Origin of the sequence: Oceanicaulis sp. HTCC2633, assembly GCF_000152745.1 — a bacterium.
Lineage (GTDB): Bacteria > Pseudomonadota > Alphaproteobacteria > Caulobacterales > Maricaulaceae > Oceanicaulis.
On the sequence record NZ_CH672428.1, the window covers coordinates 2892940 to 2934624 of the forward strand.

The window sequence follows — 41685 nt, forward strand, 5'->3', positions numbered from 1 at the left end:
GAAGAGACGGTCAGCGTCCAGCAGCGCCAATACGACATCCAGCGCATCGAGGGGGTGCCGCAGGAATACGTCACCCCGCCTGAAGAGGTGCTCGAACGCATCCGCGCCGAAGGCCGGGTCAAGCGCAACGCCTATACCTCCCGCTGGACGGGGGATGGCTTCGCCAGCGCCTTCATCATGCCGGTCGAAGGTCGCCTGACCGGCGTCTATGGCAGCCAGCGCTATTACAATGGCGAACCGCGTCGGCCTCATTATGGCATCGATATCGCTGCCCCCGGCGGCACGCCGGTGATCGCGCCCGCCGCGGGCGTGGTCACGCTGGCCGATCCCGACATGTATTATGAAGGCGGTCTGATCTTCATCGATCACGGCCAGGGCCTGACCAGCGCCTTCCTGCATCTGGGCGCTGTGAACGTGGACGTCGGTCAGGAAGTCGCGCAGGGCGAGGTGATCGGCGAAGTCGGGTCCGGCGGTCGCTCGACGGGCGCGCATCTCGACTGGCGCATTAAATGGCACAATCGCTATATCGACCCCGCTGAAGCGCTCGCGGTTGATCCCAGCGGCTTGCGGTAAATCGCTGAAACCCCGGCCAAGCGCAGCGCAGAGCCGGGGCCTCCATCAGGATCAAGCGCTATTTGCGGAGACAGGTCCCGGGTCTTCGCCTTGCTCGCCCGGGAATTCAGCCTCTTGAGGCTTGCGCCTCCGCCTTCGCCTGCTTGTAGAGCGGCTTCTCGAACCGGCGGTGCACCCAGAACCATTGGCTGGGGGCTTCCTTGATGCGCTCTTCCATGAAGCGGTTGATGGTTGTGACCACCTCAAGAATGGCGTCCGCATCCTTGCCTTCGGGACGCGCCAGCGGTTCGTGGATGGTCACCTTGAAGCGGGCGCGGTCCTTGCGCCGGATCGACATGGGCACGAGCGGGCAGTCATAGCGCAGCGCCATCCGCGCCGGGCCGGGCGCTGTCATCGCCATGCGGCCGAAGAAGGGCGCGGCGATGCCGTCATTCATCTTCTGATCGTTCATCAGCGCGACGGACGCGCCCGATTTGAGCGCCTGCATCAATTCCTTGGCGCCATGCCCGCCCTTGGGGGCGAGGATGTTGATGCCATAGGCCTTGCGCTGATCAATGATGCGCTGGTCGATCAGCGGGTTGTTGGCGTGGCGATAGGTGATCCGGCAATCCTTGAGGTGACGCATGATCACCGCCGCCATCAATTCCCAATTGGCGAAATGCCCGCCGATCAGCACGGCCGGCTGCCCCTGACGGTCAAGCTCGGCCAGGATCTCCTCGCCCTCGACCTCGATCTGGTCGCTGTTGGGGCTGAAATCAAAGCGGTGGGTGTTGGGAAACTCGCCGACGAGCCTCCCGAAATTGTCCCACATGGCGTCCAGCAGGCCATCCAGCTCGCGGTCTGACGCTTCGGGGAAGGCGACCTGCATGTTCACGCGCGCCACATGATGCACCGAGACTTTCGGGCCCAACGTACGCAGGAGCTTGGCGCCGTAATCGGAGGCGCGCTCCAGCCCCATGGACCGGAACAGGCCCTGATAGGCGTCCCAGCCCAGCGCTTCGGCGCGAAAACCGATGGATTTCATGAGATCAGACATGGTTCTGGCTTAACGGCTGGCGGCGAAGGAATCCATCGCTTGATCCAGAAGCGCGTCGAGCCGGGCTTCCTCGCGGAAGACCGCGCGCACGGGCCAGGCGGTGACCGAGCCCTTTACCCCGCCGGGCAGGCGCACATGGTCCTTCTCGGTGGTGATCAGGGTGGCGTCATGGCTTTCGGCAAGATCGGCCAGCGTCTCGATTTCTCCGCGAGTGAAGGCGTGATGGTCGGGAAAGCTCGCCGTATCCGCCAAACTTCCGCCCGCCGCTACCAGCGCGTCATAGAATTTCTGTGGCCGGCCAATGCCCGCAAAGGCCAGCAGCGGTCCTGACGGCGGGGCGGCTTCGGGCGCGAGCCAGGCGGTCAGCACCGGAATCTCAAGATCTGCGAGCTGGAGCTTTTCAAGGTCCGGCGCGAACTCCGCGCTGGGGCACATCACGATCACGGCGTCCGCGCGCGCAAGCCCGTCCTTTACTGGTTCGCGCAAGGGCCCCGCCGGGAAGATCGTGCCCGGCCCCCAGCCGGTCACACCGTCCACCACGACGATGGAGAGGGTCTTTTCAAGGCTGGGGTTCTGGTGCCCGTCATCCATGATGATGACGTCCGCGCCTTCCTCGGCGGCCATGCGCGCGCCGTCGGGGCGATGGCGGGCGACATAGACCGGCGCGAGGCGCGACAGCAGCAAGGGTTCATCACCCACATCGGCCACGGAATGAAGCTTGGGATCGACTTTCACCGGGCCTGAAAGCTTGCCGCCCCAGCCCCGGCTGAGGCCCGCAGCCTTGAGCCCCTTCTGGTGTGCGGCGCGCATGAGGGCCGCGGTGACGGGCGTCTTGCCGACCCCGCCCACGGTGAGATTGCCCACGCAGATCACGGGCGCGGGCGCGGGGGCGGGCGTTGTCGTCCGGATGCGGCGCGCCCCGGCCCAGGCGTAAAGCGCGCCCAGCGGCGACAGGAGCGCGCGCGTCAAAGCCGCAGAGCTGCGCGGCGCTGTGTCATCCCAGAAAGGCGGGGCTCGCATCAGGGGCGTCCTTGGTCGAGAAGCCGGTTCAGATGGGACAGGGTGAGGGGCAGGGCCCCGTTCGGCAAGGCGTCTAGCGCGGCAAGGGCCTTGTCCGAGGTCAGTCGGTCGCCCTGCCAGCAGTCCAGCACATCGCGCGCAATGTCGGCGGCGGTTTCGGCGACCAGGCGCGCCTCATGCGCATCATAGACGCCATAGACATCGCTAAAGCTGTCCACATGGGGGCCGGTGATGACCAGAGCGCCCGCGCGGCTCGCCTCGATCGGGTTGTGACCGCCAATGCCGGGCTTGAAGCTGCCGGCGATCACCGCGACCGGGCACACCCCATACCACAGCGCCATCTCGCCCAGCGTATCGGCCAGCCAGACCGGCCTGCCGTCCGGCGTTTCGCCCTGAGAGCGGCGGGCCTGGGGCAAGCCGTGTTCGTTCAGAACCGCCGCCACGTCATCCGCGCGCTCGGGATGGCGCGGCGCGAGGATCATCAGGGCGTCGGGCCGGACTTTGAGAATTTCGGCATGGGCTTGGGCGATCAGCGCCTCTTCGCCGTCATGGGTGCTGGCGGCGACAAAGACCGGGCGCTCGCCAATGGCGTCCTGCGCCGCTTTCAGGGCGTCCGGATCGGGGGCGGGCAGGCCGCATTCAAGCTTGAGATTGCCCGCCAGTTCCACCGGGCGACCGGTCAGGCCCGACAGACCCTCGGCGGTGCGTTGGTCCGCGGCGCCGATCCAGTCAAACGCGCCCAGAAGCGCTTTGGCGCTTGAAGGCCAGCGCGCCCACCCCTCCAACGATTTGCGGTTCATCCGCGCATTCATCAACGCCAGCGGGACGCCCCGCGCCCTGGCGGAGAGGATCAGGTTGGGCCACAGCTCGCTTTCGGTGAACACCGCCAGATCGGGTGTCCAGTGATCGAGAAAGGCGTTCACCCAGTCCGGCGCATCCACAGGCGGGAATTGATGGATCAGGCGGTCCAGCCCGCGTCGCGCAATCAGGTTAGCCGAGGTGAGGGTGCCCGAGGTGATGAGCACATGGGCGTCGTCATGCTGGCTGAGAAGCGCCTCGGCGACGGTGAGCGCCATCTGGCTCTCCCCGACGCTGGCGGCATGGATCCAGATCAGACGGCCTGCGGGGCGGGCGATCTGCGCCTGACCCACGCGCTCGTGTAGGCGGGCCGGATCTTCCTTGCCTTCCCGCGCGCGCCTGTCGAGGAGCCAGCGCGCCGCCGGTTTCAGCGCCTGGCTGGCGAAACGATACAGCGACAGGCCCGGCGCGCTCATGCTGCGTCCTGACCGGGGTCTTCAGATTGCGGTTTCGGGGCGGCGGTGATCGTTTCGCCGCGGCAGGCGAGGTCGGCTTCCATGGTTGCAGCGATCAGGCGCGCTTCCAGCGTGGCGCGGGCGGTCTCCAGCGCCGCCTTGTCGGCGTCGGCGTCGATCCGGACCGGCTCGGCCCAGACGATCACGCCTTTACCAAAGGGCAGCGGCAGCACGAAGCGGTCCCAGCTCTTGAAGATGAGGGCGTTCGAGGTGGACCAGCCCAAACCCAGAAGCGGCGCGCCCGTGGCGCGCGCCAGCTTGACCGCGCCCAGACCCGCGCGCATGCGCGGTCCGCGCGGGCCGTCCGGGGTCAGCGCCATGCAGCCGCCGCCCTCGACCCAGCGGACCATTTCGCGAAAGGCGCTCAGCCCGCCCTTTTGCTTGGTCTTCTTCTTGTTGCGCGAGGAGCCGCGGATGACTTCCACCTTGTGATGGGCGGCGACCTTGGTGACCACATCGCCTTCGCGCGAGCGCGAGATCAGGATGGCGGGCGGCTGGACGTTTTTCGGCCAGGCCGCAATCGTCATCAGGATGCGGCCATGCCAGACGCCGCAGATCACGCCGTCCCCGGAGGACCAGAGCGATTGCGCATGCTCCAGCCCGCGCACCTCCCAGCGGGTGGTGGCTTTGACAAGGCTCATATAGCCCGCCAGCAGCGCGGCGATCAGCGCCTGGACCGGAGGCGAGGAGACGATGGACTTCAACATGGTATGCGCTGGATCGCCGCCCCGGGACGATCCGTCAAGCATTCCGTGCGCGTCAATCGCACGCGCTGGGTTGTTGCAAGCCGCGTTCAAGCGCCTTACTTCAGCGCGCCATGAGTTATGATCTGAACGACCCGGTCGATTACAAGCGCGCGATGAAGGGCCTCATGTGGGGCGATCATGGCGTGCTGCGCCAGCGCTTCCACAACATGCACCGCGTGGGCGGCGAGATGTGGCGGGGCAATCAGCCCAGCCCCAAGCGCCTGCGCGAACTCAAGGATATGGGGTTCAAGACGATCCTCAATCTGCGCGGCACGCAGCCGGGCCGTCATTACTATGATCTCGAGCACTTCACCTGCGATGAGATCGGTCTCGACATCGTCGACCTGCCCTGGGGCTCGCGCGAGGCGCCCTATGTGGAGCGCATCGAGCATCTGATCACAGTCTTTGACGAGATCGCCTATCCCGCCTTCATGCACTGCAAGTCCGGCGCGGACCGGGCGGGCATTGTGGCGGTGATGTACAAGCTGCTGCACGAAAAGGCCCCGTTCGAGGAGGCTGTCCAGCAACTCTCGTTCAAATACGGCCATATCAAGCAGGGCAAGACCGGCATGCTCGATCATTTCTTTGACCTTTATCGTCAGAGAAATGCGCAATCGCCGATCGATTTCCTTGAGTGGGTGCGTACCGAATATGACCGCCAGGCGTGCCATGACGGCTTCATGGCCAGCTGGTGGGGGTCGGCCCTGACCGAGAAAATCCTGCGCCGCGAATAGCTTGGGGTTGATGGCTCGCCGTTTGCATCCTGAAGGTGCAGGAGGCGAGCATGTTGATCGAACCCCAAATCCGCGCCTGGCAGAGCCGGTTCCCGGCGCTGGTGGACGCCAAGGCCAGCGTGCAGCGCTTTGTGCGTCGGACCTTGCGGCTGCCGTTTGAAGCCGAGTTCTCCCTGCTCTCGCGCTGGCGGCCCGATCCGGGCGAGGTCTTCATCGATGTGGGCGCCCATCGCGGGCAGAGCGTGGACGCCATCCGGCTCTACCAGCCCGATGCGCCGATTTACGCCTTTGAACCCAATGTGCATCTGGCGACGGGGCTTGCGACCCTGTTTGACGATGATCCGGCGCTCGCGGTCTATGCCTGCGGTTTGAGCGACAAGGATGAGGCGCGGCGGCTCTATGTGCCGGTCTATCGCGGTTTCGTCTATGACGGGCTCGCCTCGTTTGACCCGGACCAGTCACGCACCTGGCTCAGCGATGAGACCGTGGCCGGGTTTGATCCCGACCGCTTCGAGATGATGGCGGGCGAGGCGCGCACCTTCACCCTCGACATGCTCGATCTCGATCCTGGCTTCATCAAGATCGACGCGCCGGGCTGGTTCGAGGCGGTTTTGCGCGGGGCGAGAGAGACGCTCGAACGCTGCCGCCCGCTGATCCTGATGCAATCGAACGCCGACGCCGATCGGGTTCTGACCTCGGAGCTTGGCTATACCCGCGCCGCCTTTGACGGCGACCGCCTGCGCCCGGGGCGACAGGGTCGCGAGAACACCGTCTACGCGCCGGACGAGCGGATGGGAGATCTCAAGCGCTGCGGGCTGTGGGCGGGTTAGAGGTTCTTCTGCTTTTGGCCGGAGGACGGGGACAGGAACGCACACCACCGATGCCGTCGCTCTTAGCGTCATCCCGGCCTTGAGCCGGGATCTACCCGTTTCGTTTCTGTAATCAGAACAGAGCGGTTCCGGTAGATCCCGGATCGCTCCGCGTCCGGGATGACAGCCATACAAGTTGAAACCCCGGCCAAGCGCAGCGCAGAGCCGGGGCCTCCCTCAGGATAGGGCGCTTAACGTGGATGGAGGTCCCGGGTCATCGCTTCGCTCGCCCGGGAATTCACCACATTATCCATCCGCGAACTGCAGCGCGCTCAATTGCGCGTAGAGGCCGTTTTCCTGGATCAGGCTGTCATGGTCGCCGCTTTCCACGATCTCGCCCGCCTTCATCACATAGATGCGGTCGGCCTTGCGCACGGTGGCGAGGCGGTGGGCGATGACGATGGTGGTGCGGCCCTGGCTGAGCTTGTCGAGCGCCTCCTGCACCCGCGCCTCTGAATTGGCGTCGAGGGCGCTCGTGGCTTCATCAAGCAGGAGGATCGGCGCGTCCTTGAGGATAGCGCGGGCGATGGCGACGCGCTGGCGCTGGCCGCCCGAAAGGTTCGAGCCCTTGGGGCCGGCTTGCGTGTCATAGCCGGCTGAGAGGCCCAGAATGAAGTCATGGGCGTCGGCGGCCTTGGCGGCGGCGAGGATCTCGTCTTCAGAGGCGCCGAGCTTTCCCAGCGCGATATTGTTGCGGATCGTGTCGTCAAAGAGGGTCACCTCCTGACTGACGAGGGCGAGCCTGGTCCGCAGCGAGGCGAGGGTGACCGATCTGATGTCCTGACCGTCGATCAGGACCTCGCCTTCGACCGGATCATAAAGCCGGGCGATGAGGTTCAGGAGCGTCGTCTTGCCCGAACCCGACGGGCCGACAAGGGCGATGGTCTCGCCGGGTTTCGCCTCCAGCGTGATCTGATGGAGCGCATCCACGCCCGCTTCATACTGGAAGCGGACATCGCGCACCTCCACATGGCCCTTTTCAAAGGCGAGCGGTTTGGCGTCCGGCGCTTCGGTGAGGTTGGGTTCTTCGTCCAGAAGGGCGAAGATCCGGTCGAGCACCGCGAAGCCTTCCTGCAGCACGCCCGAGAGCGAGGCGAGGGCGCGGATGGGCGAACTCATGACGCCGAAGGCGACGATGAAGCCCAGAAGGTCCGACAGTTCGGTGGCGCCATTGAGCGCCCGCCAGCCGGCAAAGCCGAAGATGACGGCCAAGGCGACGCCGGCGGCGACTTCCATGATCGGTTCGATGCGCGCGCGCTGGGCGACCATGGCGAGCAGCAGCTCGAACCGGCTCTGGAAACGGCCTCTGGCGCGCTCTTGCGACCAGTCTTCCAGCGAGAAGGTCTTGATCATCCGCGCGCCGGAAAAGCCTTCCTCGAGAAAGCTCGACACATCGCCCATCTGGTCCTGGATATCGCCCGCGCGTTTTCGGATCGCCTTGCCGATGACGGTGATCGGATGGCCCGCGACCAGCAGGACGGCGAGCACGACGAGCGTCAGCGCCCAGTCGAGCCAGAACAGCACCACAAGACATCCCACCACGGTCAGGAAATCGCGGGTGAGATTGTTCGCCGCGCGGATCAGGCCCTCGCGCAGCATGGTGATGTCATTGGTGAAGCGCGAGATGATCGCGCCGACGGGTTCGCGCTCGAGGCGCTGGAAGTCCGCCGTGATCAGTCGATCGAACATGGCGACCTGCAGATCGCGCATGATCGCGAGCGCCAGACGGTTGGTGGCGAGGTTCTGCGCGAACAGGCTGACCGAGCGGACGATGACCGCGCCCAGAATGAGCACGGGCGCCAGCCAGAGCACGCTGGGCTCGCGGTTTTCCAGAAGCCCGGAGGCCTGCTGAACCACGACGCCATAACCCGAGGCCGCGCCCGCCGTGATGGCGGCGAGCAGGGTCGCCCAGGCCAGAAGACCTTTGTGTTTTGTGATCTGCTCGCGCCACAAACGCTTCGCCAGCGCAAACGAGCGCGCGCTCTGGGGCTTGGGCGCGCCGGGCAGGGCGCCGTTCGGGGCAGGCGTCTCAGACAGGGCGCTTAGTCCTTCTTGGACGGATCCAGAAGCTTGTGCGCATGGATCACGAAATAGCGCATATGCGCGTTGTCCACGGTGCGCTGGGCCGCCGATTTCCAGGCGTCGCGGGCTTCTTCATAGCTGGGATAGGCGCCGACGAAATCAACCTGGCTGAGGTCCTTGAACTCGGGCGCGCCCGGGCCGATATCGCTCAGCTCGCCGCCAATCACCAGGTGGAGCAGTTGCGGAGAAGACGTGTTGCTCATGGGGAGTCTCCCTCAAAGGGCGTTATCGGGTCTGTTTAAGGCGGTCTAATAGCAAGGCGTGCAGCACCGGACCAGCCGCCAGCGGCGGGTCCTGAACAGCGCTTGTCCGGTTGTAATACACCGCTTCGCCTTTCGACGAGGTGAAGACCCCGCCCGCCTCTTCCACCAATAGATGACCCGCGGCGAGATCCCAGTCCCACTTAGGTCGAACCGCGACCACCGCATCCGCTTCGCCCGCGGCCAGCAGACACAGGCGCAGGGCGGCGGAGTTGACGGTGTGGGCGTCCGCGCCCAGCGCCCGCAGATCCGACAGCCGTCCCGGATCGCCGATGAGGCGGGCGCCGGAAATGCTGTCATGGGTGCTGATCGACAGCGATGCGCCATCCTTGCGTGCGCCCTGCCTGAGCGCGGCGTCATACATCACGTCCGCGCTGGGATCATAGATCGCGGCGGCGACGGGGCGGCCCGCTTCCACCACGGCGCAGGAAATGACGAATTCGGGCTTGTTCTTGAGAAAGGCGCGCGTGCCGTCGATGGGATCGATGACAAAGCTGCGCCTGCGTTCCAGCCTGGACTGGTCGTCGGCGGTTTCTTCGGACAGCCAGCCATAATCGGGACGCGCGCCCTGCAGCCGTTCCTTCAGGAGCGCGTCTGACGCGAGGTCGGCCTCGCTGACCGGGTCGCCGGGATTCTTCTCCCAGTCGCGCATGCCGCGGGCGCGGAAGGCGAGGACGAGCTTGCCGGCGGCGCGCGCGGCGTCAGCCAAGAGGTCCCGGTCTGCGCGCGCGTCGGTCATCTAGCGACCGCCGATCGACAGATTGTCCACCAGCACGCTGGGCGCGTTGATCGCGCTGTCAAACTCCAGGTCCGAACCCGGCACGAGCCGGGCGAAGATGTCGAGAAGATTGCCCGCCACGGTGATCTCGCTGACCGGGCCGGCGAGCTTGCCGCCCTTGATGGCGTAGCCGGCGACGCCGACCGACCAGTCACCCGTATTGGCGTTCAGCGACGGGCCGAACATCTCGCTGACCAGAACGCCTTCGCCGGCTTCAGCGATCAGGCCGTCGCGATCAAGCTCGCCCGGCGTCAGATGGACATTCGAGGCGCCGACGCCCGGCGCGCCGCCCAGATTGCGCGCCGCGTGGCCGGTCAGCTCGAGGCCGAGCTGGCGGGCGCTGGAGGCGTTGAGCAGCCAGGTGGTCAGCACCCCGTCCTCGATCAGCGCGCGGGGTTTGCAGGCGATGCCTTCCGCGTCCACGGCGCGGGCGCCGAAGCTCCAGTCGCGCAGCGGATCCTCGATGATGTCCACGCCCTCGCTGAACAGGCGCTCGCCCATCTTGTCGCGCAGGAAGGAGGTGCCGCGCGCAATGGCAGGACCGGAGATCGCGCCCAGCAGCGAGGAGATGAAAGTGGTGGAGACGCGTTTGTCGAACACGACCGGCATCTTGCCGGTGGCGAGTTTCTCGGCGCCCACCCGGCTGACCGCGCGTTCGCCTGCGCTCAGCCCGATTTCCTGCGCTGTTTTCAGATCCGAGCGGCGGCGGGCGGCGTGGCTGTCATAATCGCGCTCCATCGCGCCATTGGCGTCCCTGGCGATGGCGGCGACGCCGAGCCCGCAGCGGGAGCCGAGGCGCGCACGTTCAAACCCTGTGGAGGTGACGAAGGCCGAACCGCCCACGCCCGCGCTGGCGCCGCAGCCGGACGTCATGGCGACGCCTTTGACCGAAAGCGCGGCCGCTTCCATCTCGAGCGCGGCGGCTTCAAGCTGTTCAGGTGTGAAATCAGTGGCTTCGTAAGTGGCGATCTCGGGGATCTTGCGCGCCAACTTGTCGGGCTCCACCAGACCGCAATAGGGGTCTTCTGGGGCGGCCTTGGCCATGGCGACCGCGCGCTCGACGGCAAGGCTCATGCCCGCTTCCGAGAGGTCTGAGAAGGCCACGCCCGCCTGGCGCTTGCCGATCAGGACGCGAAGTCCGGCATCGCGGGTTTCGCTGCGCTCGACGGTTTCCAGCTTGCCTTCGCGGGCGCCGGCTTCGATGGCGCGCGATTCAGACAGGACCGCTTCGGCCTCCTGTGCGCCGGCGCGCTTGGCGCGGTTCACGAGCTCGTGGGCCAGAGCCAGGAGAGATCGGGTGTCGGGTGCGCCCAGGCCGGCGCTGGCGTTCTGATCGGTCATAGCGATCCCATAACGTCAACACGGGTCCAAGCGCAACGCGTCACATCGGTTCAGGGCTCAGCCTGTCACCGCGTGCAGCACAAGCCCGACGCCCAGAACGGCATAGATGACGAGGCTGATGAGCGCGCCCAGGAAGCGGCCGATATTGGGGCCGTCCTTGGTGGCGACGCCCCAGCCATGAATGCCCCGCGCCACGGTCAGGCTGACGCCGATCGCGTGGATCGCCATCACTGGCGCGCCCAGCATGGCCATCAGGACAATTGCGATCAGCGCGCCCGGCGTCCATTCCGCGCCATTGGCGTGGGCGCGACAGGCGCGTTCCAGCGCCGGGTCCGTCCCCATGCCGAGACTGGTCTTGGTGCTGACCCGGTAGCGGATCACATTGCCCCCCAGGATCAACAGGATCACCAGATTGAGGCCCACATAGAGGCTGGCCGCTTCAAGCGCTGTCATGGAACTCCCCCTGTGATGCGCGCCGGTCAGTCAGCGTCGTCATCGGTCTGCGGCAGGCTGGCGGCCTGCCGGATGGCGTCAGCCAGCATCTCGGGCGCTTCCGCGCCCGAGACGGCGAACTGACCATTGAAGATGAAGCATGGCACGCCCTGAACGCCCAGGCGACGGAAGAATTGCTCTTCCTCCAGAACTTCCTTCCGGTCCCGGTCGGAGGCGAGGAGGTTTCCGACAATGTCGGTTTCCAGACCGATCTCGCCCGCCAGCCGGGTCAGAACCGCCGCATCGCCAATATCGAGATGCTCCTCAAAGAAGGCCTTGTGCAGGCGCTCGGAGGCCGCTTCGCCCAGATCCTGGCCCTGCGCCCAGCGGATCACCCGGTGGGCGTCCAGCGTGTTGGGCCGCACGGGAATGCCGGAGAAGCGGAATTTGATCCCGGCGGCGGGGCCGGCCTGTTCGAGATGCTCGCGCATCATCTTGAAGCGGTCGTCCGGACCATCGCCGAACTTCTTCTTCATATAGTCGGAATAGGGCACGCCCTCGCGCGGCACGGCGCCGTCGAGCTGGAAGGGGCGATACACGGTTTCGGTCTGGATCTCGGGAACCAGCGCGCGGGCCTGATCCCAGTAGCGCAGGCCCAGCCAGCACCACGGGCACACAACGTCAGAGACGATATCAACGGAAACTTGGGTCATGGGCGGACCGTAGAGCGATCCCGCCATCGAGAAAAGCTCAGGGCATGCAGACCTGATTGCGCCCGCCTTCCTTGGCCTTGTAGAGCCCGGCGTCCGCCTCGCCGAGCATTTTCTCACCGCTCGATTCAAGATCGCCGGCATGCAGCGTCGCGAGTCCCATGGAGGCGGTCACGGGGATGGGGTGGCCGTCATCATTTTCCACATGCAACGCCTGCAAGGCGAGGCGCAGCGATTCCGCCGTCTGCAGGGCCATGTCCGCGTCCTGGCCAGGCAGGAGGACAGCGAATTCCTCACCGCCCAGTCGGCCCAGCATGGCCGGCGGACGCAACAGCGCCTTGAGGGTTTTCACCGTCTTGATCAGCACCCGGTCGCCGCTGGCATGGCCGTGTGTGTCGTTGATCTTCTTGAAGAAATCGAGGTCGACCATGAGCACGCTGAAGGGCAGGGCCTGATCGAGCGCGCGCTTGTGCTCGCGTTCCAGCGTGCGCATGAACACCCGGCGGTTATAGGCGCCGGTCAGCGCATCGGTTTCCGCTTCCGCTCGCATGCGCTGGGTCAGTCGGACAATGCGCGAGGCGGCGCGCATGCGGGCCTTCAACTCGTTCTTGTCGATGGGTTTGACCAGAAAGTCGTCCGCGCCGGAATCGAGGGATTCCGCGAGCTTGTCCTCCTGACCCGAGGCGGACAGCACCATGGTGTGGATATGCTCGGTCTCGGGATTGGCCTTGACCCGCCAGCACGCCTCAAGCCCTGAAAAGTCCGGAAGTTCGATGGCGGTGAGGAAGATGTCGGGCGGGTCCTGGCGCAGCTGGTCAAGGCTCTCCTGGGCATGGCCGGACGCGCTGCAGATAAACCCTGCTTCGGTCAGCATGCGCACCAGGATAGCGCGCTGGACCCGGCTGGTCTCACAGATATGGATGTGCAGACGCTCATCCTCCGCGCGATCTCCGGTGGGAGAGGCGTCGGGCAGGACTTCCGGGAAAGAGGGCGCTTCGGACACAGCCATGTCGCGCACGCTAGGGGAGAAGGCTTAACGCTGTCCTGATGACACGCGTAAAATCGGAAAATCCGATAGGCGCGATCAGGCCTTGGTATCCAACAACTTGCCCAGCATTTCATCGGCGGAGCGGATGATGGAGGTGGCCGCTGACGCCTGATGCTCGGCCTTGATCATGTCGACCATGGCGGTGACGTAGTCATCATTGAAAGAAGAAACGCGCCCGCCGGGACCGGCGGGTGGTGGGGGGGCGTCGGATCGCCCGGCGGACGCGTCAGGAGCTGAAGCGCTTTGGGTAAGCGCGGCAGGGATGGTCGATGGGCGAACGCGGTTGACCATGCCTGCCGCAGCATCCAGCCGCGCTGTGGCGGCTTGGAAGGCTTGTACGCCGGATGAGAAAACCGAGTTCATGACCGTAGCTATGCGCCTAAATGTCGGTCATTGCACGCGGAACCGGTCATGTAAGTTACCGGGGCGTTAAGCGCGTGGTTCATGTCTCAGAGAGTTAGACAGCCGTATGACGCGTCTATGTCTTGGTCTTGCGAACGCTGGGCGCGAGCATTTCACAATCAGTTAAGCTTTGTAGCCGCAGTTCAGACAGAGGTCGCTTTTTGTGGAGAAGGCTTGGACGCCTTCGCATAAAGCGCAATGTGCTTCATAAACGGAATCTGTTTCGCCGCATGCGTAACAATAAGTCTGTTCACCATTGAATTCAGCCGTTTTTGGTTGTTCGTCCCAGTCTTTACCTTCCCAGTGGCACACACCACAATAGTTTAGTCTTTTGTCAGGGACTCCGATTTCTGCTTTGAAAAATTCACTTCCAAATATTTTTCTTAATAGTTCGAATTCTGCCAGTGCTTGGTTTCTCAAATGATCCGGGTAAACATATATTCCGTCAGCTGAATCGAGAAATTTTATTCTTATCGGAAACGGGTTTTTTGACCCTAAAAAATACTCAGAAACTCGTAAAATATGAATAAATATTGATTCTAGAGAATATTCAGCGCCAGATATAGAGTGGCTGGATTCATTTCGAAAGGCGCGTAATTTTTCGAAATGTTTCCAAGCACCCTCGGATAGTTCTTTGTTTCCAAAAAGCTCTATAGCTCTTTGTAAATCTGAGGCGGAAATTGAGCGTAAGGAGCCAAAGCTGACTGTTCCGGATTTGGGTTTGGGCCAACTCTTGGGCCCGTCAAGTAATAAAAATGGAGATGTTGCACATAAAATAGATTTTAATTGAAATTCTACTGATAGAAATAGCAAGTTTATTATATTTCTAATAAGGTATTTTGAGCTTTCAATATGCTCCAGTGTTTCAGGCGTTTCATCACCAGCCCATTCAATCACGTAAGAATGATCAGAAATGAATCGGGTAAATGTATCGAATGCCAGATTGAACGCGCTATGAGATTCGCGATCAAAGTCTTCTGACGTCGGGATGTTGGTGACTTTCATGATAGTACTTCAGTCCAGCCCCAGCTCGCTCCACATCGCGTCCACCCGGTCGATCACATCCTGCTCCATGTAGAGCTTCTCGCCCCATTCGCGGTTGGTTTCGCCGGGCCATTTGTTCGTGGCGTCCATGCCGACCTTGGAGCCGAGGCCCGACACCGGCGAGGCGAAGTCGAGATAGTCGATGGGCGTGTTCTCAATGGGGGTGATGTCGCGCGCCGGGTCCATGCGGGTGGAGATCGCCCACATCACATCCTTCCAGTCGCGCGCATTGATGTCGTCATCCACGACGATCACCCATTTGGTGTACATGAACTGGCGCAGATAGGACCACGCGCCCATCATCACGCGCTTGGCGTGGCCGGCATAGGCCTTCTTCATCGAGATGACGGCGATGCGATAGCTGCAGCCTTCGGGCGGCAGCCAGAAGTCGACGATCTCGGGGAATTGCTGACGCACCAGCGGGATGAAGACCTCGTTCAGCGCTTCGCCCAGCACGGACGGCTCATCCGGCGGACGGCCGGTGAAGGTGGTCAGGTAGATCGGGTCCTTGCGCATGGTGATGGCGCTGATTCTGAAGACCGGGAATTTCTCGACCGAATTGTAATAGCCGGTGTGATCGCCGTACGGGCCTTCATCCTCGTACTCGTCCAGCATGACATGGCCTTCGAGCACGATCTCGGCCTCGGCGGGCACTTTCAAGGGCACGGTCTTGCAATCGACCAGCTCGGCTTTCTGACCACGCAAGAGGCCCGCGAACTGGTATTCGCTCAACGTGTCGGGCACCGGGGTGACGGCGGCCAGGATGGTGCCGGGATCGGCGCCCAGAACGCAGGCGACGGGCAGGGGATCGGGCTTCTCGTTCTTCCAGCGCTGATAATGCTGGGCGCCGCCGCGATGCTTGAGCCAGCGCATGATCGCACGGTCCTTGCCCAGCTTCTGCATGCGGTAGATGCCCAGATTGAAGTCGTCCTGCTTGTCGTCTGACGGGCCCTTGGTCACCACAAGCGGCCAGGTGATGAGCGGGGCGGGCTCGCCCGGCCAGCAGCCCTGGATCGGCAGGCGATCAAGATCAATGTCATCGCCCTGCAGCACCACTTCCTGACACGGCGCCTTGCGCACGGTCGTGGGGCGCATGCTCATCACGGTTTTCGCCAGCGGCAGCATGCCGAGCGCGTCCTTCAGGCCGCGCGGCGGTTCGGGCTGGCGCAGGAAGGCCAGAAGTTCGCCCACTTCGCGCAGGTCGGAGGCGGATTTTCGCGGCTCGCCGCCCAGGGTCACGGCGCGGGCGACGCGGCCCACCGTGCCGAAGAGGTTCGCGAGCGCCGGCATTTCGGCGGGGCGGCCATCCTCATGAACCGGGTTCTCGAACAGGACCGCCGGACCGCCGGTGTTCAGCAGTCGGGTCTGGATCTCGGTCATCTCAAGATGCGTGGAGACCGGACGGGAGACGCGCTTGAGCTCGCCTTCGGATTCCAGCAAAGCGATGAAGTCGCGCAGAGATTTGTACGCCATCCGGCCCTCCTGTCAGATGGAGAGCAAACTAGGCCCGCCCGGCAGGCGGGCCAAGCGCGAAGCTGCGTTGGGCGACGGGTCATGAGAGATGACTTGCGCAATTGCAAATCATTCTTATAAGCGGGTGCGGATCGATGCGACCGGTCCGATGCGTTTCGCGGCGGACTAACGCAGTCCAGACTGACAAGGGCGGCGAGGGGCGTAACAGAGCTATCGCCACACCCGGGGGACCTTATGAAAATCCGTGACATCATCTTCTGGCTCCACCTGAGCGTGGGCATGACGCTGGGCGTCTTCATTCTCCTGATGTCGGTCACCGGCGTCCTGCTCACCTATGAGCGCCAGATAATCCGCATGGCGCAGAACAGCGCCATCAGCGCGCCCGCGGACGCCGAACCGCTGAGCTATCAGGCGCTGGCGGACGCCGCGATCGAGGCGGGCGGCGCGCCGGGGCATGTGATGACGGTTCCGAACGGTCGTGAGGGCGCAGTGAGCGTCTCCGCCGGGCGTCGCAACAGTTTCCTGCTCAACCCCTATACGGGCGAGCGTCTTGAGGAAGCGGGCGAGGGGACGCGCGCCTTCTTCCGCCGGGTGATGTACATCCATCGCTGGCTGGCCTTTACGGGCGGCCGCAATGAGGTGGGCGCCCAGATCAATGGCGTGTCGAACCTGCTGTTCGCGCTGTTGTGCCTGACCGGGCTTTATCTGTGGCTGCCGAAACTCTGGCGCGCGGCTTTCCTCAAACCCCGCCTGACGCTGCTCGCGCGCCATCCCAACGCCAAGGCGCGCCATTTCAACTGGCACCATGCGCTGGGCCTGTGGTTCGCCCTTCCGCTGGTCGCGATCACCCTGACAGGGGCAGTGTTCTCCTATCGCTGGGCGGGTGACGTCGTGAGCTGGGTCTTTGGCGGCGCGCAAGGCCAGAGTGGCGGTCAGCAGGTCGAGCTCGTCAATGCTGAACCCGCGCGTCTTCGGGGCGATGTCGTGTCGCTGGATGCTCTGGTCGGCGCGGCGCAATCGCAGACCGGACTTGAAGGCCGCCGGGTGCAGATCACCTTGCCGGCGCCGGACGCCGTCACCACCCTCATCGCGATCGATTCAGGCAATGGCGTCGAACCGGGTTCGATCCATAGCTTTGAGATTGCGCGGGACGGCGGCAGCGTCTCCCCCATCGATCCGCGTGCAGAGATGCCGCTGGCGCGCAAGGCGCGGATATTCATCCGCTTCCTGCACACGGGTGAGGTGTTCGGCCTGATCGGACAGACCATTGCCGGGCTCGCCTCCGCCGTTGCGGTGCTGCTTGTCTATACCGGATTGTGTCTGGGCAGCTCGCGGCTCTGGACGCTGTATCAGAAACGTCGCCGCCAGCGCGCTCCCGGCTGATCACGGGGTTAAGAGAGGTGCAACCTTTCACGCCCCCGCGCATTGGATGGGCATGAGGTTCGTATATCAAACACTGGGCTTCCTGCTCATCGCCGTGGGCGTCCCGTTATTCTGGACGCCCTTGCCCTTCGGGCTCGTTCTGATTGCGATCGGGATGGCGCTTGTCCTGTCCAATTCCGACAGCGCGCGCGAATGGGTGCGCGGCAAGCGTCAGGACCATCCCGGCTTCAATGACCTCATGACAAAGGCCGAACGGGTGACCCCGCACCCGTTCGACCGCATCCTGCAGCGCACCGAGATCAATTAGCGGCTGACGGCGCCTGCCTGGCCGCCAGGACGGCGCGGGCGAAGTCCGGCGCGCCGCCATCGCTGCCCAGCGTCGCGCCCATGCGCAGGACGATCAGGTCCTCGGACGGGATCACGAAGGTCCATTGCTGCTGGAAGCCGCGCATCACCACCGTGTCCGACGGCAGGCCGGGAATGTTCAGCCAGAAGCCGGCGCCGTACTGATCATCGGAGGTGACGGTCGGCGTCGAGACATAGGTCAGCCAGTTGGGCGGAATAATCTGTTCATCCCCGATGCGGCCCTCATTGAGATAGAGCTCGCCCATGCGCGCCCAGTCCCGGGCGCTGGCGTACATGTAGCTCGACCATTGCAGGGTGCCGGACTGGTCCGGCTCGAACACCGCATGGTTCATGCCCAGCGGGGTGAACAGCCACTCGCGCAGCGTCGCGATTTCCTCGACGATGGTGTCGCCCATCACCGTTTCCATGGCGGAACCGGCAAGCACGGTGTTGCCGCTCTGATAGTCCCAGTGCTCGCCCGGCGCATGGAGGACGTTCCGGTTGGCGGCATAGGTCGCCATGTCGGTCTGGGTGAACAGCATCTCCGAATTCGGATCGGTGCCGTCATTGACCTCGAAGCCATCAAGTCCGCCGCTCATGCGCAGAAGGTCGTCAATGGTGATCTCCGGGCGTCCGGCCTCGACGAGCGCCGGTACCTGACCGGGCGCGCTGATATCGATCAGGCCGCGCTGCACCAGGACGCCCGCGAAAGTGGCTGCGGTGGACTTGGTCATGGACCAGCCATGCAAGGGCGTCGTCTCGTCCACACCCTCGGCATAGCGCTCGGCCACCAGATGGCCGTCATGGATCACGAGGGCGGCGAGGGTGTTGCGGCCGTCCTCGGTGAAGACGTCATCGAGCGCGGCGCTGAGGGCGTCGACGTCAAAGTTCGCATCGCGCCAGTCCGCATCCAGCGTCATCGGATCCGGCCCATCCGTGATGGGCAGGCTGAGACTGGCGTCGAACTCATCAAAGTCATGCACCAGCGTGCAGCCGAGGCCGTCGCGATAGACGGCGGTCTGCTTGTAGAGCCCGCCCAGGACCGCGCTGGTCACGCGCCGGTTCTCGCGGTCAATGTCGACAGAGATCAGCGCATTGGCGCCGCCCAGAAGCGGGGTGATGTAGAGCGCCTGGGCGCGATCGGGGTCCAGACCGGACACGAAGGTCAGCGAACAGGTCTGCTTGGCGGTGATGCCGGTCCCGGATGGCAGATAGATTCGGCCGGTCACGGACTGGCTCAGATAGATCCAGCCGCCCAGCACAAGGGCCGCGATGACGGCGATCACCCAGAACAAACGACGCATGATTTTCCTCCCCGGTTTTGCAGGAGGTTTCGCCCGTGAAGGGCCGCGGTCAAGGGCGATAAGGAAAAACGTATTCGCTGAAGCAGTTCACTTACTAAATTTAAACAGATTGCGCCTAGTCTGAGAGCATAATCTCCCCTGTGAGCGCAAAACTGGCGAAGGGCGGGCTGACAAGCCCGCCCTATTTTCTATGTGTCAGCGCTCGGCCGCCGGCTTGAGCACGTCCTGCCATTCGGGTGTCTTGGCGATCTGCGCCTTGGCGAAAGGACACAGCGGCACGATCTGGACGCCGCGTTTGTGGGCATCCTCCACTGCGCGCTGGACCAGCGCCTTGCCCACGCCCTGACCGCGCCATTCATCGGGGACGCCGGTATGATCAATGATGATCATGGACGCGCTGGCGATGGAGAAGGTCATCTCCGCATCGGGCTTGCCGGGGGCGCTGGCGATATAGCGGCCCTTGCTGTCCGAACGCTCTTCCGTAATCGTGAATTCAGCCATGTCGGCCTCCTGTCCTCTGATGACAACATCATAAATCCAGACAGGAGCGCCGTCTTTGTCAGGTCTGGAAACTATGGTTTTCCAGCCTCACAGATAGAGCGGGCCCCGGAGAGTACGGAGCCCGTTCCAGGCTATCCGAATTTGGAGAAGTCCGGCGCTCGCCGTTCCATGAAGGCGGTGGCCGCCTCCTTGAACTCGTCCGTCCGCAATTGCTCGGCGAACAGGCCGCCCTCGCGCACGATGCGCTCCTTGATGTCCTCGGGCGGCAGGTTGATCAGCATCTTGGCGGTCTTCACCGCGCCTGGCGCCAGCTGGGCGATCTGCTGGGCGATCTCCTGAACGGCCGCTTCAAACCCGTCCGGAGGCAGGACCGCATTGATGAGGTTCTTGGCTTCAGCCTTCTTCGCATCCCATTTGGCGCCCAGCAGCAGCATCTCGCTCGCGACCGCGCGACCGACAATGCCCGGCAGGATCTGGGAGGAGCCGAATTCGGGAGCCAGCGCCAGATTGACGAAAGGGGTGGTGAACAGGGCGCGGTTCGTCGCGTAGACGAGATCGCAATGGAGCAGGAGCGTCGTGCCGATGCCGACGGCCAGACCGTCCACCGCGGCGATAACGGGCTTCTCGCAGCCCATCAGCGCGATCATGAAGCGCTCGACGGCCGGGGTTTCGCCGCCGCCGATATGAGGCGGCGCCTCCATGAAGTCCATCATGTCATTGCCCGCCGAGAAGCAGCCTTCGCCGCCTGCGATGATCACGACGCGGATATCGGCGCGCGTATTGGCCTCTTCCAGCCCGTCCGCCAGGGCGGCGTACATGGCGCGCGTGATGGCGTTCTTCTTCTCGAGACGATTGAAGCGCAGGGTGCGCACGCCGTTCGCGTCGCTCACCGAAATCAGATCAGTCATTTCGCTGTCCTTGGGGCAGAGAATCTATGGGCCTGCTGAATAGGGGCAGACCAGAACATGGGAATCAAACACCGCGCCCAGTAGGAGCTGATCTCCCACCCGCGTCGCCACCGAGGTGGAATCGATCGCCTCGCCGCTATCGGCGAAGACCGTGGTCCAGTCCCCGCTGTCCGGTTCGACTCGGACTGCCTGGGAGGGCGCATGGGCCTCGGGGTCGTTCTGGTGAGCCAGGAACTCAAAGACGTTCACATTGCCAGCAATGTACAGCGCGCCGTCCGTGCCGATCTCGATATTATCAAGGCCCAGTGGAACCGGGTGACGGGCGGTGCGGGTCAGATCGCCCGTGGCGGCGTCCCGGTTAAAGACATGCAGGGCGCGGCCGATAAAGGCGGAGGCGTACAGCTCTGACCCGTCGGCGCTGATGTTGATCCCGTTGGCGTAGGCGAGACCGTCCGCGACGATGCGGCCCTCCTGACCGTCATAATAGCTGATCGAGCCCAGCGGCAGGGCCAGGAAGGCCTCGAGATAGCCCATGGGCGTATCACCGAAATAGACGTCATTGGTGGCGTAGAACCGGTTCGGCCCGACGCCCACGATATCGTTGGGCGAGCGCAGCGCCTCATAGCTGACGGTTTCCAGATGCGACAGCGCGCCATCCTCGGCCACGTCATAGATCAGCACCTGATGGCCCGAATAGGGATGGCTGATGACGAACAGGCGGGTCAGGGGCTCGCCGGTCTCGCTCTCGCCGCGCCACAGGCTGATGCCATGGGGACGGAAATCGGCGGGGGCGTCGATGGAGACCAGCCGCACGCTGTCGGGCGTTTCGGGAGCAAACACATAGATGCCATTGCTCGGATGCATCTCGCCCGTCCGGCGCTCGGCGGTGGAGACGAAGACCAGTCCCGTCACCGGATCATAGGTCACATCCTCGGTGCCCGGCGCGACCTCGACCGGACTGCAGGCGGCGTTGTCGGTGTACTCCGGATGGCTCAGCGTCCCGCTTGCGCGCGTCACCACATAGCCGATGCGGACGCAGACCAGGACGAGTGCGATCCCCAGAACGCCCAGTATGACACGGATCATGGTCTGCTCTCCCCCAAACCTTTGTCCGGTCAGATTAGGATCAGACGGTGATATCGTCCAGCAATCACGCGCCAGGCGCACGATGGGGCGGCTTTCATCTTTCATACAATCTTAGTTCAGCGCACCCAAAGGTGGCGTTGAACTATCCCGATGCGCGCCGCGAGGAAGAGGGGCCATGACACTGCCGCAGCTGAAACGTCGCTACATCGTCAGTTATGTCATCGCGATCGGTCTGATCGTGCTGGTCTCGGTCCTGTCCCATCTGGCGACTCTCCGGGCGATTGACCATGAGCGCGGCTCGGCCGAGATCGTCAATGTCAGCGGCAAGCAACGCATGCTGAGCCAGCGGCTTCTGGCGCTGGTGGAAATCCAGAGCGGGGAGCGCGCACAGGCTCAGAACAGCGCGCTGATCCGCTCGACGGCGGATGAACTCGAGCAGGCCAACAGGCTGTTGCAGGGGCGGGCCGAGAGCTTCCCGCCCGGCGCTGTGCGCGAAGAGCTGATGGCCTTGTTCGGCGCCTCGGGGGACGGCATCACCGCCCTGATCTCTGAGTATGTGTCGATCGCGCGCGCCTCGCTGGAAACGCCGGCGACGCTTCAGGACCGACAGCGAATGGAAGATCTGGCGCTGGGTGATCTGTTCGTGAAACTGCACCGCGCTGTCGGGCTGTTCGAACAGCATGCCGAGCAGGGGCTCAACCGGATCAGTCGGATCCAGGTGATACAGCTCCTGCTGATCCTGGTCATTCTGGCGGCGGAAGCGGCCTTCATCTTCCGGCCTCTGTTGCAGAAGACCCTGGCGGCCATGAGCCAGGAGCAGGAGACCCGTCAGATCGCCGAAGACGCCTTGCAGTTCCAGACCGAGACGCTGGCCTCCAGGAGCCGCTTCCTCGCCCAGATGAAGGCGACCTTCTTCAAGCCGCTCGCCGAGGCCGAGGAAAAGCTGGAACTGGCGGCGCGGGCCGACCCCGAGACAACGCCGGAGCTGGTGCGTGAGGCCCGTGATGCGGTGATGTTCGCCGCCAAGCGGGCGTTGAGCCTGACCCGCTCCTATGAAGCGCTGTCCCATGAGCCGGCTCAGGCCCGGGCCGAGCGGCCCGCCCCGGACGAAGCAGTTCTTTAGATCAGGCGTCAGTGTCGCTGTCGGTGGCGAGCCGGGTCAGCGCGTCGTAGACGATCGCGGCGTCTGTCTCGCCCAGCTTTTCATCGAGCTCTGCGTTGAAGCCGCGCAGCACCTGGTCGGCGCGTTCAGCCGCACGGCGCCCGGCTTCTGTCAGATCCACCAGCGCGCCGCGCTTGTCTGAAGAATCCTTGCGCTTGATCACAAGGCCGGCGGTCTCCATCCGATTGATCAGACCCGTGACCGCGGGCGCGCCAAGCGCCAGAACCTCGCCGATGGATCCCAGGCGTCGCTCGCCCCGGCGCAGCAGCAGGAACAGAACGGCGGACTGGCTGGCGGTGACATTGGCTTCCGCGCGCAGGCGCGCATCGGCTTCCCGGCTGAGGCGCCGGGCCACGATTTCGATCAGGAGGAAGAGTCGCCGGTCAACGGCGCGAACGCGTGCCATGGGATGGAACCTGCCGCGATTCATTCGTGTGTGAAAGACTATGCGCAGCCCGGATGGACGCTGAAGTCTGAGAGTTTTCCTGCATTACCCCTTTCCAGACGGCCCGATTGCTGGTTGCTTAAGCGCTTACCAAATAACGAGGCGAGCCATGTCTGTTTCCACTCTCTTTGACCTCACCGGCAAGACCGCGATTGTCACCGGCGGTACGCGCGGCATTGGCGAAATGATCGCCACGGGGCTCCTCAAGCAGGGCGCGCGGGTCTTCATCACCTCGCGCAAGCCCGATGCGGTGAAGGCGGCACAGGAGCGCCTGTCCGAATTTGGCGAGGTGCACGCCATCCCGTCTGACCTCTCCACGAATGAAGGGGCTCAGGCGTTTGCGGACTGGCTGGCGGATCAGACTGACGCCATCGACATCCTCGTCAACAATGCGGGGGCGACCTGGGGCGCGGCGCTGGAAGAGTTTCCCGAGGACGGCTGGGACCGGGTGATGGATCTCAATGTCAAATCCATCTTCTTCCTGACGCAAAAGCTGCTGCCGCAATTGCAGGCGGGCGCGAAGGCGTCGGGCCGCGGCCGGATCATCAATATCGGCTCGATCGAAGGGCTCGCCGTGCCGATGATGGAGGACAGCTACGCCTATCCGGCCAGCAAGGCGGCGGTGCATCACCTCACCAAGGTGATGGCGCGGCGTCTGGCGCGCGATCAGATCACGGTGAACGCCATCGCGCCGGGTCCGTTCGAAAGCAAGATGACCGCCTTTGTGCTGAGTCAGCAGGAAGGCCGGGACGCCGTCGCCGCCAATATTCCGCTCGGCCGGATCGGGACGCCGGACGACATGATCGGGCTGTCGGCGTTTCTCGCCTCGCCGGCGTCCGACTATGTAACAGGGCAGATCATCGCGCTTGATGGCGGTTACGCCAATCTGCGCTAGTCGGGATCGGGCAGGCCGCAGGATGGAGCACTGAAGCGCCAGACCCGCGCCGCGCCCACATCCTGATCCTCAAGATCGCCCGCTCTGGGCGCCTCGAACCGGGCCATGATGCTGAGCTTGTCCTTGGGCAGATAGGCGCGGCCCGGATCGCCGATCAGCACCAGCGCGCCGCGATCATGCAGGCTTTCCAGCCAGTCCGTGATCGCGGCCCCCGCTTCGGTCTCGTAAAAGACACCCCCCGCCAGCACCACGTCCCAGCCGTCGTCCGCACCGACGAGATCGGCATGCAGCACCTGCATGGGAACGTCATTGAGCCGGGCGTTGGCGCGAGCGGCGTGCACAGCGAAGGCGTCGATCTCGGTTCCGGTCACAAGGTCCGCGCCCGCTTTCGCCGCCGCGATCCCGGCGACGCCGCAGCCGCAAGCGAAGTCCAGAACGCGCTTGTCCTTGACCCGCTCCGGCTGATCCAGCACCAGCCGCGCCAGCGCCTGCCCGCCGCCCCAGGCGAAGGCCCAGAAGGGCGAGGGCACGCCCTGCGCGATCAGCGCCTCTTCCTCCTGCCGCCACAGATCGCTCTGCGGATCGGCAAGATGAAAGCGCAGTTCCGGCGTCAGCGGGGCGGACCCGATGCGGGTGTGGTCGCGGAGGACGATGTCTGCGGTAAGGGCGGTCATTGCGCGCTGACTACCGGATCGGCGTGCGCCTCGCTAGTCTGGAAACGGGAGGAGGGCCATGACCTCAATGATTGAGCAGACCGAACATGTTCTGGCTGTGCCGGACCTCGCACGGTCCGTACGCTGGTGGCGGGAGGCCATGGGGTTTCAGACGGTGTTTGAAACGCCCGGCTGGGTGTTCATGGCGCTGGGCGGCGCGCGATTGCGTTTGGGCGAATGTCCTGACGCACTGCCCGCCCATGCGCTGGGCGATCACAGCTATTTCGCCTTCTTCCATGTGACGGATATTGACGCCCTGGCGGAGCATTTGCGCGTTAAAGGCGCGACCATCCGCTCAGGACCAGCAGATCAACCCTGGGGTCTGCGGGAAATGGCCGTCGAGAGCCCGGACGGCCACCGCTTCATGCTGGGTCAGCCGGTCTAAAGCGCGTCCGAACGCGGCACAAAGCTCAGCGCGACGCCGTTATTGCACCAGCGCTGGCGCGTGGGGCGGGGGCCGTCGTCAAACACATGGCCCTGATGGCCTTCGCAACGCGCGCAATGATATTCGGTGCGCGGCGTCCAGATGCGGTAATCGGGCTTGGTTGCGACTGCGCCGCGAATGGGCGCCCAGAAGCTCGGCCAGCCGGTGCCGCTCTCATACTTGGCCTCGGACGAGAACAGCGGCAGGGCGCAACCCGCGCACACGAAGATGCCGTCGCGATGCTCGCGATTGAGCGGGCTCGTCCCGGCCCGCTCGGTGCCTTCCTGGCGCAGCACGCGGAGTTGTTCGCCGTTCAGCCGGTCGCGCCATTCCGCATTGCTCAGGCTCCGGAAGTCCACATCCTCTTCGCCCCAGGGGGTGATGCCGGGATGGTCGAAAAGCTCAACCTCGAGACCGTCGATATCGCTTTGCCCGAAAGCCGGGCTCGCAAAGGCGGCAAGGCCGGTGGCGAGAAACAGGCGGCGGCTGAGCGCGATCATGACGGGACTCCTCTTGGTGCTGCCTCAAGAGTTATGGCGCAGACCGGTTTTGGCCAGTCACATGCTGGTGAGAGGCGCGTGAGCCTAGAGCGCGCCCAGAAGGAAGGCGCCGGTCAGAAGCAGGCCCGTGATCTGGTTCGCCTTGAACCGGCGCAGGCATTCAGCGCCGTCTGACGGGTCGAGCTTGCGCGCTTGCAACAGCAGATGCGCCGCGAAGATGGCGAAGGCGGGCGCGAACATCAGGCCGGCCCCCGCGAAGACCCCGGCCAGCGCCGCGAGCGCCGCGCACGCAAGATAGAAGACCAGAACGCCGAAGGGGATGTTCCCCCCGAGGGCGCGGGCGGAGGATTTCACCCCCACCATGGCGTCATCCTCCATGTCCTGGCAGGCGTAGATCGTGTCATAGCCCAGGGTCCAGAACAGGTTGGCGACATATAAAAGCATGATTTCCGGCGCGAACGGCGTGCCGAGCGCCGCGGCGCCCGCCACCGGAACGCCCCAGTTGAAGGTCAGGCCCAGCCAGGCCTGCGGCCACCAGGTGATGCGCTTCATGAAGGGATAGCCCGCCACCAGCGCCAGCGCGCCCAGCCCGGTGAGGATCGCCGGCCAGGGCAGCTGGATCAGCACCAGAAGGCCGACCAGGCATTGCGCCACGAGGAAGGCCCAGGCCTGTTTCAGGCTCACCGTGCCCGCCGCAAGCGGCCGGTCGGCGGTGCGGGCGACCTGGGCGTCGATATCGCGGTCGACAATGTCGTTATAGGTGCAGCCCGCCCCGCGCATCGCAATCGCGCCGATCCCGAACAGGATCGCCCAGTACAGATCCATCCAGTCGAGCCCGGTGCTGACGCTGGCGAGCGCCAGGCCCTGCCAGCACGGAATCGCCAGCAGCCAGAACCCCACAGGCCGGTCATAGCGCGCCAGCCGCAGATAGGGGCGGATGGCGGTCGGCGCCCGGTCCACCCAGGAGGTGGGCACGGAGTCGGCGACGCGGCGATCAGGAGCGATGGTCATGAGGGGTGTAGCCTGCAACCAGAGCGAGGAAAAAACTGTCACACGCTCCGTCTATGCCATGGCGCAGAGGATGACGGGAGTCCGCACAATGAAGCACTTGCATCTCTTGGCCGCGCTCTGCCTCGGTCTGATCACGGCGCCGGGTCATGCGCAATCCGCTTCAGGCCTTATCCATGCCGACCAGGCCGTGGAGCAATCCATCGCCAATCCCGACGCCGTACTGGAGATGGGCTGGATCTGGATGGATGTCTGCGGCAGCGGCTCGGATGGCGATCGCGGCTTTCTCAACTCGTTCGCCGACTATCGCGACCGGCGCTCCCTGAATGTGCGTATCGATCCGATGGTGCGCATCGCCCTGGCCGGCAGGCTGGGGGAGGACCCGGTCGACGCGCTGCGGGGCCAACGCATTCGTGTGCGCGGCCCCGTCATGCAGGTCTGGATCAATGTGTATCGCGACGGCGTCCAGAACGGTCATTACTTCCAGACCCATCTCGTTCTGGAATCCGCTTCTGATCTGCAAATCCTGGAGCGGGCGGAAAGCGATCCGCCTCCCGGTTGCGACTCCGTGATTTCCTAGGCGGCTCAGTCCAGCCCGGTGACGGCGATGGTCTTGGGATTGGTGAAGGCCAGCAGGCCCTCGCGCGCCAGTTCGCGGCCATAGCCCGACTTCTTCACCCCGCCAAAGGGCAGGCGCGGATCGGACGCCACCATCTGGTTCACATAGGTGGAGCCGGCGTCGAGATCGGTGCAGGCGGTCTCGATTTCGGCCTTGTCCCTGGACCAGAAGGACGAGCCGAGGCCATAGGGGTGGTTGTTCGCGATCGCGATGGCGTGGTCCACATCCTCGGCCTTGAACATCAGGGCGACCGGCGCGAAGATTTCAGAGTGATGGCCCGGCGTGCCGCGCGGAATGTCCGCCAGAACACCCGGCGTCAGGAAGGCGTGATCCTTGCGCTGGGGCTCGAACAGCACCGTGGCTCCGCCGCGAATGGTCTCTTCCACCAGCTCATAGACCTCGTCCGCGGCGTCCTTGCTGGAAAGCGGGCCGATATCGGTGCTCTCGTCCATCGGATCGCCGACGCGCAGCTCTTTCATCGAATGGACGAACTTGGCGGTGAATTCGTCATAGACGTCCTGGTGGATGATGAAGCGCTTGGCGGCGATGCAGGACTGGCCATTGTTCTGGGTGCGCGCCGTGACCGCGGTCTCCACCGCCTTGTCGATATCTGCGCTGGGCATGACGATGAAGGCGTCAGAGCCGCCCAGCTCCATCACGGACGGCTTGATCGCCTTGCCCGCGAGGGAGGCCACGGCGGAGCCCGCGCCTTCAGAGCCTGTGAGGGTGACGCCGCGAATGCGATCATCGGTGATGATGGTTTCGGTCTTCTCCGATCCGATCAGCAGGGTCTGGAAGGCGCCTTCGGGAAAGCCCGCCTTTTCCAGCACTTCGGCGATCTTGAGCGCGCTGCCCGGCACGGCGGAGGCGTGCTTGAGAAGGCCCGGATTGCCCACGGCGAGATTGGGCGCGGCAAAGCGGAAGACCTGCCAGAAGGGAAAGTTCCACGGCATCACCGCAAACACCGGCCCGATCGGCAGGTGATAGAGGCTGCACTCGCCCTTCTCCGGCGCGTCGATGGGCGTGGGCTTGAGCATGTCCGGCGCTTCGTCCGCATAATAGCGGCACACCCAGGCGCATTTCTCGACTTCCGCCTTCGCCTGCTTGATCGGCTTGCCCATTTCGCGGGTCATCAGCTCGGCGATTTCGTCGCGCTGGTCATCGAGCACGTCCGCCGCCTTGCGCAGGGCGTCGAGCCTTGCGTCCATCCCCATCGCCTTGAGCTTTTTCACCGCGCTGACCGCGCGGGTCAGCGCCGCCTCGATAGCGGCCTGTCCATGCGTCTCCGCTTCAAAAACGGTGTCGCCGGAATAGGGATTGATGGACTTCATGGCGGGGCTCCTTTGGCCGTGGCGGTTACAGGTGCGAGCGTCGGCTGGCATGCAGCGACATTTGAAAGCTTGAACGTGGGCGCCGTCCAGCTAGAACGCAATTCATGAGTGTCGAACCGCGTCTTTACATCGATGCGCCGCTTGAAGCCGGCGCCGTGCTGGATCTGGATCGGGACCAGGCCCACTATCTCGTCAATGTCATGCGCCGCAAACCGGGCGACGGCGTCCGGCTGTTCAACGGCCGGGACGGCGAGTGGCGCGCCGAGGTGGCGAGCGCAGACAGAAAACGCGCCAGCCTTCAGATCGTTCAACAGCGTCGCAGCCAGAGCGCGACGCCGGACATGGCGCTCTATTTCGCGCCGGTGAAGAAGGCGCGCACCGATTTCATCGTCGAGAAGGCGACCGAGCTGGGCGTCGCCTCGATCACGCCGGTGATCACCCAACGCACCCAGTCCGAGCGCGTGCGCACCGATCGGATGCAGGCTCTGACGCGCGAAGCGTCTGAACAGACCGAGCGTCTGGACCTGCCGGTGATTCACGAGCCGGTCAGCCTGACCCAGATGCTCAAGGGCTGGGACGAGGCGCGCACCTTGATGTTCGCCGATGAAAGCGGGGACAGCCAGACCGAGCCCTGGGGCGGAGAGCATGGCCGCGCCCGCCCGATGGCTGAAGCGCTGGCAGGCCGCGAACGCGGCGGCAAATGGGCGATGCTGGTCGGCCCCGAGGGCGGGTTCTCGGTGGAGGAACGCACGCTGCTGCATGCTCAGACTTTTGTCCTGCCCGTCAGCCTCGGCCCGCGCATTCTGCGCGCGGATACAGCGGCCGCCGCCGCCTTGTCCGTCTGGCAATCCATGCTGGGCGACTGGTGAGCGATCACGCAATCTCTCACACCCTTGTGACCGAAAACCGGTTTCCCTGCTTGCCGTAGGGGATACGGGCGCCTAACTGTGCGGCCACACTGATTTGCCTGGCGGGGAGACCATCACCCATGAGCGGCACCTATAATGCAGGGGGCGAAGGCGCCCCGATCGAAAGCAAGGCCCAGCTCATCGGCCACATCGCCGCGGGCGAGAAACCCAAGGATCAATGGCGTATCGGCACCGAACACGAGAAGTTCGGCTTTGCGCTGAAGGATCATGCCCCGCTGCCCTATGAGGGCGAGGGGCCCAGCGTGCGCAAGCTCTTGGAAGGCCTGACCCGCTTTGGCTGGCAGGCGATCGAGGAAAACGGCAAGCCCGTCGCGCTCAAGCGCGAGGGCGGCTCCATCACGCTGGAGCCCGGCGGCCAGTTCGAGCTCTCCGGCGCGCCGCTGGAAAATCTTCACGAGACCTGCCGCGAGGTGAACACCCATTTGCGCGAAGTGCGCGAAGTGGCCGATGAAGTCGGCGCGGGTTTTCTGGGCCTCGGCTTCTCGCCGAAATGGTCTCTTGAAGAGACCCCGATGATGCCCAAGGACCGCTACAACATCATGAAGGCCTACATGCCCAAGGTGGGCACGCTGGGCCATCAGATGATGTTCCGCTCCTGCACCGTGCAGACCAATCTCGACTTCGCGTCCGAAGCGGACATGGTCAAGAAGATGCGCGTCTCGCTGGCGCTGCAGCCGATCGCCACGGCGCTGTTCGCCAACTCGCCCTTCGCGGACGGCAAGCCGAACGGCTATCTCAGCTATCGCGCCCATGTGTGGACCGACACCGACAATAACCGCACCGGCATGCTGCATTTCGCCTTCGATGAAGGCTTTGGCTATGAGCAGTATGTGGACTGGGCGCTCGATGCGCCGATGTATTTCGTCAAGCGCAATTCGGTCTTCCAGGACGCCACGGGGCTGAGCTTCCGCGACTTCCTGAAGGGCGAGCTGCCGCTGCTGCCGGGCGAACTGCCGGTCCTGTCAGACTGGGAAGACCATCTGTCGACGCTCTTCCCCGAAGTGCGCCTGAAAACCTTCCTCGAACAGCGCGGCGCCGATGGCGGCCCGTGGAATCGCCTCTGCGCGCTGCCCGCCTTCTGGGTGGGTCTGCTCTATGATCAGACCGCGCTCGACGCGGCCTGGGACCTCGTCAAGGACTGGACGGCTGAAGAACGCGACGCCATGCGCGCGGGCGCGGCGAAAACCGCGCTCAAGACCCCGTTCCGCAACACCACCCTGCAAGAGATCGCCCAACAGGCGCTCGCTATTTCCCGCTCCGGCCTCAAGGCCCGTCAACGCCTGAACGCCCATGGCGAAAACGAAGCGCTGTTCCTCGATGATCTCGACGAGATCGCCAAGACCGGCATCAGCCCCGCCGAACGCCTGCTCGAGCGCTATCACGGCGCCTGGAACGAAAGCGTCGAACCGATCTTCGAAGAGGCGGCGTATTAGGGGCAGAAACAGCTCCAAACCGTCATTTCTGCGCCAACCCCATCCCTCTCCCCTCCCTGAGGGGAGAGGTTAGGTGAGGGGTGGGCGGCGTTTCATCCGGCGCCAATTTCGCAAATTGAAGCGCACCCCCTCACCCTGCCTCTCCCCCTTGGTCAAGGGGGAGAGGGGTTCTGTCGGCGGTGTTTCAGGGCGTGCACCAGATCCAGAATTTGATCGCCCAGCATGTCGGGCGCCTCAAAAACCTGCGTATTCCAGAACCTAAGAACATGCCACCCTTGGTTCTCCAACCAGCGCGTACGATGCTCGTCGCGGCGCCGATGAGCCGGAAGGTTATGCTGACCGCCATCCAGCTCGATAATCAGGCCTATTTGGGGACAGGCGAAGTCGGCCACATAGCGGCCGATCGGATGCTGACGTCGAAACTTCAGCCCATCAGGTCTTCGCCGAAGCATGGACCAGAGCTTGCGTTCGGCATCTGTCATGTCCCGGCGCAAACGCCGTGCTGTCGTGATGGGTTTCTTCGACGCCATATGCGCATCTTATCGGGAAACTCATTCAGCCAGAACGATGCCCCTCTCGCCTCTCCCCAATACCCCCACTGCCGCAAAGCCCTTGCGACTCCCGGCCCCGCGTGGTGTTTTGCGCGGTAGTCATTTCGTAACGAATTCGATCACGGTCCTTCATCTTTGGACGCATGAGGGGCGTCGGACTGTGACGGGGAGGGACCTCAGGTCATGAATATCGTCGTTCTGGCGGGGATCGTGATTACGATCGCCACCGCCATTCCGGTCTTTCTGGAGATGCGCAAGCACCCCAAGGGCCTGCACATCCTGTTCTTCGCCGAGATGTGGGAGCGCTTTTCCTATTACGGCATGCGCGGCCTGCTGATCTTCTATCTCACCCAGCACTTCCTGTTCTCTGACAGCGAAGCCAGCTCGCAATACGGCGCCTATACCGCGCTCGTGTATCTCTTGCCGCTGCTGGGCGGGTATCTGGCGGACCGGTATCTGGGCAACCGCAAGGCCATCGCCTTCGGCGCGCTCTTGCTGGTGGCCGGTCACGCGACCATGGGGATCGAGGGCGAACCGGCCCGCGAAGCCCTGGTCTATCAGGGCCAGCAATACGAGCTGGTGGCCGAAGGCCGCGGTTCGAACCGCTCGGTGATGATCGAGGTGGATGGCGCGGAATACAGCTTCTCGGCCAATTCCGAGGGCGATTTCGAGATCGCCGAGCTGCCGTCCACGGCCAGCATTCCCGCCGTTCTGCCGCAGGGCCAGTTCGAGATCGAACGCGTCGAACGCGACCGCATGTTCCTGAACATCTTCTACTTCGCCCTGGCCCTGATCATCATGGGCGTGGGTTTCCTGAAGGCGAACATCTCCTCCATCGTCGGGCAGCTCTATGAAGAGAACGATCCGCGTCGCGATGGCGGCTTCACCCTGTATTATTACGGCATCAATCTGGGTTCGTTCTGGGCGGCCATCCTGTGCGGCCTTCTGGGCGAAACGGTCGGCTGGTGGGCCGGCTTCGGCCTCGCCGGTCTCGGCATGGCGCTGGGCTGGGTCGTGTTCGTGCGCGGTCGCGCCCTGTTCTTCCTGCCGGGCAAGAACCTCATCGACCATGTGGGCAACCCGCCGAGCCAGGAAAAACTCAAGGCCAAGGCGCTGGGCCCGATCAATACCGAATGGCTGATCTACGGCATCGGCCTTGTGGGCGTCGTCGTGGTCTGGTTCATGGTTCAGGCGCACACGATCCGCTTCACCGTGCTGGGCATGGGCGAGCAGGACCTTCTGGCGCTGTTCCTCCTGATCGGCGGCCTTGGCTTCCTGAGCTATGTGGTCTTCTACATGGTCAACAGCTGCACCAAGGTTGAGGCGCAACGCCTGATCCTGGCGCTGATCCTGATCATCGTCTCGGTCGTGTTCTGGGCGCTGTTCGAGCAGGCCGGTTCGTCCATGAACCTGTTCGCCGCGCGCAACACCGATCTGTCGGTGGGGCCGTTCGAAATCACCGCGTCACAGACCCAGTCCTTCAATGCGGGCTTCATCCTGTTGTTCGCGCCGGTCTTCGCGGCGATCTGGGCCTTCCTCGCCAAGTTGCGCAAGAACCCCAACACCCCGCTGAAATTCGCGCTCGCGCTGGTTCAGGTGGGTCTGGGCTTCATGCTGCTGGTGTGGGGCACCCAGTTTGCGGGCGATGACTATCGCGTGCCGCTGATCTTCCTGGCGGGCGCCTATCTGCTGCACACAACCGGCGAGCTGTGCCTGAGCCCGGTGGGCCTGTCGGCCATCACCAAGCTCAGCCCGGGCGCGGTCGTCTCGACCATGATGGCGGGCTGGTTCCTGTCCTCGGCCTTCGCGCAATACGTGGCGGGCATCATCGCCACCTTCACCGCGACCGACACGGTGGCGGGCCAGGTGCTCGACCCGGCGGCGGCGCTCAATGGCTATGCCGCCGTGTTCGGCTCGATCGGCCTGTTCGCCATCGTGCTGGGCGTGATCTTCGGCGTGCTGAGCTTCTGGCTCAAAGGGCTCGGCCATGGCCGAGCGGTTGACCAGATCGACGCCAAGGCGGAAGCCGCCGGCCCTGATCAGGACGCCCGCGACCTCGTGTAAGCGGTCCTGACCGTCTGAAGAAAAGCCCCGGAGCGTCGCTCCGGGGTTTTTTGCGTCAGTGGCTGAGCTGGCTGCGGCGCCCGCCCGGGCAGCGCCAGCCTTGCGAGCCGGGTTCGATCTCGGCGCGACGGTTCGCATAATCCACTGTCAGCGTGGTGTTCTGCAGAAGGTCCAGCCCCACGATCATGGCCGGGCGGTCCTCCCAGCCCATGGCGCGGAAGACATCGAGATCGGCCGCGTGGACCGACATGCGATCTATGCAGACGCCGCCCAGCTGGAACTGGCTGACGACCACCAGATCATCGGTCTCCACCAGATCGGGGATGCGCGAGAGGCTGCCCACGGTCAGGATGCGGATCACGGCGCGCTGGCGCAGCTGGCCCGCGAGCGCCTGATTGACAAGCGTGATGGGAGAGCCGGTGTCCACCATCACCACGATATCGTCCTCGACGCCCCGGGCGCGGGCGGCGCCCACCAGAACATTGCGGCGCGGATCAATGCGGGCATCCACGAAGTCGGGCGCCTGCGCCTGCATGAAGAGCCGGGCGTTGGGATAGTCGAGCCGTATGGTGCGGCCCGCGAACGCGTTGCGGCCCAGCAGCCCGTAAATCTCGAGCTCCAGATCGGGCGGGGTGGGGGTGACCACCGCATCCACCGTATTCAGCGCATAGGGGCCGAGGGTCAGGACATCGAGCCTGTGACGCTCGGCCTGGACTTCGGCTGTCAGGGTCTGCACCGAATCCAGGCGCTCGCGCGTGCTGACGAAGCCGTGCGCTTCCGCCAGGCTTTGCGCGATGGCGGTATGGCTGGCGCCGGTGTCCGGCGCGAATGGATACGGGCCTTCCTGCCCGATGAAGACCGGCGCGACGAAATACCCGGAAGGACTTCGCAAAAGCTCGATCGCATCGGTCTGGGCGATGGCGGCGGTGTTGACGCCTGCCCACAATGCGGCAAGCAGGCAGGTGCGAGTAATGGCGTTCATGACGACCTCCTCCCGGCAGGGTCGCCAGATCACTGTTTCGCCCGGCTTCTCGCCCTGCCGACTTCAGTCTACCAGACGGAGAAAGCTCGTAGGATTACAATTTAGGGAGGTTAGAAGGCGCCGCGAATGCTCAGGAAGATTTGCGGCCCGTTGTCGAAATACCGGCGCTGGCGATAGCGTTCGACGCCATCCGCGCGCGAGCCGTCATACACGATCCGGTCCTGCCGTTCGGTCGTGTCGAGCACGAAGTCCGCGCCCAGACGCGTCGTCAGGCCGAACCAGCGCGTGGTTTCGACATAGAGATCGAGATCGCCCGCCGGTTGCTCGAAATTGGTGAAACGGCTCACGCGATAGGTCGACCGGTCGGAGCGATAGCTGTAATCCCAGCCCCAGGCCATCTGCGCGGCCGGGAATGTCTGACGGAAATCAAAGCGGAATTCCCATTCCGCAACCCCGGACCAGGCGCGATCCACCCCGGTGACAGGGTCTTCGATCGAGCTGTCATACCATTCCGCAAAGCCGTCGAGCGTGGCGTTGCGCAGGCCCAGCCAGCCCAGCGGGCTGGTCCAGTCCAGCGTGATGCGGTTGAGCGCGCCATCGCCGATATTGCCCGGCGCGTCAAACACATCGGTCGGGGTGATGATGGCGATATAGTCATCGAGATCCTGCACCCAGACGCGGCCCAGGGTCAGCGTCAGCGAGGCGTCCTCGTTGAACCGCTGTTCGAACTCCGCCTCCAGCGTCCAGTCGGTCTGGGGGCGATAATCGGGATTGCCCACATCCACCTGATCAGAGTTGAGATCGACGGAGCTGGCGAAATTGCCGAAATCGAGCTGGTCCACATTGCGTTCGATGCCGACGCGCAGGCGGCGCTGGTCGCCCGGGCGCCAGGTCACGCTGGCCCGCGGCTTGAGATAGGTGAAGGTGCGCGCCTGACCGGCCGGACCCGACTGGGAAATCTCGCTGTATTCATAACGCAGTCCGCCTTCCAGCGAGAAGGCCTCGCTGATGACCCAGACCGTGTCGGCGAACAGTTCGCCGCGCACTTCCTCGACCCGGGTGTCGCTGACGGGGAGGGGGATCGGGACGAACCCGCCGCCGGTATCCTCGAACAGGGCGAGGCTGGCGTCGAGGGCGTTGAAGGCGGCTTCCGCGCCGAAGGTCAGCGAATGCGCCTCTGACAGGGTCCAGTCGAAACTCTGGCGCAGCGCGGTCTCCTCCTGGGCGTTCTGATAGAGCACCTGCGCGCGTTCCACGCCGGAAGACAGGGTGTTGACGCTTTCCACTTCCGGTCCGTTATCCGTATCGGAGCGCGTCAGCAGGAAGGTCGTGGTCGAGGAGAGGCCGTCAGACCAGTCATGCTCCAGAGTGGAAGAGAGGCCGGCTCGCCAGCTGCGTTCATCATTGGCCTGTTCGATGTAGGCCTCGGGCTGGTCGGCGCCGTCATAGGCGAAGCCCGAGATGATGCGGCGCCAGGCGACAAACTCCGCATTGGCGTTCACGCGCAGCCGCGTGTTCTCTCCAATCGGACCGGAATAGCTGATCGAGGGCTCGATCTCGCGATAGCGGCGCTGGTCATTGTAGTGCTCGCGAGAGAGCCGGACGCCGTCGGGCGTCTCCGTGAAGACCGAGCGGTCATTGGACGGGCCCCACACTTCCCAGTTCAGCCCCAGGGTCAGTTCGCCAGAGCCAACGGGGCGGGTGATGGAGCTTTCCATCGCCGAGGCGAGACGCGAGGAATTGTTGCGGGTCAGGGTGTGCTGGAAGCTCGCGCGCATGCCCGAGCCCTCAACCAGAATGACATTGGCGAGCTGGCTGTAGCCGCGCATCTCATACTCGGGAAGCGGCTCGCGGATCAGCTCGATCCTGACGACCTGGTCGGCTGGAATGCGTTGCAGCACCGTGCCCAGGCCGAGCGTCTTGTCGGACGGGCGCTGACCGTTGATGAGCAGATTGCCGAAGGCGTCCGCCAGTCCGCGACGATTGGTGTTGCCGTCCGAGAGGGAAAAGCCCGGCAGCCGGTTGATCATGTCGCGCGCCGTGACCGGGCTGAATTCGGTGAAGAAGCTGGCTGGATAGGCGAGGATGGCGCCGTCCGCCTCACCCTCCGCCACGACGGGATCCGGCGCATCATCGCCGAATGCAGGCGCGGTCGCGGTCAGCAGAAGGGCGAGCGAGGTCGTCCGGGCAATCATCACAATTCCAGTCTTGCAAATCACAGTCAGGCGCAAGGCTAGGGCGTAACGACCGGTATTTCTTATTACAAGGTGGTAAGTGACTACTTTGTAAGGTGATTGTCCGGCTTTGTCCGGACCTAGCCCGTGCCGCCCACTGTCAATCCGTCAATGCGCAGGGTGGGTTGCCCCACGCCGACAGGCACGCCCTGACCCGCCTTGCCGCAGGTGCCGACGCCCGGATCAAGCTGCATGTCGTCGCCGATCATCGAGATCCTGGTCAGGGCGGTGGGGCCGTCGCCAATCAGGGTTGCGCCCTTGATGGGCTCGCAGATCTTGCCGTCGCGCACGCGATAGGCCTCGGTGCAGCGGAAGACGAACTTGCCCGAGGTGATGTCCACCTGACCGCCGCCGAAATTCTTGGCGTAGATGCCGTCCTTCAGGCTCTCCAGGATTTCGCCCGGATCGCGATCGCCCGCTTCCATGATCGTATTGGTCATGCGCGGCATGGGCGGGTGGGCATAGCTTTCGCGTCGGCCATTGCCGGTGGGCTCGACGCCCATCAGGCGCGCATTCTGCCGGTCCTGCATATAGCCTTTCAGCACGCCGTCCTCGATCAGCACGGTGCGGCCGGTCGGGGTGCCTTCATCATCAAAGCTCAGGGAGCCGCGGCGATCGGGGATCGTGCCGTCATCAACGACCGTCACGCCCCTGGCGGCGACTTGCTGGCCCACCTTGCCGGAGAAGGCGGACGCGCCCTTGCGGTTGAAATCGCCCTCCAGGCCGTGACCCACCGCTTCGTGCAGCAGGATGGCCGGCCAGCCCGGGCCAAGCACGACCTGCCATTCGCCCGCAGGCGCATCAACGGCTTCGAGATTGACCTTGGCGACCCGCAGCGCTTCGTCGGCGAGCCCTTTCCAGGCGCCCGGCGCGATCCATTGATCAAAGGCGGCGCGACCGCCGGCCCCGGCCGAGCCGGTTTCGCGGCGGCCCTGGCGCTCACAGGTGACGGCGACATTCACGCGCACCAGAGGACGCACTTCGGTGCGGACATCGCCGCCTGCGCGGACAATGCCGATCACCCGGCGCGAGGCGGAAACGGAAGCGGATACCTGGACCACTTCGGGGTCCTTGGCGCGCAGATAGGCGTCGATCTCGGCGAGCAGGGTGGATTTCGCCTCGAAACCCGGCTGGGCGATGACGTCCACATCCTTGTAAAGGGTCTGATTGGCGCGGGCCGGGGAGGGCGCCATCACCGCATCGCGGCCCTGACGGGCGGCGCTGGCGGTTTCACCGGCGCGCTTGAGCGCAGCGAGGGTAGGGTCCGAGGAATGGGCGAAGCCGGACGCCTCGCCGAACACGCCCCGCAGACCAAAGCCGCGCTCGGCGTCGAAATTGGCGACCTTCAGCCGGCCATCGTCGAAGGCGAGGCTCTCTGACGCCGAGGTTTCCAGAAACAGCTCGCCGTCATCCGCTCCGACCAGCGCCTCGTCGAGCACGCGGCCCGCATCATCGGCGTCAAATTCAAAGGCGGTGAACGGATCAGTGGTCATGACGGCTCCTGCACGTGGCGGTAGGCCTCATACATAGACCGTGCGGCAGCGCAGTGCGAGGCTTGCGGGCAGACCCGCCCCTCCGATCAGCCCTGGTGCCAGATGAACCGGGCCGGCTGAGCGGCGAGCGTGACGTTCTCGGGATCTTGCTGGGCGGCTTCGGAATAAGCAGCGTAGGCGTCCTCGAAACGGCCCAGGGTCTCCAGCGCAATGGCGGTGTTGAAGGCGGCGAGGGCGGGGCTGGCGCCCAGCTCGCGGGCCTGACGGGCGGTGTCGATCGCAGCCTGGGCCGAGCCCGTGGCGATCTGCGCGGCGGAGAGGTTCAGCCAGGCTTCCGCCAGCTCCGGCGAGAGCTCGACGGCTTCTTCAAGGTCGGAACGCGCCTGAATGTTCTGGCCGCGGGCCAGCAGCATGACCGCGCGGTTGGTCAGGACGCGGGCGCGGGTCTCGCCGGTGACCGATGCATCACGCAGAAGCAGATCGCAGGCGCCCAGGGCGCGACCGGTGGCGCCGGTGTCGCGCGCGCCCGCCTCGCATTCGTACCGCGGGTCGTTCTCCTGACCCAGGGCGCGACCGGAAAAGGCGAAAGAGACCGCCAGCGCCAGCAAGGCCGCCATGGCCAAGCCGCAAAAGCCGCCGGTCAGCGCCTGCATCACAGGACGGTTGGATCGCGAGTTGAAGCTGTGTGTCGACATGAATCTGGCCCCCTCAGAGTTCATAGTGTCCTGGAAGGTTAGCAAAGCCTAAATCACGCGGCCAGACTTTCGTGCGCAGAAGGAGGTGGAAAAAGACGGCCAAGTGCGACAAAAAGGCGCTCAAGCTCGATTGGCTAGCACGCCATTGCAGTCTATATCGTGCCGAACTCGGAGGTGGCGACGAGTCGCCGCAAGTGACGTTTGACCGCACCTCTCATCAAGCGTCGCCAATTGGACGATAGAACCAGGACTTGGGGGAATTATGCGATTCTCGGCCATACTGGGCGCCCTCGCCGCCCTATGTGTAATGACAGCCAGCGCTTCGGCCACCGTGATCGGCGCGCCGGTCGACGGTCATCTGGGGCTGCAGGAAGCTGTCACCCCGGTGAAGGAAAACATCGAAGTCTTCCACGCCATGGTGCTGTGGATCATCACGGCGATCTCGCTCGTCGTGCTTGGCCTGCTGCTGTGGGTGATGGTCCGCTACAACAGCAAGCGGAACCCCGAAGCCAAGAAATTCAGCCACAACACGCTGGTTGAAGTGATCTGGACGGGCATCCCGATCCTGATCCTGGTGGTGATCGCTGTGCCGTCCTTCAAGCTGCTGTATCTGCAGGACGTGATCCCCGAGGCGGATTTCACCATCAAGGCCACGGGCAACCAGTGGAACTGGACCTACACCTATCCTGACCATGGCGATTTCGAATACGTCGCCAACATGCTGCCGGACGAAGACGTGGCGGCGCACCCGTATGCGGCGCTGCGCAACCTGTCGACCGACCTGCCGGTCGTGGTGCCCACCGGCGCCACCGTGCGCGTGGAAGTGACGGCCTCGGACGTGATCCACAACTGGGCGATGCCGGCCTTCGGCATCAAGATGGACGCCATTCCCGGCCGCCTGAACGAGACCTGGTTCGAAGTGAACGAGCCGGGCATCTATTACGGCCAGTGCTCGGAGCTGTGCGGCCTGCGCCATGCCTTCATGCCGATCGAGGTTCATGTGGTGCCTGAAGAGGTCTTCACCGCATGGGTCGAAGCGGCCAACAACGACCCCTACACGGCGCCGGAAGTCCTGGCCGCCTATTACGACGACGTGCGTGGCGGCGCCCGCCTCGCTTCCGTCCAGTAAGGAGAGATCAGATGTCAGACGCTGCTGCGCATCACGACGATCACACCCCCAGCATCTGGGACTGGAAGCGCTGGGTGTATTCCACCAACCACAAGGACATCGGCACGATGTACCTCATCTTCGCGATCTTCGCGGGGGTGATTGGCGGCGCCATGTCCGGCCTCATCCGTTGGGAGCTCGCAGAGCCGGGTCTCCAGGTCTTCAACAACGGCTTCTGGGGCAACGAGCATAACTACAACGTCATCACGACCATGCACGGCCTGATCATGATCTTCTTCATGGTCATGCCCGCCATGATCGGCGGCTTCGGCAACTGGTTCGTGCCGCTGATGATCGGCGCGCCGGACATGGCCTTCCCGCGGATGAACAACATCTCCTTCTGGCTGCTGCCCTTCTCCTTCATCATGCTGTTCGCATCGATGTTCGTTCCGGGCGCAGGCGGGGACAATGGTTTCGGCGGCGGCTGGGTGATGTACCCGCCCTTGTCAACGTCAGGGCATAACGGCCCGGCCTTCGACATGGTGATCTTCTCGCTGCATATCGCCGGCGTCAGCTCGCTGCTCGGTTCGATCAACTTCATCACCACGATCTTCAACATGCGCGCGCCGGGCATGACCCTGCACAAGATGCCGCTGTTCGCCTGGTCCGTGCTGGTGACCGCCTTCCTGCTGCTGCTCTCGGTTCCGGTTCTGGCCGGCGCCCTGACCATGCTGCTGACCGACCGCAACTTCGGCACGACCTTCTTCGATCCCGCCGGCGGCGGCGACCCGATCATGTACCAGCACCTGTTCTGGTTCTTCGGTCACCCTGAAGTGTACATCCTGATCCTGCCCGGCTTCGGCATGATCTCCCACATCGTGTCCACCTTCTCGCGCAAGCCGGTCTTTGGCTATCTGGGCATGGCCTACGCCATGGTCGCCATCGGCTTCATCGGCTTCATCGTGTGGGCGCACCACATGTACACCGTGGGCCTGAACGTGAACCTGAAAGCCTATTTCGTGGCCGCCACGATGATCATTGCGGTGCCGACCGGCATCAAGATCTTCTCGTGGATCGCCACCATGTGGGGCGGCTCCATCCAGTTCCGCACCCCGATGATCTGGGCGATCGGCTTCATCTTCCTGTTCACCATCGGCGGCGTGACGGGCGTGATGCTGTCCAACGCCGGCGTCGACCAGGCCCTGCACGACACCTATTACGTGGTGGCGCACTTCCACTACGTGCTGTCGCTGGGCGCGGTGTTCTCCATCTTCGCCGGTTTCTACTACTGGTATGAGAAGATCTTCGGCATCAAGTTCAACGAGACGCTGGCGAACATCCAGTTCTTCTTCTTCTTCGTGGGCGCCAACCTGATCTTCTTCCCGCAGCACTTCCTGGGCCTCCAGGGCATGCCGCGCCGGTATGTGGATTACGCGGACGGCTTCGCGCTGTGGAACCACGTCTCCTCCATGGGCTATGTCGTGATGCTGATCGGCATGGCGGTGTTCTTCCTGGTGCTGATCGAGTCGATCCTGCGCCGCCGCCCGGCCGAAGCGAACCCGTGGGGCGAAGGCGCGACGACGCTGGAATGGACCCTGTCCTCTCCGCCGCCCTTCCACCAGTTCAACGAACTGCCGCGCATCAAGTAGCGTGCCGTTGAGCCAACAGACGGAACCGGAAACGCAAACCGTGACCGACCTTTCCGCCGATC

The 41685-nt window shown here is 64.1% G+C and carries 42 protein-coding genes (1 of these 42 only partly in view); 14 read left to right on the top strand and 28 right to left on the bottom strand.

Translation table 11 applies throughout. The features are described from left to right. Positions 1 to 573, top strand: the 3' portion of a protein-coding gene (locus OA2633_RS13595) for a M23 family metallopeptidase (RefSeq protein WP_009803149.1). 294 nt of this gene lie to the left of the window's left edge; the window shows 573 of its 867 coding nt (coding positions 295-867); the start codon falls outside the window, past its left edge; its stop codon occupies positions 571 to 573. A 106-nt stretch (positions 574 to 679) separates the two neighbouring features. Here OA2633_RS13595 and OA2633_RS13600 read toward each other — a convergent pair whose 3' ends face one another. From OA2633_RS13600 to OA2633_RS13615, 4 genes are read right to left on the bottom strand one after another with little or no spacing between them, the layout of a single operon-like run. Further along, positions 680 to 1609, bottom strand: coding sequence for a lysophospholipid acyltransferase family protein (locus OA2633_RS13600; RefSeq protein WP_009803150.1), 930 nt, complete (start codon positions 1607 to 1609; stop codon positions 680 to 682). A gap of 9 nt (positions 1610 to 1618) precedes the next feature. Beyond that, positions 1619 to 2632, bottom strand: a complete 1014-nt coding sequence (gene lpxK / locus OA2633_RS13605; protein WP_371262347.1) for a tetraacyldisaccharide 4'-kinase — start codon at positions 2630 to 2632, stop codon at positions 1619 to 1621. Next, positions 2629 to 3903: a 3-deoxy-D-manno-octulosonic acid transferase gene (locus tag OA2633_RS13610; protein WP_009803152.1), complete on the bottom strand. Its 1275-nt coding sequence runs from the start codon at positions 3901 to 3903 to the stop codon at positions 2629 to 2631. Before OA2633_RS13610 ends, lpxK begins: the two co-directional genes overlap by 4 nt. After that, a complete protein-coding gene (locus tag OA2633_RS13615) occupies positions 3900 to 4649 on the bottom strand; it encodes a lysophospholipid acyltransferase family protein (RefSeq protein ID WP_162010999.1) in 750 nt (249 codons plus the stop codon). The genes OA2633_RS13610 and OA2633_RS13615 overlap by 4 nt, the downstream gene beginning before the upstream one ends. 110 nt (positions 4650 to 4759) lie before the next feature. Between OA2633_RS13615 and OA2633_RS13620 the strand changes: the two genes are divergently transcribed. Further along, positions 4760 to 5422, top strand: a complete 663-nt coding sequence (locus OA2633_RS13620; RefSeq protein WP_009803154.1) for a hypothetical protein — start codon at positions 4760 to 4762, stop codon at positions 5420 to 5422. Positions 5423 to 5472: 50 nt separating this feature from the next. Continuing rightward, positions 5473 to 6252: an FkbM family methyltransferase gene (locus tag OA2633_RS13625; protein ID WP_009803155.1), complete on the top strand. Its 780-nt coding sequence runs from the start codon at positions 5473 to 5475 to the stop codon at positions 6250 to 6252. A 285-nt stretch (positions 6253 to 6537) separates the two neighbouring features. Here OA2633_RS13625 and OA2633_RS13630 read toward each other — a convergent pair whose 3' ends face one another. From OA2633_RS13630 to OA2633_RS13665, 10 genes are all read right to left on the bottom strand, one after another. Next, complete coding sequence (locus OA2633_RS13630) at positions 6538 to 8244, bottom strand: ABC transporter ATP-binding protein (protein WP_009803156.1); 1707 nt, start codon at positions 8242 to 8244, stop codon at positions 6538 to 6540. 89 nt (positions 8245 to 8333) lie between these two features. Beyond that, positions 8334 to 8576, bottom strand: coding sequence for a DUF4170 domain-containing protein (locus OA2633_RS13635; protein ID WP_009803157.1), 243 nt, complete (start codon positions 8574 to 8576; stop codon positions 8334 to 8336). 22 nt (positions 8577 to 8598) lie between these two features. Further along, positions 8599 to 9372, bottom strand: coding sequence for a 3'(2'),5'-bisphosphate nucleotidase CysQ (locus OA2633_RS13640; protein ID WP_009803158.1), 774 nt, complete (start codon positions 9370 to 9372; stop codon positions 8599 to 8601). Next, positions 9373 to 10752, bottom strand: coding sequence for a TldD/PmbA family protein (locus OA2633_RS13645; protein WP_009803159.1), 1380 nt, complete (start codon positions 10750 to 10752; stop codon positions 9373 to 9375). Between the two features lie 57 nt (positions 10753 to 10809). Then, the gene (locus tag OA2633_RS13650) at positions 10810 to 11205 is read right to left on the bottom strand and encodes an MAPEG family protein (protein ID WP_009803160.1); all 396 of its coding nucleotides are present in this window, start codon (positions 11203 to 11205) and stop codon (positions 10810 to 10812) included. A gap of 26 nt (positions 11206 to 11231) precedes the next feature. Next, entirely contained in the window at positions 11232 to 11897 is a 666-nt protein-coding gene (locus tag OA2633_RS13655) for a DsbA family oxidoreductase (protein ID WP_040613719.1), read from the bottom strand. A 37-nt stretch (positions 11898 to 11934) separates the two neighbouring features. Next, on the bottom strand, positions 11935 to 12903 hold the full coding sequence (locus OA2633_RS15600) for a diguanylate cyclase (protein ID WP_009803162.1): 969 nt from the start codon (positions 12901 to 12903) through the stop codon (positions 11935 to 11937). 75 nt (positions 12904 to 12978) lie between these two features. After that, a complete protein-coding gene (locus OA2633_RS16200; RefSeq protein WP_156776265.1) occupies positions 12979 to 13305 on the bottom strand; it encodes a flagellar basal body rod C-terminal domain-containing protein in 327 nt (108 codons plus the stop codon). A 162-nt stretch (positions 13306 to 13467) separates the two neighbouring features. Beyond that, positions 13468 to 14349, bottom strand: a complete 882-nt coding sequence (locus tag OA2633_RS16205; RefSeq protein WP_156776267.1) for a hypothetical protein — start codon at positions 14347 to 14349, stop codon at positions 13468 to 13470. A gap of 9 nt (positions 14350 to 14358) precedes the next feature. Beyond that, positions 14359 to 15861: a UbiD family decarboxylase gene (locus tag OA2633_RS13665; RefSeq protein ID WP_009803164.1), complete on the bottom strand. Its 1503-nt coding sequence runs from the start codon at positions 15859 to 15861 to the stop codon at positions 14359 to 14361. A 234-nt stretch (positions 15862 to 16095) separates the two neighbouring features. Here OA2633_RS13665 and OA2633_RS13670 point away from each other — a divergent pair, with 234 nt between their 5' ends. Beyond that, on the top strand, positions 16096 to 17244 hold the full coding sequence (locus tag OA2633_RS13670; protein ID WP_009803165.1) for a PepSY domain-containing protein: 1149 nt from the start codon (positions 16096 to 16098) through the stop codon (positions 17242 to 17244). A gap of 52 nt (positions 17245 to 17296) precedes the next feature. Then, positions 17297 to 17551, top strand: coding sequence for a hypothetical protein (locus OA2633_RS13675; RefSeq protein WP_156776269.1), 255 nt, complete (start codon positions 17297 to 17299; stop codon positions 17549 to 17551). On the opposite strand, the gene OA2633_RS13680 is transcribed toward OA2633_RS13675, so the two are convergent. From OA2633_RS13680 to OA2633_RS13695, 4 genes are all read right to left on the bottom strand, one after another. Then, complete coding sequence (locus OA2633_RS13680; RefSeq protein WP_009803167.1) at positions 17544 to 18893, bottom strand: serine hydrolase; 1350 nt, start codon at positions 18891 to 18893, stop codon at positions 17544 to 17546. The two genes, OA2633_RS13675 and OA2633_RS13680, sit on opposite strands and share 8 nt — an antisense overlap. 195 nt (positions 18894 to 19088) lie before the next feature. Then, positions 19089 to 19394: a GNAT family N-acetyltransferase gene (locus tag OA2633_RS13685; protein ID WP_009803168.1), complete on the bottom strand. Its 306-nt coding sequence runs from the start codon at positions 19392 to 19394 to the stop codon at positions 19089 to 19091. Positions 19395 to 19525: 131 nt separating this feature from the next. Next, the gene (locus OA2633_RS13690) at positions 19526 to 20302 is read right to left on the bottom strand and encodes an enoyl-CoA hydratase (RefSeq protein ID WP_009803169.1); all 777 of its coding nucleotides are present in this window, start codon (positions 20300 to 20302) and stop codon (positions 19526 to 19528) included. Positions 20303 to 20326: 24 nt separating this feature from the next. Beyond that, complete coding sequence (locus tag OA2633_RS13695; RefSeq protein ID WP_009803170.1) at positions 20327 to 21388, bottom strand: strictosidine synthase family protein; 1062 nt, start codon at positions 21386 to 21388, stop codon at positions 20327 to 20329. 175 nt (positions 21389 to 21563) lie between these two features. On the opposite strand from OA2633_RS13695, the gene OA2633_RS13700 reads away from it, so the two are divergent. After that, positions 21564 to 22511 (top strand): type IV pili methyl-accepting chemotaxis transducer N-terminal domain-containing protein, encoded by a 948-nt coding sequence (locus tag OA2633_RS13700; protein ID WP_009803171.1) that lies wholly within the window; start codon positions 21564 to 21566, stop codon positions 22509 to 22511. Between the two features lies 1 nt (position 22512). On the opposite strand, the gene OA2633_RS13705 is transcribed toward OA2633_RS13700, so the two are convergent. After that, on the bottom strand, positions 22513 to 22956 hold the full coding sequence (locus OA2633_RS13705; protein ID WP_009803172.1) for a MarR family winged helix-turn-helix transcriptional regulator: 444 nt from the start codon (positions 22954 to 22956) through the stop codon (positions 22513 to 22515). Between the two features lie 148 nt (positions 22957 to 23104). Here OA2633_RS13705 and OA2633_RS13710 point away from each other — a divergent pair, with 148 nt between their 5' ends. Further along, positions 23105 to 23890, top strand: coding sequence for a glucose 1-dehydrogenase (locus OA2633_RS13710; protein WP_009803173.1), 786 nt, complete (start codon positions 23105 to 23107; stop codon positions 23888 to 23890). On the opposite strand, the gene OA2633_RS13715 is transcribed toward OA2633_RS13710, so the two are convergent. Continuing rightward, positions 23887 to 24564 carry a methyltransferase gene (locus OA2633_RS13715; protein ID WP_009803174.1) on the bottom strand — a complete coding sequence of 226 codons (678 nt, stop codon included), beginning with the start codon at positions 24562 to 24564 and terminating at the stop codon, positions 23887 to 23889. The two genes, OA2633_RS13710 and OA2633_RS13715, sit on opposite strands and share 4 nt — an antisense overlap. A gap of 58 nt (positions 24565 to 24622) precedes the next feature. Between OA2633_RS13715 and OA2633_RS13720 the strand changes: the two genes are divergently transcribed. Beyond that, positions 24623 to 24988, top strand: coding sequence for a bleomycin resistance family protein (locus OA2633_RS13720; protein WP_009803175.1), 366 nt, complete (start codon positions 24623 to 24625; stop codon positions 24986 to 24988). On the opposite strand, the gene msrB is transcribed toward OA2633_RS13720, so the two are convergent. Beyond that, positions 24985 to 25527: a peptide-methionine (R)-S-oxide reductase MsrB gene (msrB, locus tag OA2633_RS13725; RefSeq protein WP_009803176.1), complete on the bottom strand. Its 543-nt coding sequence runs from the start codon at positions 25525 to 25527 to the stop codon at positions 24985 to 24987. The genes OA2633_RS13720 and msrB overlap by 4 nt on opposite strands. An 84-nt stretch (positions 25528 to 25611) precedes the next feature. After that, positions 25612 to 26538, bottom strand: coding sequence for a 4-hydroxybenzoate octaprenyltransferase (ubiA, locus tag OA2633_RS13730; RefSeq protein WP_009803177.1), 927 nt, complete (start codon positions 26536 to 26538; stop codon positions 25612 to 25614). An 88-nt stretch (positions 26539 to 26626) separates the two neighbouring features. On the opposite strand from ubiA, the gene OA2633_RS13735 reads away from it, so the two are divergent. Continuing rightward, on the top strand, positions 26627 to 27115 hold the full coding sequence (locus OA2633_RS13735) for a hypothetical protein (RefSeq protein WP_009803178.1): 489 nt from the start codon (positions 26627 to 26629) through the stop codon (positions 27113 to 27115). Between the two features lie 5 nt (positions 27116 to 27120). Here OA2633_RS13735 and OA2633_RS13740 read toward each other — a convergent pair whose 3' ends face one another. After that, on the bottom strand, positions 27121 to 28485 hold the full coding sequence (locus tag OA2633_RS13740; protein ID WP_009803179.1) for an NAD-dependent succinate-semialdehyde dehydrogenase: 1365 nt from the start codon (positions 28483 to 28485) through the stop codon (positions 27121 to 27123). Between the two features lie 104 nt (positions 28486 to 28589). Between OA2633_RS13740 and OA2633_RS13745 the strand changes: the two genes are divergently transcribed. Both OA2633_RS13745 and OA2633_RS13750 read left to right on the top strand, forming a co-directional pair. Beyond that, a complete protein-coding gene (locus OA2633_RS13745) occupies positions 28590 to 29354 on the top strand; it encodes a 16S rRNA (uracil(1498)-N(3))-methyltransferase (RefSeq protein ID WP_009803180.1) in 765 nt (254 codons plus the stop codon). Between the two features lie 119 nt (positions 29355 to 29473). Then, positions 29474 to 30847, top strand: coding sequence for a glutamate--cysteine ligase (locus tag OA2633_RS13750; RefSeq protein WP_009803181.1), 1374 nt, complete (start codon positions 29474 to 29476; stop codon positions 30845 to 30847). Positions 30848 to 30999: 152 nt separating this feature from the next. Here OA2633_RS13750 and OA2633_RS13755 read toward each other — a convergent pair whose 3' ends face one another. Beyond that, entirely contained in the window at positions 31000 to 31377 is a 378-nt protein-coding gene (locus OA2633_RS13755) for an endonuclease domain-containing protein (RefSeq protein ID WP_040612756.1), read from the bottom strand. Between the two features lie 204 nt (positions 31378 to 31581). Between OA2633_RS13755 and OA2633_RS13760 the strand changes: the two genes are divergently transcribed. Next, positions 31582 to 33462 carry a peptide MFS transporter gene (locus OA2633_RS13760; RefSeq protein WP_009803183.1) on the top strand — a complete coding sequence of 627 codons (1881 nt, stop codon included), beginning with the start codon at positions 31582 to 31584 and terminating at the stop codon, positions 33460 to 33462. A gap of 55 nt (positions 33463 to 33517) precedes the next feature. On the opposite strand, the gene OA2633_RS13765 is transcribed toward OA2633_RS13760, so the two are convergent. The 4 genes from OA2633_RS13765 to OA2633_RS13780 form a co-directional block, all read right to left on the bottom strand. Then, on the bottom strand, positions 33518 to 34444 hold the full coding sequence (locus OA2633_RS13765) for a retropepsin-like aspartic protease (protein WP_009803184.1): 927 nt from the start codon (positions 34442 to 34444) through the stop codon (positions 33518 to 33520). A gap of 110 nt (positions 34445 to 34554) precedes the next feature. Then, positions 34555 to 36639 carry a TonB-dependent siderophore receptor gene (locus OA2633_RS13770; RefSeq protein ID WP_009803185.1) on the bottom strand — a complete coding sequence of 695 codons (2085 nt, stop codon included), beginning with the start codon at positions 36637 to 36639 and terminating at the stop codon, positions 34555 to 34557. A 119-nt stretch (positions 36640 to 36758) separates the two neighbouring features. Further along, on the bottom strand, positions 36759 to 38171 hold the full coding sequence (gene tldD / locus OA2633_RS13775; protein ID WP_009803186.1) for a metalloprotease TldD: 1413 nt from the start codon (positions 38169 to 38171) through the stop codon (positions 36759 to 36761). An 86-nt stretch (positions 38172 to 38257) separates the two neighbouring features. Further along, entirely contained in the window at positions 38258 to 38866 is a 609-nt protein-coding gene (locus tag OA2633_RS13780; protein WP_009803187.1) for a tetratricopeptide repeat protein, read from the bottom strand. Between the two features lie 307 nt (positions 38867 to 39173). Here OA2633_RS13780 and coxB point away from each other — a divergent pair, with 307 nt between their 5' ends. Together coxB and ctaD are read left to right on the top strand one after the other, a co-directional pair. Further along, on the top strand, positions 39174 to 39995 hold the full coding sequence (gene coxB, locus OA2633_RS13785) for a cytochrome c oxidase subunit II (RefSeq protein ID WP_009803188.1): 822 nt from the start codon (positions 39174 to 39176) through the stop codon (positions 39993 to 39995). 11 nt (positions 39996 to 40006) lie between these two features. Next, complete coding sequence (gene ctaD, locus OA2633_RS13790; RefSeq protein WP_009803189.1) at positions 40007 to 41623, top strand: cytochrome c oxidase subunit I; 1617 nt, start codon at positions 40007 to 40009, stop codon at positions 41621 to 41623. Positions 41624 to 41685 lie beyond the last annotated feature (62 nt).

Coding starts and splice junctions, on each gene's coding strand:
- OA2633_RS13600 (WP_009803150.1), bottom strand. CDS start 1,609: ATGTCTGATCTCATGAAATCCATCGGTTTTCGCGCCGAAGCGCTGGGC.
- OA2633_RS13610 (WP_009803152.1), bottom strand. CDS start 3,903: ATGAGCGCGCCGGGCCTGTCGCTGTATCGTTTCGCCAGCCAGGCGCTG.
- OA2633_RS13615 (WP_162010999.1), bottom strand. CDS start 4,649: ATGTTGAAGTCCATCGTCTCCTCGCCTCCGGTCCAGGCGCTGATCGCC.
- OA2633_RS13620 (WP_009803154.1), top strand. CDS start 4,760: ATGAGTTATGATCTGAACGACCCGGTCGATTACAAGCGCGCGATGAAG.
- OA2633_RS13625 (WP_009803155.1), top strand. CDS start 5,473: ATGTTGATCGAACCCCAAATCCGCGCCTGGCAGAGCCGGTTCCCGGCG.
- OA2633_RS13635 (WP_009803157.1), bottom strand. CDS start 8,576: ATGAGCAACACGTCTTCTCCGCAACTGCTCCACCTGGTGATTGGCGGC.
- OA2633_RS13640 (WP_009803158.1), bottom strand. CDS start 9,372: ATGACCGACGCGCGCGCAGACCGGGACCTCTTGGCTGACGCCGCGCGC.
- OA2633_RS13645 (WP_009803159.1), bottom strand. CDS start 10,752: ATGACCGATCAGAACGCCAGCGCCGGCCTGGGCGCACCCGACACCCGA.
- OA2633_RS13650 (WP_009803160.1), bottom strand. CDS start 11,205: ATGACAGCGCTTGAAGCGGCCAGCCTCTATGTGGGCCTCAATCTGGTG.
- OA2633_RS13655 (WP_040613719.1), bottom strand. CDS start 11,897: ATGACCCAAGTTTCCGTTGATATCGTCTCTGACGTTGTGTGCCCGTGG.
- OA2633_RS15600 (WP_009803162.1), bottom strand. CDS start 12,903: ATGGCTGTGTCCGAAGCGCCCTCTTTCCCGGAAGTCCTGCCCGACGCC.
- OA2633_RS16200 (WP_156776265.1), bottom strand. CDS start 13,305: ATGAACTCGGTTTTCTCATCCGGCGTACAAGCCTTCCAAGCCGCCACA.
- OA2633_RS16205 (WP_156776267.1), bottom strand. CDS start 14,349: ATGAAAGTCACCAACATCCCGACGTCAGAAGACTTTGATCGCGAATCT.
- OA2633_RS13665 (WP_009803164.1), bottom strand. CDS start 15,861: ATGGCGTACAAATCTCTGCGCGACTTCATCGCTTTGCTGGAATCCGAA.
- OA2633_RS13670 (WP_009803165.1), top strand. CDS start 16,096: ATGAAAATCCGTGACATCATCTTCTGGCTCCACCTGAGCGTGGGCATG.
- OA2633_RS13675 (WP_156776269.1), top strand. CDS start 17,297: ATGAGGTTCGTATATCAAACACTGGGCTTCCTGCTCATCGCCGTGGGC.
- OA2633_RS13680 (WP_009803167.1), bottom strand. CDS start 18,893: ATGCGTCGTTTGTTCTGGGTGATCGCCGTCATCGCGGCCCTTGTGCTG.
- OA2633_RS13685 (WP_009803168.1), bottom strand. CDS start 19,394: ATGGCTGAATTCACGATTACGGAAGAGCGTTCGGACAGCAAGGGCCGC.
- OA2633_RS13690 (WP_009803169.1), bottom strand. CDS start 20,302: ATGACTGATCTGATTTCGGTGAGCGACGCGAACGGCGTGCGCACCCTG.
- OA2633_RS13695 (WP_009803170.1), bottom strand. CDS start 21,388: ATGATCCGTGTCATACTGGGCGTTCTGGGGATCGCACTCGTCCTGGTC.
- OA2633_RS13700 (WP_009803171.1), top strand. CDS start 21,564: ATGACACTGCCGCAGCTGAAACGTCGCTACATCGTCAGTTATGTCATC.
- OA2633_RS13705 (WP_009803172.1), bottom strand. CDS start 22,956: ATGGCACGCGTTCGCGCCGTTGACCGGCGACTCTTCCTCCTGATCGAA.
- OA2633_RS13710 (WP_009803173.1), top strand. CDS start 23,105: ATGTCTGTTTCCACTCTCTTTGACCTCACCGGCAAGACCGCGATTGTC.
- OA2633_RS13715 (WP_009803174.1), bottom strand. CDS start 24,564: ATGACCGCCCTTACCGCAGACATCGTCCTCCGCGACCACACCCGCATC.
- OA2633_RS13720 (WP_009803175.1), top strand. CDS start 24,623: ATGACCTCAATGATTGAGCAGACCGAACATGTTCTGGCTGTGCCGGAC.
- msrB (WP_009803176.1), bottom strand. CDS start 25,527: ATGATCGCGCTCAGCCGCCGCCTGTTTCTCGCCACCGGCCTTGCCGCC.
- ubiA (WP_009803177.1), bottom strand. CDS start 26,538: ATGACCATCGCTCCTGATCGCCGCGTCGCCGACTCCGTGCCCACCTCC.
- OA2633_RS13735 (WP_009803178.1), top strand. CDS start 26,627: ATGAAGCACTTGCATCTCTTGGCCGCGCTCTGCCTCGGTCTGATCACG.
- OA2633_RS13740 (WP_009803179.1), bottom strand. CDS start 28,485: ATGAAGTCCATCAATCCCTATTCCGGCGACACCGTTTTTGAAGCGGAG.
- OA2633_RS13745 (WP_009803180.1), top strand. CDS start 28,590: ATGAGTGTCGAACCGCGTCTTTACATCGATGCGCCGCTTGAAGCCGGC.
- OA2633_RS13750 (WP_009803181.1), top strand. CDS start 29,474: ATGAGCGGCACCTATAATGCAGGGGGCGAAGGCGCCCCGATCGAAAGC.
- OA2633_RS13755 (WP_040612756.1), bottom strand. CDS start 31,377: ATGGCGTCGAAGAAACCCATCACGACAGCACGGCGTTTGCGCCGGGAC.
- OA2633_RS13760 (WP_009803183.1), top strand. CDS start 31,582: ATGAATATCGTCGTTCTGGCGGGGATCGTGATTACGATCGCCACCGCC.
- OA2633_RS13765 (WP_009803184.1), bottom strand. CDS start 34,444: ATGAACGCCATTACTCGCACCTGCCTGCTTGCCGCATTGTGGGCAGGC.
- OA2633_RS13770 (WP_009803185.1), bottom strand. CDS start 36,639: ATGATTGCCCGGACGACCTCGCTCGCCCTTCTGCTGACCGCGACCGCG.
- tldD (WP_009803186.1), bottom strand. CDS start 38,171: ATGACCACTGATCCGTTCACCGCCTTTGAATTTGACGCCGATGATGCG.
- OA2633_RS13780 (WP_009803187.1), bottom strand. CDS start 38,866: ATGTCGACACACAGCTTCAACTCGCGATCCAACCGTCCTGTGATGCAG.
- coxB (WP_009803188.1), top strand. CDS start 39,174: ATGACAGCCAGCGCTTCGGCCACCGTGATCGGCGCGCCGGTCGACGGT.
- ctaD (WP_009803189.1), top strand. CDS start 40,007: ATGTCAGACGCTGCTGCGCATCACGACGATCACACCCCCAGCATCTGG.